At 70.2% G+C, this 57,671-nt stretch carries 14 protein-coding genes (1 of these 14 only partly in view); 7 read left to right on the forward strand and 7 right to left on the reverse strand.

The features are described from left to right. Positions 1-54 precede the first annotated feature (54 nt). The 5 genes from ACQP1O_RS39135 to atzF all read left to right on the forward strand — a co-directional run bounded on the left by ACQP1O_RS39135 (position 55) and on the right by atzF (position 6,752). The gene (locus ACQP1O_RS39135) at positions 55-1,635 is read left to right on the forward strand and encodes an amino acid permease (RefSeq protein ID WP_433563330.1); all 1,581 of its coding nucleotides are present in this window, start codon (positions 55-57) and stop codon (positions 1,633-1,635) included. A 91-nt stretch (positions 1,636-1,726) separates the two neighbouring features. Further along, the gene (locus tag ACQP1O_RS39140) at positions 1,727-2,473 is read left to right on the forward strand and encodes a DUF1989 domain-containing protein (RefSeq protein ID WP_433563331.1); all 747 of its coding nucleotides are present in this window, start codon (positions 1,727-1,729) and stop codon (positions 2,471-2,473) included. Beyond that, complete coding sequence (locus ACQP1O_RS39145) at positions 2,470-3,087, forward strand: urea amidolyase associated protein UAAP2 (protein WP_433563332.1); 618 nt, start codon at positions 2,470-2,472, stop codon at positions 3,085-3,087. The genes ACQP1O_RS39140 and ACQP1O_RS39145 overlap by 4 nt, the downstream gene beginning before the upstream one ends. Before the next feature lie 74 nt (positions 3,088-3,161). Further along, positions 3,162-5,096, forward strand: a complete 1,935-nt coding sequence (locus tag ACQP1O_RS39150) for a 5-oxoprolinase/urea amidolyase family protein (protein ID WP_433567942.1) — start codon at positions 3,162-3,164, stop codon at positions 5,094-5,096. Between the two features lie 42 nt (positions 5,097-5,138). Beyond that, entirely contained in the window at positions 5,139-6,752 is a 1,614-nt protein-coding gene (gene atzF, locus ACQP1O_RS39155) for an allophanate hydrolase (RefSeq protein ID WP_433563333.1), read from the forward strand. A 7-nt stretch (positions 6,753-6,759) separates the two neighbouring features. Here atzF and ACQP1O_RS39160 read toward each other — a convergent pair whose 3' ends face one another. Next, complete coding sequence (locus tag ACQP1O_RS39160; RefSeq protein ID WP_433563334.1) at positions 6,760-7,602, reverse strand: patatin-like phospholipase family protein; 843 nt, start codon at positions 7,600-7,602, stop codon at positions 6,760-6,762. A gap of 99 nt (positions 7,603-7,701) precedes the next feature. Beyond that, positions 7,702-8,172, reverse strand: coding sequence for a MarR family winged helix-turn-helix transcriptional regulator (locus ACQP1O_RS39165; RefSeq protein ID WP_433563335.1), 471 nt, complete (start codon positions 8,170-8,172; stop codon positions 7,702-7,704). A gap of 110 nt (positions 8,173-8,282) precedes the next feature. On the opposite strand from ACQP1O_RS39165, the gene ACQP1O_RS39170 reads away from it, so the two are divergent. Continuing rightward, positions 8,283-9,410 (forward strand): GDSL-type esterase/lipase family protein, encoded by a 1,128-nt coding sequence (locus ACQP1O_RS39170; RefSeq protein ID WP_433563336.1) that lies wholly within the window; start codon positions 8,283-8,285, stop codon positions 9,408-9,410. A gap of 74 nt (positions 9,411-9,484) precedes the next feature. Here the strand turns inward: ACQP1O_RS39170 and ACQP1O_RS39175 are convergent, their stop codons facing one another. The 4 genes from ACQP1O_RS39175 to ACQP1O_RS39190 all read right to left on the reverse strand — a co-directional run bounded on the left by ACQP1O_RS39175 (position 9,485) and on the right by ACQP1O_RS39190 (position 13,835). Continuing rightward, on the reverse strand, positions 9,485-11,053 hold the full coding sequence (locus tag ACQP1O_RS39175) for a hypothetical protein (protein ID WP_433563337.1): 1,569 nt from the start codon (positions 11,051-11,053) through the stop codon (positions 9,485-9,487). Then, entirely contained in the window at positions 11,038-11,805 is a 768-nt protein-coding gene (locus ACQP1O_RS39180; protein WP_433563338.1) for an ABC transporter ATP-binding protein, read from the reverse strand. The genes ACQP1O_RS39175 and ACQP1O_RS39180 overlap by 16 nt, the downstream gene beginning before the upstream one ends. Before the next feature lie 129 nt (positions 11,806-11,934). Next, positions 11,935-12,504 carry a Uma2 family endonuclease gene (locus tag ACQP1O_RS39185; protein WP_433563339.1) on the reverse strand — a complete coding sequence of 190 codons (570 nt, stop codon included), beginning with the start codon at positions 12,502-12,504 and terminating at the stop codon, positions 11,935-11,937. A 170-nt stretch (positions 12,505-12,674) separates the two neighbouring features. Beyond that, a complete protein-coding gene (locus ACQP1O_RS39190; RefSeq protein WP_433563340.1) occupies positions 12,675-13,835 on the reverse strand; it encodes an epoxide hydrolase family protein in 1,161 nt (386 codons plus the stop codon). 150 nt (positions 13,836-13,985) lie between these two features. On the opposite strand from ACQP1O_RS39190, the gene ACQP1O_RS39195 reads away from it, so the two are divergent. After that, positions 13,986-14,216 carry a hypothetical protein gene (locus ACQP1O_RS39195; RefSeq protein ID WP_433563341.1) on the forward strand — a complete coding sequence of 77 codons (231 nt, stop codon included), beginning with the start codon at positions 13,986-13,988 and terminating at the stop codon, positions 14,214-14,216. A 268-nt stretch (positions 14,217-14,484) separates the two neighbouring features. On the opposite strand, the gene ACQP1O_RS39200 is transcribed toward ACQP1O_RS39195, so the two are convergent. Then, on the reverse strand, positions 14,485-57,671 hold the 3' portion of the coding sequence (locus ACQP1O_RS39200) for a non-ribosomal peptide synthase/polyketide synthase (RefSeq protein ID WP_433563342.1). It continues 1,366 nt past the right edge of the window; the window shows 43,187 of its 44,553 coding nt (coding positions 1,367-44,553); its start codon lies off the right edge, out of view; the stop codon is at positions 14,485-14,487.

Consider the following 57,671-nt stretch of genomic DNA (forward strand, 5'->3'; position numbering starts at 1 on the left):
GCGAACGGAAAACTTTCAAGCGATAGATATTCGCCTCGCGAAAGACTCACCGCCATGGTTGCCTCCGCCGACGCCATCATCCCCCAGCCCCCGCCGGCCACCGCCGGGACCAGCACGAACAGCCCCGAAACCAGCTCGGACAGCGCCGATCTCGCGCGCTTCGGCTATCAGCCGGTGCTCCACCGCAAGCTCGGCCGCTACGCCTCCTTCGCGGCCGGATTCTCCTTCGTCTCCATCCTGACCACGATCTTCCAGTTCTTCGGCTTCGGCTACTCCTTCGGTGGCGGGGCCTTCTTCTGGACCTGGCCGATCGTGTTCGCGGGCCAGTTCCTGGTGGCGCTGAACTTCGCGGAACTGGCCGCCCGCTACCCGATCTCGGGCTGCATCTATCAGTGGTCGCGCCGGCTGGCCGGGGAGGTCGTCGGCTGGTTCGCGGGCTGGATGATGATCATCGCCCAGATCGTCACCGCCGCGGCGGCCGCGATCGCGCTGCAGGTGGTGCTGCCGACCATCTGGTCCGGATTCCAGCTCATCGGCACGAACAGCGATCTCACCTCCCGCGACGGGGCGTCGAACGCGGTGCTGCTGGGCAGCGTGCTGCTGGTGATCACCACCCTCATCAATGTGGTGGGCATCGACTGGATGGCGCGCATCAACTCGCTCGGGGTGACCATCGAGATCATCGGTGTGATCGCGGTGATCGCGGTGTTCTTCACCCACACCGACCGCGGTCCGGGCGTGGTCACGCACACCGATCAGGCCGCGGCCGGTCCGTACTGGGCCGCCTTCCTGGCCTCCGGATTGATGGCCGCCTACGTCATGGTCGGATTCGATTCCGCCGGTGAGCTTTCCGAGGAGACCAGGAATCCGCGGCACGTCGCGCCGCGCACCATTCTGTCGGCGCTGGCCGTGTCCGCGCTGGGCGGCGGGCTCATCCTGCTGGGCGCGCTCATGGCGGCACCGAGCCTGACCGACGGGTCGCTGGCCAGTGGTGGGCTGGCGTACGTGATCGAGGCCAAGCTGACCAGCGTTCCCGGCAAGGTGGTGCTGGCCTGCGTGGCGTGCGCGATCACGGTGTGCACCCTGGCGATTCAGACGGCCGGCTCGCGCCTGCTGTTCTCGATGGCCCGCGACGGGCGGCTGCCGTTCGCCAAGCCGCTGTCGACGGTGCATCCGCGCTTCGGCACTCCGGTGTGGCCCGCCGTGGTGATCGGCGTGCTGGGTATCGGCCTGCTGATGGTGAACCTGGGCAATGCCGCCATCTTCGCGACGCTGGCCAGTGTCTGCATCGTCATGCTCTACCTCGCGTACCTGCTGGTCACGGTGCCGCTGCTGGTGCGCCGGATCAAGGGCTGGCCCGCCGATATCGCCGGTGACGCCGCCGGCACGAAGCTGTTCGCGCTGGGCCGCTACGGCATTGCGATCAATGCGCTCGCCGTGATCTGGGGCATCACCATGGCGGTGAACCTGGCCTGGCCGCGCGCCGCGGTCTACACCCCGAACGGCGGCGACTGGTGGATGCTCTGGGCCGCACCGCTGTTCGCGCTGCTCACGGTGGCGGTCGGCGCGGTGGTGCACCGGATGGTGACCCCCGCGCGCGGCCTCGCCGCCGATCCGATTCCCCAAATCGCCTGATCCACAGGGCATTCCGATGATATCGCCGGAGCCCGGCCAACGCCTGTACCGCGGGCCTGGTCTCCGGCGATCCCCGAGAAACGGAGTAGCAATGAGCACAGCCGATACCACCGGCGCGCGGGATCACGCCCGCTCCCAGGCGGCCGCCGCCGAACGCGTCGGACCCGAGCTCCCCGAGGATGTCGACATCGCGAAAGTGACGTTCGCCCAGCGGATTCCGGCGGGTGGATACGCGAATGCGGTGCTCGCCCGCGGCACCCGGGTGCGGCTGTCGGATCCGTTCGGCGCTGCGTGTGCGCATCTGCTGCTGCTGCGGGCCGAATCGCCCTGGGAGCGGCTGAATGTCGCCGACACGGTGAAGGTGCCGTGGCAGGCCTATCTGGGCGTCGGTCATCCGCTGCTCTCCGATCAGGGGCGGGTGCTGGCCACGGTGATCGCGGACTCCTCGGGACGTCACGACACCCTGTGCGGTCCCTCGCCCGCAGCGCGGCAGGGCCTGCGGCTGGCCGGGGTCAAGCAGGGGCTCGAGCCGCGGGATATCGGCCCGACGGTGTCGTTCTTCCGGGGTGTGCGCGTGGAATCCGATGGCGCGCTGACGATCACCGGCGGCGCGGCGGCGGGCGCGGCGGTCGACCTGCTCGTGCACCTGCCGGTGACCCTGCTGGTCGCCAATGCCGAACACCCGCTCGACCCCGCTCCCCCGACCGAGCTCGACCTCGTGGCCTGGTCCGCGCCGGAAGAACTCGCGCTCGCGCACGGTACCGACCCGGAATACCGGCGCGCGGTGGAGAACACCGAAGAGGACTGGCACGCACGCACTCTGGAGGCCCGCGCATGATCACCACCGCCCGCACCGTCGTACTCGACGAGACCGTCCCCGCCCGCGCCCCCTGGTCGGCCGTGGTGCGCGCGGGAGACCAGCTGGACATCATCGATCTGCACGGCAATCAGGCGGTGGACTGCCTGCTCTACAACGCCGCCGATCACACCGACCGGTACAGCGCACAGGCGACGATCACGGCCCAGCGCAATATCTTCCTGACCACCGGCAGTGTCCTGCTGACCGAGGCGGGCACCCCGCTCATGACCGTGGTCGCCGACGATGTCGGCAATCACGACACCGTGGCCGGGGCCTGCTCGCAGGAGTCCAATACCCTGCGCTACGGCCACCACACCCGCCACCAGCACGCCTGTGTGGAGAACTTTCTGGCCGAGGGCCTGAAGTGGGGGCTGGGCAAACGCGATCTGGTCTCGAACATCAACTGGTTCATGAACGTTCCCGTCGAGTCGGACGGCACGCTCGGCATCGTGGACGGGCTCTCGGCGCCGGGCAAGAAGATCACGCTGCTCGCCGAGATCGACACCCTGGTGCTGGTCTCCAACTGCCCGCAGATCAACAACCCCTGCAATGGCTTCGACCCCACGCCGGTGCGCATGGTGGTGACCCGATGACCGCCGTGCTGCCGGACCTCACCGCACCCGAGCACCCGTCCCCCGCCGCGACATTCCAGGTGATCCGGCCGGGAATGCAGACGACCGTGCAGGATTGGCCCGGCCGCGTCGGCTACTGGCATGTCGGGGTGCCGCCGTCCGGCCCGATGGACGACCTCTCGTTCCGGCTGGGCAATCGGGCGCTCGGCAATCCGGAGGGCGCGGCCGGGCTGGAATGCACCCTGGGCGGACCGGCCCTGCGCTTCGACGCCGCCAGCTGGGTGTGCGTCACCGGTGCACCGGCGCCCGTGACCGTGAACGGCCGCGCGGTGCGGCAGTGGCGCAGTGTGCTGGTGCCGGCGGGCGGCGTGCTGGACATCGGCATGGTGCATGGGCCGGGAATGCGGTGCTACCTGCTGGTGGCCGGCGGTATCGAGGTGCCCGAATACCTGGGCAGCCGTGCGACTTTCACCCTCGGCAAGTTCGGCGGCGGCACCGGCCGGGCGCTGGCGGCGGGAGATGAGTTCGCGCTCGGCGTGCCCGGGCGGGTGACGGCCGGGGTGACCGGCGACGATCAGCCCGTGCTGACCCGACGCTGGGAGCTGGCGGTCACCGAGGGACCGCACGGCGCGCCGGAGTTCTTCACCCGCAGCGATTTCGACACCATCATCGGCACCGACTACGAGGTGCACTTCAACTCCGATCGGACCGGCGTGCGGCTCATCGGCCCGAAACCCCAGTGGGCGCGGCGGGACGGCGGCGAGGCGGGACTGCACCCGTCGAATATCCACGACAACGCGTATTCCGTCGGCGCGCTGGACTTCACGGGCGACACCCCGATCCTGCTGGGCCCGGACGGGCCGAGCCTGGGCGGATTCGTCTGCCCGGTCACCGTGGTGGCGGCCGAGCGCTGGAAGCTGGGCCAGCTCACGCCGGGCGACCGCGTGCGCTTCGTCCCGGTCCGCGCCGACCACGCGGCCTCGCTGCGCGAGCTCGGGGCCGAGCGCCGGGCCGCCTGGCCGGTCGTGCTGTCCACGGGCGGCGACGGTGACGACGGCGTTCTGGCCCGCCGCGACGGCGCGGACACCGCGGTCACCTATCGGCGCGCGGGCAATGACGGCCTGCTCGTCGAATACGGGGACATGACACTGGATCTGGAGCTGCGCGCCCGCGTGCACGCACTGCACCAGGCGCTGCTGGAACGGTCCGAGCCGGGGATCACCGAACTCACCCCGGGCGTGCGATCGCTGCAGGTGCGCCACGATCCCGGCCGGCTGCCCACCCGCACCCTGATGGGTCTGCTCGCCGAGGTGGAGGCCGAGCTGCCGCCCGCCGATGAGCTGGTGGTCCCCAGCCGCACCGTGCGGCTGCCGCTGTCCTGGGACGATCCGTCCACCCGCGAGGCCATCACCCGTTATATGCACGGCGTCCGCGCGGATGCCCCGTGGTGCCCGTGGAATATCGAGTTCATCCGCCGGATGAACGGATTGGCCTCCGTGGACGAGGTTTTCGACACCGTGTTCGCGGCCGAATACCTGGTCCTCGGTCTGGGCGACGTGTACCTGGGCGCGCCCGTGGCCACCCCGACCGATCCACGGCATCGGCTGGTCACCACCAAATACAACCCGGCCCGCACCTGGACGCCGGAGAACGCGGTCGGCATCGGCGGCGCCTACCTCTGCGTCTACGGCATGGAGGGTCCCGGCGGCTACCAGTTCGTCGGGCGGACCACCCAGGTGTGGAACCACCGCTCCAGCGGCGTCGGCGAAGACCCGTGGCTGCTGCGGTATTTCGACCGCATCAGCTGGTATCCGGTGAGCGCCGAGGAACTGCTCGACCTGCGCGCCGACACCGCCGCGGGCCGCGGCGAGCTGCTGTCCGAGGACGGCGAGTTCCGTCTCGTCGACTACCGGAAGTTCCTGTCGGACAATGCCATATCCATCGACGAGTTCCGCGCCCGGCAGGCCGACGCCTTCGCCGCCGAACGCAATTCCTGGCGCGAGGCGGGCGAACTCGCCGAAACACCCTGAGCGCCTCGGCCCGTTCGCCCCATCCCAGATCTAGGAGACCCCATGACCGTGTGGATCCACCACCGCCCGGACACCGAGGTGGACACCGAAATCGCCACCGCCGCAGGCGCTCTGGCAGGACTGCGCCTCGCCGTCAAGGACAATGTGGATGTCGCGGGCCTGCCGACGACCGCCGCCTGTCCCGACTTCGCGTATACGCCGGATCGGGACGCGCTCACGGTCGCCGCGCTGCGCGCGGCCGGTGCGGTCGTGGTCGGGAAGACCAATCTCGACCAGTTCGCCACCGGATTGGTCGGCACCCGCTCGCCCTACGGCGTCGTCGAGAACGCGCTGCGACCCGGATATGTCTCGGGCGGTTCGAGTTCCGGGTCGGCGGTCGCGGTCGCGACCGGGGAGGCGGATATCGCCATCGGCACCGACACGGCCGGGTCCGGGCGCGTACCGGCCGCGTTCCACGGCCTGGCCGGTATCAAGCCGACCGTCGGCGTGATCTCCACCGAGGGCGTCGTCCCCGCCTGCCGCTCCTATGACTGTGTGACGATCTTCGCCGCCGATCTGCGCCTGGCCGATCGGGCCATGAGCGTCATGGCCGCGGGTGCGCCGGGCCGGCCGTGGCCCGCCGACACCCGGCTGGCCGCGCCGCCGCAGCCGGTGATCGCGGTGTTCAGCGCGCTACCGGATCTGGATCCGCGGTGGCGCAGCGCCTTCGAGCGGACGGTCGCGGCACTGCGCGATCGGGGCGCGACCATTGTGGAAGTCGATCCGGAGCCCTTCCTGGCCGCCGCCAGACTGCTGTACGACGGCGCGCTGGTCGCCGAACGCTATGCGGCGGTGGGCGAATTCATCGACGCACACCCCGAATCGGCCGATCCCACGGTCGGATCCATCATCCGTGCCGCCCGGGAGCTACCCGCGCATCGGCTGGTCACCGATCTGGCCGCGCTGGAACGCCTGCGCGCTACCGCCATGGCGAGCCTCGCGGGGGCGGACGCGCTGCTGACCCCGACCGCACCGGCCCACCCGACCATTGCCGAGGTCGCCGCCGATCCCATTGCCGTGAATGCCCGGCTCGGCACCTACACCAACTTCTGCAATCTCTTCGACCTCTGCGCGGTCGCGATCCCCACGGATGAGCCACATTTCGGCGTGACCGTGCTGGCCCGCGCCTTCGAGGACGCCGTGGCGCTCGATATCGCCGCCCTGATCACCGGCGCCCCACTCGACCCCGGCGAGCCGTGCTGGCCCGCGATGGTCGCGGCCGCGCACGGTCTGGTCGTCTTCGGCGCGCACCTGCGCGGCCAACCCCTCGAAGCTCAGCTGACCGAGCTGGGCGCGCGCTGGTGCGGCCCGGTCGAGACCACTCCGCACTACCGTCTGGGCGCGTTGGACACGGTGCCGCCCAAACCGGCCGTAACCCGGGTCCCCGCAATGGAATCCGGTGTCGCGGTGGCCGGGGAACGCTGGCTGCTCTCGCCCGCCGCCCTCGGCCGCTTCCTCGCGGCCCTGCCCGCCCCCATGCAGCTGGGCGCGGTCGAGCTCGCCGACGGCACCTGGCACACCGGGTTCGGCTGCACCGGCGCGGCCGCCGAATCCGCCAAGGACATCAGCGAATACGGCGGCTGGCGCGCGGCGCTGGCGGCCGGGGCCGTGAGCTGACGGTCCGTCAGTTCTGCCAGAGCGCCAGCACGCGGTCCGCGTCCGCCTTGCCCTGCGCGCGACCGGCTTCCAGTGACGGGACGCGGGTGGCGGTGTCGAGCGGGTTGAAGCCGAAGGCCGCGGTGGCGGCCTCGTCCGGGGCGATCACCTCGACCCGGGCGCCGGCCGCGACCAGGCCCGCCACCTGCGCCTCTAGTTCCGCGTCCGGCATGGGCGCGATCACCAGCACCCGGGCGTAGCCGGTGGCGAGATCGGCGTTCACCGACGTCCGGACGCCGCCATCGGTGTAGCGCGCGCCGTCGACCGTGGCGCAGGGCCACACCATCGGCACCGCGGAGCTGGCGGTCACCGCGTCGACCAGCGCGACGCCGGAGTCCTTGTCGAAGACCCGCAGCTCGCCCGTGTCGGCGTTCACCGCGATGATCCGGACATCCCGATCGGACCATTCGTGCACGGGCAGCCGGGTCTCGATGACGGCCCGCCGCTCCGGCTCCGGGACCGACTCCGCCCGCAGCGCGAGCGCGCCGATGCGCTGCCGGCGCTCGACCGAATCCACCTGCAGTTCCTCGATGATGGCGGCCAGCGTCTCCCAGAGCCCGGCGAACCTCTCCATCGAGGGCACGATCTCGCGGCTCTGCACCGCCGGATCCACCTGCCGCCGAACCAGTTCCGCGAGTTCGATCCCGCTGCCCACCTGGGCGGCCACATTGGACCCGGCGGAGGTGCCGAGCAGCAGATCCGCCCCGGTCACGTCGGCGCCCGCATCCGCCAGCCCGGCGAGAATGCCCGTCGCCCAGGAGATCCCGGCCACCCCGCCGCCGCCGATCACCAGCGCACGTTCCGTCGTCATACCTGCTCTCACTTTCCTACCCGCCGAGAAAGACACCCTGCGGTACGAAAGCTACCGGTTGGGCCGCCGGAACGGCGGCTATGGCCCGATTTCCACCGCTCATTCCGAGACGTGCGTCGCGTCGGGATTGGTGGCATCGCGAATGATGCGCAGACTCGCGGTGAGCTGGTCGAGTTGCTCGGGGCTGAGCAGGCCGGTGAACCAGCGCTCCACGCCGTCGAGATACGCGGGCAGTACGCGCGCCACGCGGGTCGCCCCGGCGGCGGTGAGCACCGCGTAGGAGCTGCGCCGGTCGGCGGGATCGGCCTCGCGGCGGACGAACCCATTGCGCTCCAGGCGATCCACCAGCCGGGTGACGCCGGAGGTGGACAGGCTGGTCTGGATGGCGAGATCCGTCATGCGCAGCTTGCGGCCGGGTGAGCGGCTCAGGCGCATCAGGGCATTCAGGTCGAGTCCCGACAGGCCATTGCGCTTCCAGGTCTCCTCGAGCCGGGCGATGAGCCCGTCGTGAGCCTCGTAGAGCAGGCCGACCGCGGTCAGCCGGGGGTCGTCGAAGAGATTGGGATCCACGGTGAGCAGCCTAGACCAGACGTTTTCAGTGCGGATAGTTGACACGCGGAGCATTTCGGATATCTTGTTGCTAACGCAATATTCCGCACTGCAACTACATGGAGGTTCCGATGAAGACCGAGCGCTGGGTGGCGGGATTCCGTGCGCCGCTGGTGAATCCGGCCGAGGAGATCAAGCTCGCCGAGCCGCGGGCCTTCGCCGGCGAGACCGTGCGACAGGTGGTGCGGGTGGCCGGCGGCGGGTCACAGCTGCGTGTGCGACTGACCAATCGCTACGGCACCGACGAACTCGTGATCGGCAGGGCGCGGATCGCCGTGCGCAAGACGGGCGGTGAGATCGTGCCCGAGACCGATACCGCGGTGCGGTTCGCGGGGTCCGAGTCCACCCGGATCCCGGCCGGGGCCGATATCCTCAGCGACCCGGTGGACCTGGCCGTCGAGGCGGGGACCGAACTGGCGCTGAGCGTGTACCTGCCCGAACCGGCGCTGCCCGCGTTCGCGCAGCTCCCGGTCGACAGCAGCTGGGTCAGCGCCGGCGATCGGACGGGTGACGCCGCTCCGTCCGATGCCGAGGAGACCGCGTCGCGGTTCCTCCTCACCGGAATCGACATCGCTGTCGACTCCGAGGTTCCGGTGCTGGTGGCCTTCGGCGACTCGTGGTTCGAAGGCTTCGGCTCGACCCACGGCGCGAACCGCCGGTCGGTGGATGTGCTGAACCAGCGGCTGGCCACCGGGTGGGCGGTCAATCAGGGCATCGGCGGCAACCGGCTGCTCACCGACGAGATCGGCGAGCACGGGCTGGCCCGGTTCGAGCGCGACGTGCCGTCGGTGCCGGGGGTCGCGGCCGTGTGGGCCAACTTCGGCATCAATGACCTGATCCTGGCCGGCACCGCGACCGCCGGGGCGCTCATCGCCGGCTTCGCCGCACTGGCCGAGCGGGCGCACGCGGCCGGACTGCCGATCTACGCCAACACCATCGGACCGTTCGGCGGGGCCATCTACCCGGGTCTGGCAGTGGCCGAGGGCATTCCGGTGCGGCGCGCGGTGAACGAGTGGCTGCGCACCACCACGGTGTTCGACGCCGTCTTCGATGTGGCCGCGGCCGTGGAGAATCCGGCGGATCCGGACTTCATCCGGCCCGAGTTCGACAGCGGTGACGGGATGCATCTCAATGACGACGGCGCCCGGGCCATGGCGGAGGCGGTGGATCTCACCGCGCTGCCGCCGGCCTTCCGGTGAGCGGCCGGTCGGCGGGTCAGGGCAGGCGCGGTGCGGCGGCCTGATCCTGCCTCGATCCATGGGCAAAGCGCGGTTCAGCGCGGTGTGACCTCGGCGAGCAGCTCCGGTCCACGGGCCTCCAACCGGGTGGTCGCCCAGCGGATTCCGAGTGCGGCGCCCACCCCGCCGAGCAGTACGCCGATCGGCAGCGCCACCCACTGGAGTAGCGAGTTGTGGAGTGCCACACCGATTCCCAGTATCGCGAGCACCGGGGCCGCCGTCAGCAACTGCACCAGGCCCACCGCGAACTGCATGAGGATCTTCAGGCAGCCGGGATTGCCCGAGCCCGCGAACGGGTTGCCGCGCTGCGGTGGCAGGGCGAAGGCGGCATGCGTGGACAGGAACACCACCGCTCCCACACCGACGCCGACCAGCACCGGCAGCGTCGACAGCGCCCAGACGTACAGGTACGGCCGGCCGAGCGCGCCGGGCAGGATGAGGGTGGCGAGCACCGACGGCGGAGTGACCAGGAGCAGCCAGGCGTAGGCGCGGCCGCGCACGTCCGCGCGTAGCGCGCCGGGCGTCACCAGCGTTTGCCAGATCGCGGTGCCGTCGAATCCGTACAGGTTGGTGCTGGACATGGTGGCCAGCCACACCACGAAAGCGCCCGAGAACGGGATGGTTCCGCTACCGCCGGTGCGGAGCGACAGGAAGATCGGCAGCACGAAACCGATGATCAGCAGCGGCAGCAGGGCGGCGCGGCGACGGCCGTCGCGCCACCAGGTGCGCAGCTCCTTGGCGACCACGGCGCCGATCGCGGTGGCGGGGATGAAACGGTCGAGCAGACCGCCGCCGGTGTCGACCACCTGGCCGGCGGGTGCGGCCGGGGTGGTGAGGCGGCGCTCCAGCAGGACCGCCCAGGACTGCCACAGGATCAGCGACAGCAGCGCCAGGCCGAGCAGCGGCAGCAGGGCGAGCAGGTAATTGCCGCGGGCCGCGGCCTCGACGGCGTAGGGCGCCCAGCCCGACGGGACCGCGCGCAGCGTCACCGACAGGCCGCTGTGGTCGCCCTGCAGTTTCGGGCCGAGGGCCGAAACCAGCAGGTTCAGTGGGTAATACGCCAGGCCGATGAGGGCGGCGAAGAGCACGCCCAGGTCCTTGCCGCGCCGGGACCGCATGGCCGCGCCGAGCCAGGCCACCACGACCCGCGACAGCAGGACCACGAACACCAGTTGCAGGACCGCGCCGAGCGCCGCGATCGCGGTGGCGCCCAGGCCGATCGGCGCGGCGAGCAGGACCAGGCCGCCGAAGGCGATCAGGTTGACGATAGGGGCGGGCCCGACGAAGGCCGCCGCGCCGAGCCCGTAGGCCAGTTGCCGAGTCGTCAAGGGCAGCAGGCGGAATTGCTCGGGTTGCAGGGTCTCGTCGCTGCTGCCGGTGAGCACCGGGCCGCAGATCCAGCCGAGGGTCCAGGCCGCGAAGATCGCCGCCGCCACCGTCACTCCCCCGTGCACGGTCTCGTGCGCGCCGGCGATGATGAGCGCGGTGGCCACCGCGGCGATCAGGCCGAAGACGCTGCCGGTCCAGAAGTTCAGCGCCGCACGGCCTTCCCGCATGTGCCGCGCGGTGATGCGCAATCGCATGCGGATCAGGACGCCAACCACGACAGCCCCTCTTCGCCGCCCACGCGCCCGCCCACCAGCCGCACGAAGGCCTCCTCCAGCGTGCCCTCGCCGCGTACCTCGGTGAGCGTCCCACCCGCCACCACCCGTCCCCGGTTGATCACGGCGACCCGGTCGCAGATGGATTCCACCAGTGCCATCACATGACTCGACAGCACCACCGATCCACCCGCGGCCACGAACCGCTGCAGGATCGTTCGAATTGTTCCCGCCGACACCGGATCCACCGCCTCGAACGGCTCGTCCAGCACCAGCAGTTTCGGTGCGTGCAGCAGAGCGGTGGCGAGGCCGATCTTCTTCCGCATGCCCGCCGAATAATCAACCACCACAGTGTTTTCCGCGCCGTCCAGCTCGAGCACGTGCAGCAGCTCGTCCGCCCGCCCGACCACGGTCGCCCTGTTCATCCCGCGCAGCAACCCGGTGAAGTTCAACAGCTCCCGCCCGGTGAGCCGCTCCGGCAACGCCAACCCATCCGGCAACACCCCCACCACGGTCTTCGCCCGCACCGGATCCGACCACACCTCATGTCCGAAAATCCGGGCCGCCCCATGATCCGGCCGCAACAACCCCACCGCCATCGACAACGTCGTCGTCTTCCCCGCCCCGTTCGGACCCACCAGCCCGAAGAACGACCCGGGCGGCACCGCCAGGCTCACCCCCTCGACCACCCAGGGCCCTCCGAACTTCTTGTAGAGCCCATCCAGCTCGAGCGCCGGTCGCCCATCGACAGTCATATGCCCTCCTCGGAGCCCCACCTATCGCCCTTTCACGATAAGCATGCTGCTCCACTGCCAGACATATCGCTCAACCCGCACTCCACCGCAACCGGGCGCTCGAATCCGGCAGTCGCGCACTACGGTGCGCTACGGCCGGAGGGACGCGGGGTCGAAGGCGATGTCGAAGGGGAGATTCAGGGCGGCAACACGGCCGGCCGGGCAACGAGCGACCAATTCGTATTCGCCGCTGTCGGTGAGCGCGTACGCGAACAGGACCGGGAGCTCTTCGCTGGACAACTGCCCCTTGAAGCGATTGGACTCGATCCGCCAGAAGTTCGGGATCCCGCCGTCTGCGTAGAGGTCAGGCTTCATCCGGCGATCCATGGCGGCGGTCGAGCGCGAGACGACCTCCACCGCCAGTGCGACCTGCGCCGCAGGTATCCCCCGCTCGTCCCAGGGGACCGGGCCCGCACACACCAGCAGATCCGGGATCGGCTCGTCGTCGCCGATGAGCACCCCGACCCCGGGGATCATGAAGAGCCCGTCCGGTAGCGCCGAGTCGAGTATCCGCCCCAGCTGGGACACCATCAGCTGATGGATGGGTTTCGGCGCGGCATTCACGACAAGCTGCCCACATACGACCTCGTACCGGAGTCCGTTCTCGGGAAGGTGATCGAGATCGGCCGCGGTCCAACGATCGGAAGCAGGCACATGCATAGACGAATTGTCTGGCTCGAGTGCCGGCATCGCCAAGGCAAACACCCCCCTTTTCCCAATCTGGTTGCACACCACCGCCAACAAGGCTGAACGGTAGCTCCATCCCGATAGCGACTCGCCGATGACGAACATTTGTTCGTTCGTCACCGGCGAGTTGCGGCGCGCTCCGATCAGCGGGTGAGGGTGGTGAAGAATTCGCGGATGTCGCCGGTGAGCAGGTCGGGGACTTCCAGGGCGGGGAAGTGGCCGCCGGAGTAGAACTCCGACCAGTGCACGATGTTGTGTGCCTGCTCCGCGAAGCGGCGGATGGCGAAGTCGGCGGTGGTGAACACCGCGACGCCGGTCGGGACCGTGCCCTTCGGCTTCGGGGCGAACATCGTGTAGTCGTGGAAGCGTTCGTAGTAGTAGTTGGCGACGCTGCGGGCGGTGTCGGTGAGCCAGTAGATCGCGACGGTCGTCAGGATCTTGTCCCGATCGATCGCGTCCTCGGGCAGCTCGTGGGCGGCATCGGTCCACTCCTTGTACTTCTCCACGATCCAACCCAGCTGTCCCGCAGGCGAATCCGCCAGCAGTTGCGCGATCGTGTTCGGCCGCGACCCGGCCAGGTTCATGTAGGCGGAGCCGTCGTCCTGGAACTGCTTCATCGCCGCCAACCGCTGCTGTTCGGCCCCGGTGAGCGCGGCCATGTCGGCCGGATCGCCCGTGGGGAAGGTGACCAGCGCGTTGACGTGCACCCCGATCACCCGGTCGCTGAAGTCGCGGCCCACACGCGGCGCCACGAATGCGCCGTGGTCGCCACCGTGCACGCCGAACCGCTCATAACCGAGCCGGGTCATGAGCTCGGCCAGCGCGGCAGCGACTTTCCCATCGTCCCAACCGGTTTCGGTCAGCGGCCCGGAGAATCCGTGCCCCGGCAGGGTCGGGATGACCAGGTGGAAGGCCGGGGCGTCGGCCTCGCCGTGGGCGGCCGGATCGGTCAGCGGGCCGATCATGCCGAGGAAGTCGGCGGGGGTGCCGGGCCAGCCGTGGATGAGCAGCAGCGGGATCGCGTCCCGCTGTTCGGAGCGGATATGGAGGAAGTGCAGGTGCTGCCCGTCGATGGTGGTGGAGAACTGCGGGTGGGCGTTCAGCGTGGCTTCGATGGCGCGCCAGTCGAACTTCTCGGCCCAGTAGGTGGCGAGTTCACGCAGGTAGGAGGTGGGGACGCCGCGTTCCCACCCCGTGCCCGGGACCTCGTCGATCCACCGGGTGCGAGTCAGGCGCTGGTTCAGGTCGTCGAGGTCGGCCTGCGGGATGTCGATGCGGAAGGGGCGGATGTCGGTGTCGCTCATGACATCGAGCTTTCCGATAAAGAGGGGTCCTCCACATCACGACAATTCGTTATCTCCCGCGCTGTCCACGCCAAGGCCCCCATGCCTGACCCACCTCCCTTGCGCGGCTGACCACCGCCCGGAGGTCAGCCGTGCAAGATGGTGACCACCATGATCACCACCGCGTTCCTTCAGTACTCCGGCAATGGCCCGATGCGCCACGAGGAGAGCCTGCTGGCGGAAGGACTTCGGCAGCGCGGCATCCCGATTCGCTTCTACACGATCAAGCGCGTCCATCGCCGAGAGCTACCTCTGGGCCCCGACACCTTCATCGCCGGCGATATGGACGCGATGCACGGGCCATGCGCCAAACCGCGGTTCGAGTCCTCCAAGGCGCGTTGACGATTCGGGACAGCAGGTCCGACAGCTTGTCGACCTGTTCCGCCTCGAGTCACCGAAGACCGTATGGGTCGCGGCCCCGGGCAATTCCTTCGCCTCGGTCAGCGCTGTCCCCGGGCGTGAGCTTCGAATCAATGCTCGAAGCGGGGCGCCACGAGACATCCGCTCTATGCCTGTCGGACATCCCGGGGCTTCCGGCATGCAGACGGGGTGGGTCGTTTGCCGCCGGTGCCGGTGACGAACGGGGGTGTTCGTCACCGGCAGGGCCGGGTCAGTCGATGAGGCGGATGTCTTGGCCTGCTTCGTCTCTCGGGTCGCCCGGGGTTGTGAACCAGTGGGTGACCTCGCCGTCTTCCAGGTCGGCGGGGGTGTTGCCGGTGGGGATGACGGAGAGGGCGCCGGCGGCGGCCGAGGCGAGGAATTCGTCGATCGCGGGTTGGTCGGTGGAGGCGGTGGTGTACGTCGTGGACTCGTAGTCGATGTCGTTGTCGGCGCGCAGGGTGGCTGCGCGGTCGAGGGCCTCGGACTGGGTGAGGGTGGCCCAGGTGTCGGCGTCGCGGTAGACGAAGGCGGGGTCGGATTCGGACAGGGGGCGGACGCGGTCGGTGTAGGAGACCGGGTGCGCGGGGCGGGCGGCCAGGTCGGACTGGACCTTCGGGTCCGACGGAACCAGCCAGCGGATCGAGCTGGCGGCCGGCTCCTGGGCGATGCCGAAACCGGCTCCGGCGGCGAGGATGTCACCGAAGGAGAGGCCGTCGGCGAAAAGTACCGCGGCACCGGCCTTGTGGATGGCCCAGACCGCGACCACCGCGTCCACCGTGTGCGGGAGGGCCACGGCGACGACGTCGCCCGGACCCGCACCGCGCTCGATGAGCAGGCGCGCCAGCTGGGAGCTGCGGCGGTCCAGGACGGCGTACGCGATCTCCTGGCCGTCGGACAGCAGGGCGGGGGCCTGCGGGTCCTCTTCGACGACCTCGGCCAGCACATTGGCCACGGTCGCGGTGCCGACACGCGCCGCGTCCGCCGCGGAATCGGCGGGGGTGACGGCGCTTTCGGCGAGGATGCGGGCGCGTTCGGTGGCATCGAGGATGTCGATGTCGCCGACCAGGCCCTCGGCGTCTCCGACCAGCGCGTCCAGGATCCGGTTGAAGCGCGCGGCGAGGATGGCGACCTCGTCGGCGGTGAACCGGCTGCCCAGGTAGCGCAGGGAGATGTCGATGGTCTCGCCCGCCATGATGACCAGGCTCATCGGGTAGTGGGTGTTGTCGTTGATGCCGACACCGCTGACGGACATGCCGTCGATGGAGCTGGCCGCGGCGATCGCGTCCTTGTCCACCGGGTAGGACTCGAACGCCATGATGGTGTCGAATTCCGCTCCGGCACCGGCCAATTGCTGAATCTCGGTGAGCCCGATGTGGTGGTGCTCGAGCAGGTCGGCCTGATCGTGCTGGACCCGCTGGAGCAGCCCGCCGATGGTCAGGCGGTCATCGACGCGGATGCGCACCGGCACCGTGTTGATGAACAGACCCACCATGGATTCGACGCCCGGCAGATCGCCGGGGCGGCCGGAGACGGTCGCACCGAACACCACGTCGCTGCGCCCGGTGAGGCGGCCGATCAGCACCGCCCAGGAGGTCTGGATCAGCGTGTTCAGCGTGACGTTGAGTTCCCCGGCGCGCTTGCTGAGCGCACGGGTGCGGTCGGCGTCGATATCCAGGGTGTAGCGGCCGATCTCGTAGTTCTCGTCGCGGGTCGCGGCGGGCGCGAGCTGGGTGGGCTCGCTGACGCCGGCCAGGGCGCGCTTCCACGCCTCGATCGACTCGTCCCGGTTCCGTCCGGCCAGCCAGGCCAGGTAGTTCCGGAACGACGGCACCCGCGGCAGCACCGACATGTCGCCGCGCACCGCGTACAGCACCAGCAGGTCCTGCATGAGCAGCGGCATGGACCAGCCGTCCACCAGGATGTGGTGGGTGGTGATGACCAGGTGCACCAGGTCGTCGCTGATCCGGAACACGTTGAACCGCATGAGCGGCGGCGCGGACAGATCGAAGTGATCGGCGCGATCGGCCTCGATCATCTCCCGCATGCGCGGATTGCGTTCGGCCTCCGGCAGATCCGTCAGATCGACGACGCGGAACGGCGCCTCGACCTGGCCGAGCACCACCTGGTGGGCCTGACCGTCGGAGTCGGTGACGAACGCGGTCCGCAGGCTCGGGTACCGGTCCAGGATGGCCTGTGCGGCCACCTGCAGCCGATCCACATCCACCACACCGCTCAGGTCGAGCACGGTCTGAATGGTGTAGACGTCCACCGTGTTCTGGGTGAGCAGCGCGTGGAACAGCAGACCCGACTGCAGCGGCGAGAGCGGCCACACGTCGGCCAGCGCCGGGTAGTTCCGTTCCCACACCTCGATGTCGGACTGTTCCACCCGCACCAGCGACAGGTCGGACGGCGTGAAGCCGCCCGCCGCCGGACGCTTGGCGTGCGCGGCCAGCGCGGTCAGCGCCGCCACGAACAGGTCGGCGAACTCCTGCACCCGCTCGTGCTCGAGCAGCCCGCGCGGGAAGGAGAAGGCCGCGCCCAGCTCCGGTCCGTCCGCGCCGTCGGTGACGATGGCGTTGATGTCGAGGGTGGCGTTGGCGGGCATGTCCGCGTCCATGTCACCGTCGAGTCGGCCCAGGTCGTCGACCGGCACCCAGCCCAGTTCCGCCATGCCCTCGGGCACTTCGCCCGCGGACATCCGGCCCAGGTAGTTGAAGCTGATCTGGCCGACATCGCGCAGCTGCGTGGCGGTTTCGGGGTTGAGGTGGCGGAGCAGACCCCAGCCCAGACCCTTGTCGGGCAGCGCCAGCAACTGTTCCTTGACCGATTTCACGATGTCGCCCAGGGCGTTTCCGCCCTCGAACGCCTCGGTGAGATCGGCGCCGTTCAGATCGAGTCGCACCGGGAAGGCGGCGGTGAACCAGCCGACCGTGCGCGAAAGATCCGCGCCCGGAACGATTTCCTCTTCACGACCGTGGCCCTCGAGCTTGATCAGCGCGGAGCCGCCCGCGGTCTCCCCGCGCCAGCGCGCGACCGCCATGGCCAGCGCCGACAGCAGACCGTCGTTCACGCCACCGCGGTACAGGCCCGGGACGGCGGTGAGCACGGCCTCGGTGACCGCCGCCGGCACCGTGACCTCGATCCGCTCGACGGTGTCGAAGGTGTCGACCTTCGGGTCGAACGCCCGCGCACCCAGCTGCGGATCCGGAGTCTCGGTGACCCGCTGCCAGAACGGCAGTTCCGCGACCCGCGACTCACTGCGCGACTCCTCGACGAGGGCGTGCGCCCAGCGCCGCAGGGAGGTGCCGGTCTCGGGCAGCGCGATCGGCTGCTCGAAGGCGACCTGCGACCAGGCCAGGCCCAGGTCCGGAATCAGGATGCGCCAGGAGACGCCGTCCACGACCATGTGGTGCGCGACGATGAGCAGCACGTCGCGACGGACGCGTGCCTCGTCGGAACCCTCGGGGGCGAAGGCGAACCAGACGAACTGCACCATGGCGGCATTGGCCGGATCCAGGCGGCCCAGCGCCGCATCGAATTCGATGCTGCCGACGCGGGTCAGCTCCTCGTCGGAGATGTCCGCGGCCAGCTCGACCCGGTGCACCAGCGCGTCGACGTCGACGGCCCCGCGCGGCAGCGCCTCGAATTCGAAGCCCTCCGACGCGTTCTGTCCATGGGCACTGCCGCGCAGACGCGAGCGCAGCACATCGTGGTGGTCGAACAGCGCGCCGATGGCCCCGACCAGCACGGACCGCGTAATGCCGTCCGGCAGGCGCAGCGGCATGGTCTGCGAGAACCGCTCGTAGGACGAGCCACTCGACAGGATCGCGTGCATGATCGGCGTCAGCGGAATGTCGCCGACTCCGCCGCCCGGCAGTTCCGCCAGCTTTTCCTGCGTGGTGTCCCCGCCCAGCGTGGCGACCTCGGCCAGGCCTGCGACGGTCCGCTTCTCGAACACGTCGCGCGGCGAGAACACGATGCCGCGCGCCTTGGCCCGCGAGACCAGCTGGATGGACAGGATCGAGTCGCCGCCGAGCGCGAAGAACGAGTCGTCCGCACCCACCAAGCGCGGGGAGGCGGAGCGATCGACGCCGAGCACATCGGCGAAGACCTCGGCGATGGTCGCTTCCAATTCGGTGACCGGAGCGCGGAAGTCGCGCGCGGTGAACACCGGCTCGGGCAGCGCCCGGCGATCCAGCTTGCCGACCGGGGTGAGCGGGATGGCATCCAGGATCGTGATGGCCGTCGGCACCATGTATTCCGGCAGGCGACCCGAGACGTGCTCGGTCAGCGCCGGGATGTCGATGCTGTGACCTGCGACCGGCAGGACGTAGGCCGCCAGGATGGTGGCCCCGGCCTCGGTCTTGTGGCCGACGGTGACCGCGAAGTCGACCGTCTCGTGCGAGGCCAGCGCGGCGTCGATCTCGCCGAGCTCGATACGGAAGCCGCGGACCTTCACCTGGAAGTCGTTGCGGCCCACGTATTCCACCTCGCCGGTGGCGGTCCAGCGGACCACGTCACCGGAGCGGTACATACGCTCGCCGGCGACGAACGGGTTCGCGACGAACCGCTCGGCCGACAGGCCCGGCCGGTCGTGGTAGCCGCGCGAGAGCTGGATACCCGACAGGTACAGCTCGCCGGCGACGCCGACCGGCACCGGACGCAGGCGCGCGTCCAGGATGAGGGCCTGCATACCGCGCACCGGACCACCGATGGTGACCAGATCACCCGGCACCAGCGCGTCGCTGATGTTGGTCATGATCGTGGTCTCGGTCGGGCCGTAGCCGTTGTGGAACGCACGAATCGTGCGGTTCTGCGGCGTTCCCTCTCCGATGGGCACAGCCCACTTCTCGACCAGATCGGCCGGCACGGCCTCACCACCGGCGACGAGCACCCGCAGCGAGTCCAGACCCTTCGGGTCGAGTGTGGCGAGCGCGGCCGGGGTGATGAAGGCGTGCGTGGCCCGCTCGCGCTTGATCAGCTCGGCCAGTTCCTCGCCGCCGTAGACGCCCGGCGGGACCACCACGAGGGTGCCGCCCGCGCCGATGGCGAGCAGATACTCCAGCACCGACGCGTCGAACGAGGGCGAGGCGAAATGCAGTGCCCGCGAACCGGAGTCGAGGTGGTAGCGCACGATCTGCTCGGTCGCGAAGTTGGCGAGACCGGAGTGCGTGACCACGACGCCCTTCGGCATGCCCGTGGTACCCGACGTGTAGATCACGTAGGCCACGTGGTCCGGCCGGACCGGGGCCCACCGCTCCGCGTCGGTGACGGGTTCGGCGAAGTGCGAGGCGATCTCGGCCTGCACCATCGGATCGTCGAGCGAGATCCAGCCCGCCAGGCTCTTGACCGGCGGCAGCCCCTCGAGCTCGGCGTCGACCGTGAGGCCGAGCACCGCGCCGGAGTCGTTGACCATGTGCGCGATGCGGTCCGCCGGGTAGGACGGATCGACCGGCACGAAGGCCGCACCCGACTTGGCGACGGCCCAGATGGCCAGCACCGATTCGAAGGAGCGCCGGATGGCCACGGCGACACGGGTTTCCGGTCCGGCGCCGCGCTCGATGAGCACGCGCGCCAGGCGCGACGAGGCCGCGTCGAGTTCGGCGTAGCCCAGGGCCTGGCCCTGGAACACGACCGCCTCGCCGACCGGGTTGTTGGCGACGGCCTCGGCCAGCAGCTCGGGCAGCACGCGCGGTTCGATGGCCGGACCGCCCGTGCGGGAGATCAGGTCGGCGCGCTCGTCGGCGGCCAGGATCTCCAGATCGCCGACCGCGTCACGGGGCGCGGCGATGATCTCGCCGAGCAGGCGGAGGAACCGCTCCGCGAAGCCCTCCACCGTCTCCTGGTCGAACAGGTCACGGGCGTAACCGAATTCGGCGTACATGCCCGCGTCCGCGTCGGCCGGAGCCTCGGTCAGGGTGAGCATGAGGTCGAACTTGGCGATCTCGTTCTCGAAGTCGACCGCCGCGGCCCGCAGCGCGGGCAGCTCGAAGGAGCTGTCGGGCAGGTTCTCGAACGACAGCGCCACCTGGAACAGCGGGTGCCGCGCGGTGGACCGCTCCGGGTTGAGCAGCTCGACCAGCCGTTCGAACGGAATGTCCGCGTGCGCGAACGCCTGCAGGTCACTGTCCTTGGCCTTGGCCAGCAGCTCGGTGAAGCCGGCCTGTCCGCTCACCTCGGTACGCAGCACCAGGGTGTTGACGAACATGCCGATCAGGTTGTCCAGCTCGGCCTCGCCGCGGCCCGCGATGGGCGCGCCGATGGCGATGTCGGAGGTGCCGGACAGGCGCGCCAGGAACACCGCGAGGGCGGTGTGCACGACCATGAACATGGTCGCGTTGTTGGTGCGCGCGATCTGCTGGAGTCCGCGGTGCAGGTCCTTGCCGATCGGGAACAGCACCCGGCCGCCGCGGAAGGACTGCGCGGTGGGGCGCGGGCGATCCGAGGGCAGGTTCAGCTCGTCGGGCAGATCCGCCAGTGCGGTGCGCCAGAATTCGGCCTGCGCGGCGATCAGGCTGGTCGCGTCGTCCTCGGAGCCGAGCACCTCGCGCTGCCAGATCGAGAAGTCCGCGTACTGCACCGGCAGCGGCGCCCAGCCGGGCGCCACACCGGCGGCGCGGGCGGCGTAGGCCACCATGACGTCGCGGGTGAGCGGGCCCATGGACCAGCCGTCGGCGGCGATGTGGTGGGTGACGAAGACCAGAACATGCTCGACTTCGGCGGTTCCGCCAATGGAGTCCGTTTCGATGCCTTCGACACGGAACAGCTTGGCGTGCAACGGCACTTCTGCGGTCACGTCGAAGCCGGTGGTGACCAACGCGGTGATCCGCTCGGTCACCGACTCTGCCGACACGACGACCGGCGTCAGATCCGGAACCGCCTGCGCCGCGGGCACGATCACCTGCGCGGCCGCGCCGTCCACCTGCGGGTAGACGGTACGCAGCGTCTCGTGGCGGCCGATCACGTCGGCCACGGCCTGCTGCAGCGCCTCCACATCCAGCGCACCGGTCAGGCGCACCGCCACGGGGACGTTGTACGCCGCCGACGCGGTGTCGAACTGGTTGAGGAACCACATGCGCTGCTGTGCCAGCGACAGCCGCACAGTGTCGGGTCGCGGTGCGGCCGTGAGCGCCTTGCGGTCTCCCGCGCCGGCGTGCTGCTCGACCTTGGCGGCCAGCCCGGCGACGGTCGACGCCTCGAACACGGCGCGCACCGGCACCCGGGCGTCCAGGGCCGCGCCGATGCGCGCGGCGACCTGGGTGGCGAGCAGCGAGTTGCCGCCGAGGGCGAAGAAGTCGTCGTCCGCGCCCACCCGCTCGGCGCCCAGGACCTCCGCGATGACGCCCGCCACGATCTCCTCGATCGGGGTGGACGGCGCCCGGAAGGCGGTGGTCTCGAACTCGGGCTCCGGCAGCGCCTTACGGTCCAGCTTGCCGTTCACATTGAGCGGCAGGGCATCCAGCACCACGAAGGCCGACGGCACCATGTACGACGGCAACGCCCCCGACAGCGCCGACTTCACCAGCGGCACATCGACACCCGAGCCGGACGGGACCAGGTAGGCCACCAGCCGGTCACCCGTCTTGGCGTCGGTCTTGGCCAGCACCGCGGTCTGCGCGATCTCCGGCAGCGCCAGCAACGCCGCCTCGATCTCACCGAGCTCGATACGGAAACCACGAATCTTCACCTGGAAGTCGGTGCGACCCCGGTACTCCAGCTCACCATTGCCGGACCAGGCGACCAGGTCACCGGTGCGATACATGCGCTCACCGGTCGCGAACGGATCGGCCACGAAGCGATCCGCGGTCAGGTCCGGACGCCCGAAGTAGCCGCGCGCCAGCTGCGCACCGGCGAGGTAGAGCTCGCCGGAGACGCCGTCGGGCACCGGGTTCAGGCGCGCGTCGAGCACGTAGACCCGCGAATTCCATTCCGGCGCACCGATGGACACCGAGCCCTGATCGGCGTCGGTGACCAGGTGGCTGGTGATGGACACCGCGGCCTCGGTCGGGCCGTACAGGTTGAACAGCCCGGCGTCCGGATTGCCCGCACGGAAGCGCTGCGCGACTGTCGCGGGCAGCGCCTCACCGATGGCGAGGACCCGCCGCAGCGAATCGTTCAGCGTCCCTTCGGCCTCGGTGAGCAGCGCGTCCAGCATGGACGGCACCACATGCAGGGTGGTGACCCGCTCACGCGCCATCAGCTCGTTGAGGTACGCCGGATCCCGGTGCCCGTCGGCCGCCGCGATCACCAGGCGACCACCGGACACCGCGGCCGACCAGAACTCCCAGACCGACAGGTCGAAGGTGGCGGCGGTCTTGAGCAGCACCGCGTCGTCCGCGCCGAGCCCGAATTCCGCGCTCTTCCACTGCAACTGGTTGGCGATGGCCGCGTGCGGCAGCGCCACGCCCTTCGGGCGACCGGTGGAACCGGAGGTGAAGATGACGTAGGCGGTGTGCTCGGGCCGCAGCGGGGCGACCCGCTCGGCATCGGTGACCGGGCCGGGGTTCGCGCCGGACAGCGCGAGCTCGTCCATCCGCACCAGCGGCGCGATATCGGTCGTGAACTCGGCCGCGGCATTCGTCAGCACGCACACCGGCGCGGCGGTTTCCAGGATGTACCCGGTCCGCTCGGCCGGCTGGTCCGGATCCACCGGCACGTACGCGCCACCGGCGACCGAGACCGCGTACATGGCCACGACCAGGTCGACCGAGCGCCGCAGCGCCAGCGCGACCCGTGCCTCCGGGCCCACGCCCAGCGAGATCAGGTGGCGGGCAAGGCCGTTGACCCGGGCGCCGAGTTCGGCGTAGGTCAGGGTCGCGCTGTCCGGTCCGATGAGCGCGATGGCGGTCGGCTTGGCCGCCACCGTCGCATCGAGCATGGACACCAGCGTCGCGGCCGAATCCACCTGGTGCGCGGTGGCATTGCGCCGCTCCAGGATCTCGGTCCGCTCGGCCCCGGCCAGCAGCTCGATCTCGCCGACCGCGGTGCGGGGGGCGGTCACGATCTCGCGCAGCAGGTGCACGAACCGATCCGCGAAGCCGCGCACGGTGTCCCGGTCGAAGATATCGGTGGCGTAGGTCAGGATGCCGGTGATGCCCTGGGCCGCACCGTCTTCGCCGTAGATGTCGGAGACGATCAGGTGCAGGTCGAACTGCGACAGCTCGGTGTCGACGTCCAGGCCGGCCACGCTCAGGCCCGGCAGTTCCAGGGTGGAGCGGGTCAGGTTCTGGAAGGACAGACCCACCTGGAACAGCGGGTGCCGCGCGGTCGAGCGGGCCGGGTTGAGCACCTCGACCAGGCGCTCGAACGGCACATCGGCATTGGCGTAGGCCTGGATGTCGGTCTCGCGCTGGCGCGCCAGCAGCTCGGCGAACGGCTGCCCGCCGTCGACCAGCGTGCGGAACACCAGGGTGTTGACGAACATACCGATCAGGTCGTCCAGGACGGCCTCGCCACGACCGGCCATCGGGGTGCCGATGGCGATGTCGTCGGAGCCCGACAGGCGCGACAGCAGTACCGCGAGCGCGGTGTGCACGACCATGAACAGCGTCGCGCCCTCGGTGCGGGCCAATTCGACCAGCGCCGCGTGCAATTCGGCGTCGATGCGGACGTCGATCTTGCTACCCGCGAAGGTCTGCACCGCCGGACGCGGCCGGTCGGCCGGGAGGTCCAGCTGATCCGGCAGGCCGGCGAGCGCCTGCGCCCAGTAGGCGACCTGCTTCGACGCCAGCGATTCCGGATCGTCCTCGCTGCCCAGCAGTTCGCGCTGCCAGATGGAGTAGTCCGCGTACTGCACCGCCAGCGGGGTCCAGCCCGGCTTCTGCTTGATGGAGCGCGCCGCGTAGGCGGTCATCAGGTCGCGGGTCAGCGGTGCCACCGAGGAACCGTCACCGGAGATGTGGTGGATCACCAGGGCCAGCACGTATTCCGCGGGCGCGGGGCCGTCCGGGTCCACGACCGGGAACTGGCCGGTGGGCTCGATATCGGCGAAGTCGAAGGTGTAGGCCGCCGCGTGCGCCGCGGCCTCCGACCGCCCTCGCGTCGCGGAACCGGACTCGGCCGCGGGGGCCGGGACCTCGCCCTCGATCTTGAACAGCGCCACCTTGATCGGCACCTCGACGGTCACGTCGAAGGCGGTGGAGGTCAGCTCGACCACCGCGCCCACCACCTCGTCGGCGGTGACGGTGCGCACCTCGAGCTCCGGCACGGCCTGCGCCGGCGGCAGGATGACCTGCACCGGCCCGTCCTCGGTCTGCGGGTAGATGGTCCGCAGGATCTCGTGGCGGGCAACCACATCCGCGATGGCCGCGCGCAGCGCGTCCTCGTCCAGCAGGCCCGACAGCCGCACCGCGACCGGCACGTTGTAGGCGGCCGAGGCGGTGTCGAAGCGGTTGAGGAACCACATGCGCTGCTGGGCCAGCGACAGCGGAATGTTGTCCGGCCGCGGTCCGGCGGTGAGCGCCTTGCGGCCACCGGCGCCGGCGTCACGTTCCACGCGGGCCGCGAGCGCGGCCACGGTGGACGCCTCGAACAGCAGTCGCACCGGCACCCGGGTGTTGAGCGCCTCGCCGAGGCGCGCGGCCACCTGGGTGGCGAGCAGCGAGTTGCCGCCCCACGCGAAGAAGTCGTCGTCCAGGCCGATGCGGCCGGACTCGACGCGCAGCACCTCGGCGAACACGCCGGCCACAATCTGCTCGATCGGGCTGACGGGGGCCCGGAAGACCGCCTTCTCGAAGGTGGGCTGCGGCAGCTCCTTGCGGTCCAGCTTGCCGTTGGCGTTGAGCGGCAACGCGGTCAGCGGCATGAAGACCGACGGGATCATGTACGACGGCAGTTCGGCGGCCAGCGCCGACTGCAGCTGCTGCTTGTCGGGATCGCCGTCGGTGCCGACCACGTAGGCCACCAGGCGGTCGCCGAGCACCGGATCGGTGTGCGCGACCACGGCCGCCGAGGCGACGGAATCGACCCGCAGCAGCGCGGATTCGATATCGCCGAGCTCGATGCGGAAGCCGCGGATCTTCACCTGGAAGTCGGTGCGGCCCCGGTACTCCAGCTCGCCGTTCTCCTGCCAGGCCACCAGGTCACCGGTGCGGTACATGCGGGAACCGTTGTCGGCGAACGGGTTCGCCACGAACCGGTCGGAGGTGAGGTCCGGACGGCCGTGGTAACCGCGCGCCAGCTGCGCGCCGGCCAGGTACAGCTCGCCGGAGACGCCCACCGGCACCGGCCGCAGGCGCGCATCCAGCACGTACACCTGGGAGTTCCACTCGGGCGAGCCGATGGACACCGACAGCTCGTCGCGGGCGGTGACCCGGTGGTTGGTGATGGACACCGCGGCCTCGGTCGGGCCGTACAGGTTGAACAGCTCGGTGCGCGGCCGCTCCCGCAGCACACGCTGCGCCAGCGGGCCGGGCAGCGCCTCACCGATGGCCAGGATGCGCCACAGCGAATCCGGCAGCCCGTCGGTGAGCAGCGCGTCCAGCATGGACGGCACCACGTGCAGGGTGGTCACCCATTCGCGGGCCATGAGCTCGTTCAGGTACGCCGGGTCCTTGTGGCCGTCCGGCGCGGCGATGACCATGCGGCCACCGCAGGCGGCGGCGGACCAGAACTCCCAGACCGAGAGGTCGAAGGTGGCGGCGGTCTTGAGCAGCACCGCGTCGGCCGGGTCGAGGCCGAATTCGGTGACCTTCCACAGCAACTGGTTCACGACCGCGCCGTGCGGCAGCGCCACACCCTTGGGGCGGCCGGTGGAACCGGAGGTGAAGATGACGTACGCGGTGTTCGCGGCCGTCAGCTCGCGCACCCGCTCGGCGGCCGTGATCGGCTTGGCCGAGTGGCCGGACAGGTCCAGCTCGTCGATGCGCAGCACCTCGGCCAGCTCGGATTCGAAACCGACTGCCGCCGTCGTGAGTACGGCCTTGGGCGCGGCCGTCTCCAGGATGTAGCCGACGCGCTCGGCGGGCTGATCCGGATCGATCGGCACGTAGGCGGCACCGGACTTGGCGACCGCGTACATGGCGACCACCAGGTCGGTGGACCGTCGAATGGCCAGGGCCACCCGGTCTTCCGCGCCGATGCCGCGCGCGATGAGCTCGCGGGCGAGCTGGTTCACGCGGGCGTCGAGCTCGGCGTAGGTCAGCTGCTCGGTGCCCTCGGCGGTGTCGGCGACGATGGCCACTGCCTTCGGGTCGTCGGACACCGACCGGTCGAGCAGCGAGACCAGGGTGGCCTCGGAACCGCCGTCCATGACCGACTCCACGTCCTGCGCGGTGTTGTTCCACCGCTGCAGGATTCGCGCGTTCTCGTCCTCGTCCAGCAGGGCGAGGTCGCCGACGGCGACGGTGGAGTCGGTCAGAACGGCGTCCAGCACCCGCACGAACCGGTCGGCGAAGGACCGCACGGTCGATTCGTCGAACAGGTCGGTGGCGTAACCGAATTCGGTGAGGATCTCGGCCGGGGTGCCGTCCTCGGCGTACCGGTCGTAGAGCGTGACGTGCAGGTCGGTCTTGGCCAGCTGCGAGTCGAATTCGACCGCGGCCACGTGCAGGCCCGGCAGCTCGAAGGCGGTCTCGGCCAGGTTCTGGAACGAGAGGCCCACCTGGAACAGCGGGTTGCGCGCGGTGGACCGGACCGGGTTGAGCACCTCGACGAGGCGCTCGAACGGCACGTCGGCGTTGGCGAAAGCCTCCAGGTCGCGCTCGCGGACCTCGGAGAGCAGGTCGGCGAAGCTCGCGGCGCCGTCGACCTGGGTCCGGAACACCAGGGTGTTCACGAACATGCCGATCATGTCGTCGAGTTCGCGTTCACCTCGGCCCGCGATCGGGGTGCCGACCGCGATGTCGTCGGTGCCGGACAGGCGGGCCAGCAGCACCGCCAGGGCGGCGTGCACGACCATGAACAGCGAGGCATTGCTGGCCCGCGCCAGCTCGTGCAGCTTGGCGTGGCGCTCGGCGTCGATATCGAAGCGCAGCGCCTTGCCGTGGAACGACTGCGCCGGGGGACGCGGCCGGTCGGTGGGCAGCTCCAGCTGGTCCGGCAGCCCGGTCAGCGCGCGGGTCCAGTACGAGACCTGCTTGGCGGCCAGCGATTCCGCGTCGTCCTCGCGGCCGAGCACCTCGCGCTGCCACAGCGCGTAGTCGGCGTACTGCACCGGCAGCGGAGCCCACTGCGGCACATCGCCGTTCACCCGGGCCACGTAGGCGGCCATGATGTCGCGCGCCATCGGGCCCATGGAGGAGCCGTCGGCGGAGACGTGGTGGATGGTGAAGGCCAGCACGTGCTGGGTGGTGTCGCTGTCCGCGATGCGGAACATCTTGACGGCGAGCGGCACCTCGACGGTGACGTCGAAGGTGGTCATGGCGAATTCGATGACCTTGCCGAGCAGTTCGCCCTCGGTCACCTCCTCCGGCACCAGCGACAGCTCGGTCTGCGAGGCGGGCAGCACGACCTGGTGCGGACCCTCGGCAGAGCGCGGGTACACCGTGCGCAGCACCTCGTGGCGGGCGATCACGTCGGCGATGGCCTGCTTCATGGCGTACAGATCCAGCGCGCCGGTGAAGCGGACCGCCAGCGGAATGTTGTCGACCGCCGAAGTGCTGGTGTCGAACTGGTTGAGGAACCAGTAGCGCTGCTGCGCCGGGGACAGCGGCAGGTGCGCGGGACGCTCACCGGGAATCAGGCGCGGACGCGCCCCGGAACCGGCATTGCGCTCCACCCGCGCGGCCAGCGCCGCGACCGTGGACGTCTCGAACAGATCGCGCACCGCGAGCTGGGTGTCCAGGGCCGCGCCGAGGCGGGCGGTGACCTGGGTGGCGATCAGCGAGTTGCCGCCGAGCTCGAAGAAGTCGTCGTCCAGGCCGACCCGTCCGACGCCGAGCACGTCGGAGAAGGTGCCCGCCACGATCTCCTCGATCGGGGTGGACGGGGCGCGGAAGACCTTGGCCTCGAACACCGGCGCGGGCAACTGCTTGCGGTCCAGCTTGCCGGAGGCATTGAGCGGGAAGGCGTCCAGCACCACGAAGGCGGTCGGGACCATGTAGCCGGGCAGGCCGTCCTGGAGTTCGGCGCGCACGGCGTCGAGATCGACGCTGTGGCCGGCGGTCGGGATGACATAGCCGACCAGCTGCTCGCCGAGCCGCTCGTCGCTGCGGACCACGACCACCGACTGGGCGATGGCATCGATGGCGGTCAGCGCGGACTCGATCTCACCGAGCTCGATGCGCAGACCGCGCAGCTTCACCTGGAAGTCGGTGCGGCCCATGTACTCCAGCTCGCCACGACCGGTCCACTTGACGAGGTCGCCGGTGCGGTACATGCGCTCGCCGTCGTGGAACGGGTCCGCGACGAAGCGATCGGCGGTCAGCTCCGGGCGCGCGACGTAGCCACGCGCCAGCTGGACGCCCGACAGGTACAGCTCACCCGCGACACCCGGGGCGACCGGGTGCAGGCGCGAATCCAGCACGTACACACGGGTGTTGAAGACCGGCGCGCCGATCGGCACCGACAGTGTGTCGGTGTCCTCCACCTCGTGGTAGGTGACGTCGACGGCCGCTTCGGTCGGGCCGTACAGATTGTGCAGCCGCGCACCGGTCAGCTCGCGCAACTTCTGCGCGGTCGGCGCGGGCAGCGCCTCACCCGAGGCGAAGACCTGCTGCAGCGAAACACATTCGGCGGCCTTCTCCTCCGCCACGAACACCGACATCATCGACGGCACGAAGTGCGCGGTGGTGACACCGGTCTCGATGATCAGGTCGGCCAGGTAGCCCGGATCACGGTGGCCGTCCGGCTTGGCGATGACCAGCGCCGCGCCGATCTGCAAGGGCCAGAAGAACTCCCACACCGACACGTCGAAGGTGGCCGGAGTCTTCTGCAGCACGACATCGTCGTCGAACAGGCCGTACTCGGTCTGCATCCACACCAGGCGGTTGACGATGGCCGTGTGGCTGACCGCCACACCCTTCGGGCGGCCGGTCGAACCCGACGTGAAGATCACGTACGCGACATTGTCGCCGCGCAGCGGGGCGATCCGGTCGGCGTCGGTGATCGGGGCGTCGGAGTAGCCCGACACGTCCAGCTCGTCGATCAGCAGTGTGCGCGTGGTGGTTTCGAACCGGTCCCCGCTCGTGCTGAGCACGCACACCGGCTGCGCGGTGTCGAGCACGTACTGGTTGCGCTCGGCCGGGTGGTCCGGGTCCAGCGGCACGTACGCGCCACCGGCGACCGTGACGGCGTACATGCCGACCAGCAGCTCGAAGGAGCGGCGCATACCCAGGGCCACATAGGTGTCCGGTCCGACGCCCTCGGCGATGAGGTGGCGGGCCAGCCTGTGCACACGAGCGGCGAACTCGCCGTAGGACAGACTCGTGCCCTCGAACACCAGCGCGGTGAGGTCGGGGGTCTGCTTCAGCTGGGTCTGGAACATCGATGCGAGGGTGACCTCGGCGTCGATCTTCTTGCCGCCCAGGGCCACGCGCTTGACGTCGTACTCGGTGGCGTTCCAGGTGCGCAGCACCTGGCGGCGCTCGGCCGCGTCCAGCAGCTCGATATCGCCGACCAGCGCGGTCGGCTCGGCGACCACGGCCGACAGCAGGCGCACCAGGCGCTCGCCGAAGGCGGCGATGGTGGCCGGGTCGAACATGTCGGTGGCGTAGGCGAATTCGGCGGTCATGCCGTCGCCGTCGACCTTCTCGGTGAGGTTGAGGTGCAGGTCGAACTTGGCGGTGACCACGTCCAGCGGCACGCCGGCCACTTCCAGGGCGGGCAGGGCGAAGGTCGCCGCGCCGGTGTTCTGGAACGACAGCATGACCTGGAACAGCGGGTGCCGCGCCTGCGAGCGGGCCGGGTTGAGGATCTCCACCAGGCGCTCGAAGGGCAGGTCGGCGTGGCCGAAGGCGGACAGGTCGGCGTCCTTGGTGCGGGCCAGCAGCTCGGCGAACTTCTCCCCCGAGTCGACGGCCGTGCGCAGCACCAGGGTATTGACGAACATGCCGATGGCGTCGTCGAGGACCTGCTCGCCACGACCCGCGACGGCGGTGCCGATGGCGATGTCGTCGCCGCCGGACAGGCGCGCCAGCAGGGCCGCGAAGGCCGCGTGCACGACCATGAACAGCGAGGCGCCGTGCTCGCGGGCCAGGCCCTCGAGTCCGGCCAGCAGGTCGGCGTCGATCGAGAACTCGTGCACGCCACCGGCATTGGACGCGACCGCGGGGCGCGGGCGATCCGACGGCAGGTCGATCTGGTCGGGCAGCCCGGCCAGTTCGCTGCTCCAGTAGGAGACCTGCTGCGAGATCAGCGAGTCGGCGTCGTCCTCGTCGCCGAGGGTTTCGCGCTGCCACAGCGCGAAGTCGGCGTACTGCACCGGCAGCGGCGCCCAGTGCGGCGCCTCGCCGGTGGACCGGGCCGCGTAGGCGACCATGACGTCGCGTGCCAGCGGACGCACCGACCAGCCGTCGCCCGAGATGTGGTGGACCACGAAAACCAGCACGTGCGTGGGTTGCTCGGCGTCACTGACCCGGAACAGTCCGGCGCGCACCGGCGGGGCGACGGTGACGTCGAAGCCGGTGAGCACCACATCGGCGACATGTTCGCGCAGCTCGGCCTCGGTGACCTCGATCGCGGCGGCGTCCATCTCGACCTGGCCGGCGGGCAGGATGACCTGCACGCCACGGCCTTCCGCGTTCTCCGGGTAGACCGTGCGCAGCACCTCGTGGCGCTCGAGCACGTCCCGCACGGCGGTCAGCAGGGCATCCACGTCGAGGTCGCCGGTCAGGCGCACCGCGAGCGGGATGTTGTTGACGGCCGAGGCGGTGTCGAAGCGGTTGAGGAACCACATGCGCTGCTGGGCCAGCGACAGCGGGATCTCGTCCGGCCGGGGCTGGGCCACCAGCGCGCGGCGGCCGCCGGTGCCCGCCTGCGCTTCCACGCGCGCGGCCAGGGCGGCCACGCTCGGGGCGTCGAACAGGGTGCGGACGGGGATGCGGGTGTCCAGCGCCGCGCCCAGTCGCGCGACGACCTGGGTGGCGATCAGTGAGTTGCCGCCCAGTTCGAAGAAGTCGTCGTCCGCGCCCACCGGGGCCTCGAGTCCGAGCACCTCGGCGAAGACGCCGGCCACGATCTCCTCGGCATGCGTTGCGGCGGCACGGAATTCGCGGGCGGCGAACTCCGGCTCGGGCAGCGCGCGGCGGTCCAGCTTGCCGTTGGCACTGAGCGGGAACGCGCCCAGGGCCACGAAGGCGGCCGGGACCATGTAGGACGGCAGCTGCGCGGCCAGGTGCTCGCGCAGGGCTGTGTCCAATTTGCCCTCCGCTCCGCTCCGGGCGGGTTCGCGGCGCTGCAGGTCTCGTTCTTCCCTCCTCCGCTCCTCCGCTTCGCTCCCCCGCTCCGTCAGTCCAGAACGAGACGCGCCAACCTCCGAGGCGGACAACTCGGGAATCACATAGGCCACGAGCTGATCTCCGGTGCGGGCGTCGGAGCGCAGGACCACGACCGCCTGGGACACGCTCGGATGGGCGGTCAGCGCGGCCTCGATCTCGCCGAGCTCGATGCGCAGACCGCGCAGCTTGACCTGGAAGTCGGTGCGGCCGATGTACTCCAGCTCACCGTCCGCGGTCCAGGTGACCAGGTCACCGGTGCGGTACATGCGCTTGCCCGGCGTGAAGGGGTTGGCCACGAAGCGATCCGACGACAGGTCGGGGCGCGCCACGTAGCCGCGCGCCAGCTGCACGCCCGCCAGATAGAGCTCGCCCGCCATGCCCGGCGCGACCGGGTGCAGACGCGAATCCAGCACGTACACCTGGGTGTTGAACACCGGTCGGCCGATCGGCACGGTCTCGGTGTCGGCGTCGGTGACCTCGTGATAGGTGACGTCGACGGCCGCTTCGGTCGGGCCGTACAGGTTGTGCAGGGCGGCGCCGGTGACCCGGCGCAGCTGCTGGGCGGTGCTCGCGGGCAGCGCCTCGCCGGAGGCGAAGACCAGTCGCAGGCTCGTGCAGTCCGCGGCGGCCGGTTCCGACACGAACACGGCCATCATCGACGGCACGAAGTGCGCGGTCGTGACGCCCTCGCGGGCAATGGTTTCCGCCAGGTACACCGGATCCCGGTGCCCGTCGGGCTTGGCCACGACCAGCTTCGCGCCGATCTGCAAGGGCCAGAAGAACTCCCACACCGACACGTCGAAGGTGGCCGGAGTCTTCTGCAGCACCACGTCGGCGGCGGTCAGGCCGTACTCGGACTGCATCCACACCAGGCGGTTCACGATGGCCGAATGCGGCACCGCCACGCCCTTCGGGCGACCGGTCGAACCCGAGGTGAAGATCACGTAGGCGGTGTTCGAAGCCCGCAGCGGCGCACCGCGATCCGCGTCGGTGAGCGCGGCGTCGGAGTAACCCGACAGGTCGACGGTGTCGACCGCGATGGCCGGCACGCTCGCGTGGGTGAATCCGTCCCGCTCGGTGGTGAGCACGCACACCGGCCGAGCGGTCTCGAGCACGTAGTCGATGCGGTCGGCGGGCTGGTCCAGGTCCAGCGGCACATACGCGCCACCGGCCTCGACGATCGCGTACATCGCGACCACCAGGTCCACCGAACGGCGAAGGCCCAAGCCCACCAGGCTCTCCGGGCCGACCCCGGCCTCGATGAGCTTGCGGGCCAGCCGATGCACCCGTCCGGCGAACTCGGCGTAGGACAGACTCGTGCCCTCGAAGCTGACCGCGGTCGCCTCGGGCGTCCGCTCGGCCTGGGCCTCGAACAGCGCGACCAGGGTTTCGCCCGCGTCGCCGGAGGCGCTGTGCACGACCTCGCCCTCGGCGGTGGTCTCGCCCGACAGGGTGCCCGAGGTCAGTTCCGCCAGCACGGAGTAGACGTCCGCGGTGGTGCGGTTCCAGTCGCGCAGCACCCGGGTGCGCTCGCCGGAGACCAGCAGGTCGATATCGCCGATGGCCCGTTCCGGCTGCGCGGCAATGGCCTTCAGCAGCCGGTCGAACCGGTCGGCGAAACGCTCCATGGTGGCCGCGTCGAACAGGTCGGTGGCGTAGATGAGTTCCGCGGTGATGCCGGACGGGGTCGCGCCGTGGCCGTTGCCCGCGACATCGCTGGTGCCCAGCTGCTCGGTGAGGACCAGCTGCAGGTCGAACTTGGCGGTGTCGATCGGGAGATCGACGGCGCTCACCGTCAGGCCGGGCAGTTCCAGTTCGGTGATGCCGGTGTTCTGGAACGACAGCATGACCTGGAACAGCGGGTGCCGCGCCTGCGAGCGGGCCGGGTTGAGGATCTCCACCAGGCGCTCGAAGGGCAGGTCGGCGTGACCGAAGGCCTGGATGTCGGTGGCGCGCACCGTGTCCAGGAGTTCGGTGAAGCCGGCGCCGCCGTCCACCTCGGTGCGCAGCACCAGGGTGTTGACGAACATGCCGATGAGGTCGTCGAGGGCGCGTTCACCACGACCCGCGACCGGGGTGCCGATCGCGATGTCCGCCTCACCCGACAGGCGCGACAGCAACGCCGCCAGGGCGGAGTGCATGACCATGAACAGCGTGGCGCCGCGGGTGCGGGCCAGTTCGGTCAGCTTGGCGTGGGTGTCGGCATCGACGGTGAAGACGTGCGTCGCACCGCGGCCCGACGCCACGGCCGGACGCGGCCGGTCGGCGGGCAGGTCCAGCTGGTCGGGCAGGCCGCGCAGCGAGTCGCGCCAGTACGAGATCTGCTGGGAGATAACGGATTCGGCGTCGGTCTCGTCACCGAGCACCGCGCGCTGCCACAGTGCGTAGTCCGCGTACTGGACATCCAGCGGCTGCCAGCCGGGTTCGCCGCCCTCGACGCGAGCGCCGTAGGCGGTCATGACATCCCGGGTGAGCGGGCCCATGGAGAAGCCGTCGGCCGAGATGTGGTGCACCACCAGCGCGAGCACGTGCTCGGTGGGGCTGACCTCGAACAGGCGGGCCCGGAAGGGAACGTCCACGGTGACGTCGAAGCCGCTCAGCACCAGCTCCGAGAGCGCCTGCGGTAGTTCGGCTTCGGAGACCTCGACCGGGGTCAGATCCGGAATGACCTGTGCGGTGGGGACGATCTCCTGGAACGCCTGGCCATCGATCTCCGGGTAGCGGGTGCGCAGCGACTCGTGCCGCGCCAGCACGTCGGCGACGGCGATCTGCAGGGCCTGGCGGTCCACCAGACCCGACAGGCGCACGGCCGCCGGGATGTTGTCCACGGCCGATTCGGGATCGAACCGGTTGAGGAACCACATGCGCTGCTGGGCCAGCGACAGCGGCAGCCGCTCCGGCCGCTGCTGGGCGATCAGCGCCTGGCGAGTGCCCGCGCCGGAATGGGTTTCGGCGCGCGCCGCCAGGGCGGCCACGGTCGACGCCTCGAAGATCTCGCGCACACCCAGGTGGGTGTCCAGCGCGGCCGACAGGCGCGCCGCCACCTGGGTGGCGATGAGCGAGTTGCCGCCGAGGGCGAAGAAGTCGTCGTCGAGGCCGACCCGCTCCAGGCCGAGGATCTCGGCGAACACACCGGCCACGATCTGCTCGACCGGGGTGACGGGCGCGCGGAACACCGCGGCCTCGAACACCGGCGCGGGCAGCGCCTTGCGGTCGAGCTTGCCGGACGCATTGAGCGGGAACTCGTCGAGCGCCATCAGCACCGACGGCACCATGTACGCGGGCAGGCTCTCGCCGATCTCCAGGCGCACCTTCTCGACGTCCACGGTGTGGTCCGCCGCCGGGATGACATAGGCGACCAGCTGATCGCCGGTGTGCACATCGCTGCGCACCACGACCACCGACTGCGCGATGGAATCCAGTGCGGTGAGTGCGGATTCGATCTCCCCGAGCTCGATGCGCAGACCGCGCAGCTTCACCTGGAAGTCGGTGCGGCCGATGTACTCCAGCTCGCCGTCCGCGGTCCAGGTGACCAGGTCACCGGTGCGGTACATGCGCTCGCCGTGCCCGAAGGGGTTGGCCACGAAGCGATCCGAAGTGATGTCCGGGCGCGCGACATACCCGGTCGCGAGCTGATCGCCAGCCAGGTACAGCTCACCCGCGACACCCACCGGAACCGGCCGCAGACGCGAATCCAGCACGTACACCTCGGTGTTGAACACCGGGCGGCCGATCGGCACGGTATCGACGTCCGCGTCCACGACCTGGTGGAAGGTGACGTCGACCGCGGCCTCGGTCGGGCCGTACAGGTTGTGCAGCTCCGCACCCGTGAGCTCACGCAGCTTGTGCGCGGGCTTGGGCGACAGCGCCTCACCGGAGGCGAAGACCTTGCGCAGGCTGTGTCCAATTCGCCCCTCCGCTTCGCTCCGGGGCTGGTTCGCGGCGCTGGAGGTCGCGTTCTTCCCTCCCTCCGCTCCTCCGCTTCGCTCCCCCGCTCCGCTCAGTCCAGAACGCGACGCGCCGCGAACCACCGGGATTTCTCCGGGTCGACTCGCGAGCTCTGCCACGAACACAGCCAGCATGGACGGCACGAAGTGGGTGACCGTCACACTCTCGCGGGCAATGAGATCCGCGAGATACGCCGGGTCCCGGTGGCCCTCGGGCTTGGCCACGACCAGCGTCGCGCCGATCTGCAAGGGCCAGAAGAACTCCCACACCGACACGTCGAAGGTGGCCGGGGTCTTCTGCAGGACGACATCGTCGGCGGTCAGCCCGTAGGCCGCCTGCATCCAGACGAGGCGGTTGACGATGGCCGCGTGCGGCACCGCCACGCCCTTCGGGCGGCCGGTCGAACCGGACGTGAAGATCACGTACGCGTTGTTCGACTCCCGCAGCGGCGCACGGCGATCCGCATCGGTGAGCGGAGCGGCCGAGTAGCTGGCCAGCTCCAGCATGTCGATGCGGACCTGCGCGGTATCGATCGGCAGGTCCTCGACGGAGGTCAGCACGGTCACCGGGTCGGCGGTCTCGAGGATGTACTCGATGCGCTCGGCCGGGTGATCCGGGTCCAGCGGCACGTAGGCGGCACCGGCCACGGTGACGGCGTACATGCCGACCACCAGGTCGATGGAACGCCGCATGCCGAGGGCCACGAACGATTCCGCGCCGACACCACGCTCGACGAGCCAGCGCGCCAGGCGGTGCACCCGGTCGGCGAACTCGGCGTAGGACAGACTTGTCCCCTCGAAGCTGAGCGCGGTCGCGTCGGGCGTCCGCTCCACCTGCGCCTCGAACATCGCGACCAGGGTCGCGGCCTCGGCCTTGTGCTCGGTGAGCACGGCCTCGACGTCGAAGGCGGTGTCGTTCCAGCGCTCGACGACCAGCTCGCGTTCGGGTGCGTCCAGCAGTTCGATATCACCCACGGCCGCAGCGGGTTCCGTGGTGATGGCGGTCAGCACACGCACCAGGCGATCGGCGATGCGGTGCACGGTGTCCTCGTCGAACAGGTCGCGCAGGTAGCCGGCGCGGATGCGCAGGCGAGTGTCGAGCTGGGCGATGAGGGTCAGCGGGTAGTGGGTGGCGTCGGCGGCGTCCAGGCCGGTGACGGCCATGCCGTCGATATCGGCGGCCTGGGACCGGATGCCGTCGGCGTCGACGGGGTAGGACTCGAACACGACCAGGGTGTCGAAGAGCCCGCCGATGCCCGCGGCCGTCTGGATGTCGGCCAGACCCACGTAGTGGTGGTCGAGCAGATCGGCCTGCTCGCCCTGGGTGCGGGTGAGCAGCGCGCTCGCCGGCTCGGCCGGGTCGAAGGCGACCCGCACCGGCACGGTGTTGATGAACAGACCCACCATGGATTCGACGCCGGACAGCTGGGCCGGGCGGCCGGACACCGTGGTGCCGAAGAGCACGTCCTCGCGGCCGGTGAGGCGGCCGAGCAGGATGCCCCAGGCGACCTGGAGCACGGTGTTCGGGGTGACGCCGAGGTCGGCGGCCAGCGCGGTCAGGCGTGCGGTCGCGGCCTCGTCCAGGTCGAAGAAGTACTCGCCGGACAGGGCGGTGATCTCGCGGCCCGCGTCGGGGCGGGTGAGCAGGGTCGGCTCGGAGACGCCGTGCAGCGACCGCTGCCACGCCGCCAGAGAGGCCGGACGGTCCTGCTGCGCAACCCATTCCAGGAAGTAACGGTAGGAGCGCACCGGCGGCAGCACCGCGGTGTCGGAGTGCGTGGCGTACAGCACCAGCAGGTCCTGCATGAGCAGCGGCATGGACCAGCCGTCGAGCAGGATGTGGTGGTTGGCCACGGCCAGCTGGTAGCTGCCGGTACCGGATTCTCGGCCGGCCGAGGCGGCGGTCCGCACCAGCGTGAAGCGGATGAGCGGCGGCGCGGTCAGGTCGAAGCGCTGCACGCGGTCGGCGGCGATGATCTCCGCCGCGCGTGCCGCGCGGGCTTCGGCGTCGGCGATGTCGGTCAGGTCGTGGTTGGTCCACGCCACCTTCACACCGTCGATGACCACCTGCACCGGAACACCCGACGCGTCGTTCACGTGGGCGGTGCGCAGGATTTCGTGGCGTTCGATGAGCGCCTGTGCGGCCGACCGCAGCCGGTCGGCGTCGACGCGGCCCTCGAGGGTGAGCACCGCCTGCGCGGTGTACACGTCGACCGAGGTGGCAGCCAGCTGCGCGTGGAAGAGCAGACCGGCCTGCAGCGCGGACAGCGGCCACACCTGATTCAGCTCGCCGTACTGCTTCTCCCAGCCGTCGATATCGCGCTGGGTGACGCGCACCAGGCCGAAGTCGGACGGGGTGTGCCCGCCCGCCTGCGCCGATTCCGCGTGCCGCGCAACGGCTTCCAGCGCGGCGGTCCACAGCGCCGCGAACTCGGCGATCTCGTCGGCGGAGAGCAGCGTGCTCGGGTAGCCGATGTTCGCGGTCAGCTTGTCGCCGGCCACGATGGCGTTGATGTCGATCGGGGCCATGGCCGGCATGTCGGCGTCGTAGGCGCCCGCCAGATCCGCCAGCTCCGGAGCCGGGATCCAGCCGAAGCCGCGCAGCGCCTCCGGCACATTGCCGTCGGTGACCCGGCCCAGGTAGTTGAAGCTGACCTGGCCCGGCAGCAGCTTGGGCAGCTGACCCGCGGTGTCGGAGTTCATGTAGCGCAGCAGGCCGTAGCCGATGCCCTTGTCCGGCACCGCGAGCAGCTGCTCCTTGACGGCCTTGATGGCCCGGCCCATGGCGTGCCCGCCGGTGAGGGCGGCGTCCACGTCGATGCCGGACAGGTCGAAGCGCACCGGGAAGATGGCGGTGAACCAGCCGACCGTGCGGGACAGGTCTGCGCCGGGCACGACCTCTTCCTCACGACCGTGGCCTTCCAGCCGGACGAGGGCTGTGTCCTGCCCCCCGGCGTCCTGCCCCAGTCCCTTGGCAGCGCGGAACTTGGCCACGGCCAAGGCGAGTGCGGTCAGCAGACCGTCGTTGACACCGCCGTGGAACAGCGCGGGCACGGTGGTCAGCAGCGACTTGGTGGCCTCGGCCGACAACTCGACGCGGTGCTTGACGATGGTCGCGGTGACGTCCACGGCCGGATCCATGGCACGCTCGGTGAGCAGCGGATCCGGGCCGTCGACGACGGTGCGCCAGAAATCGAGTTCGGCGACCCGTTCGTCGGCGGCGGCCTCACGCTCGAGGGCGTGCGCCCAGGTGCGCATGCTGGTGGTGGGTGCGACCAGCTCGGGGGTCTGTCCGGCGGACACCTGACCCCACGCCGCGACGAAGTCGGGCACCAGGATTCGCCAGGTGACACCGTCGACCACCAGGTGGTGACCGGCGACCACGAGGCGTCCCGCGCGAGAGTTGTCCGACGGCTCCAGCCACACGAACCGGATGACCTGTCCCACAGCGGGATCCAGCTTGTCGAGGGTGGCATCCAGTGCGGCCGTGGCGATCTCGAACAGCTGCTCGTCGGTGGCGGCCGCGTCGAACGCGGTGCGGTCGATGAGCGAATCAGCGTCGACGGTGCCGGGCGCGCCGGTCTCGACGATCCAGTCCGCGTCCGGCACCCGGCGCAGGCGCGCCCGCAGCATGTCGTGGCGGTCGATGACCGCGCCGACGGTGGCGGCGATGCCCGCGCGATCGATGCCGATCGGCAGTTCCAGCGCCATGGTCTGGTTGAAGCGGCCGAACTCACCCTGCCGGCCCGCCATGAACCGGATGACCGGGGTCAGCGGCATGACACCCACGCCGCCGCCCGGCAGCTCGGTCAGCTGCGGCGCCGAATCGCCCTGGCCGTCCGCGGTTTCCGCGACGGCGGCCAGGCCGGAGACGGTGCGCTGTTCGAACACGTCGCGCGGGCTGAACACCACGCCGCGCGCCTTGGCCCGCGACACCAGCTGGATGGAGACGATGGAGTCACCGCCCAGGGCGAAGAACGAGTCGTCGATGCCGACCCGCTCCAGGCCCAGCACCTCGGCGAAGACCTCGGCGATGGTGTGCTCGAGCGCATTGCGCGGCGCGCGGAAGACCACCTCGGTGGCGAAGACCGGCTCGGGCAGCGCCCGGCGGTCCAGCTTGCCGACCGGGGTCAGCGGCACCCGGTCGATGACCATGACCGACGACGGCACCATGTATGCGGGCAGACGCGCCTCGACGTGCGCGGTCACCGCCGCCACATCGATCGAATGACCCGGCGTGGCAACCACATACGACACCAGCGACGTCGCGCCCGCGGCGTTCTTGTGGCCCACGGTGACCGCGAAGTCGACGGACTCGTGCGAGGCCAGCGCGGCGTCGATCTCGCCCAGCTCGATGCGGAAACCACGCACCTTGACCTGGAAGTCGGAACGGCCGACGTACTCGACCAGGCCGTCCGGGGTCCAGCGCACCACGTCACCGGTGCGGTACATGCGCTCGCCCGCCACATACGGGTTGGCGACGAACCGGTCGGCGGTCAGGCCCGGCCGCGCGTGGTAGCCGCGCGCCAGCTGAATGCCCGACAGGTACAGCTCACCCGCGACACCCACCGGAACGGGGCGCAGGCGGTTGTCGAGAATCAGCGACTGCATGCCCCGGATGGGACCGCCGATGGTGACCAGATCGCCCGGCACCAGCGCATCGCTGATGTTGGTCATGATGGTGGTCTCGGTGGGGCCGTAACCGTTGTGGAAGGCACGAATGGTGCCGTCCGACTGTGTCCCCTCTCCGATCGGAACCGCCCACTTCTCGACCAGATCGGCCGGGACGGCTTCACCACCGGCGACCAGCACGCGCAGCGAGTCCAGGCCCGCCGGTCCGAAGGTGGACAGTGCGGCCGGGGTGATGAAGGCGTGGGTGGCCTGCTCGCGGCGGATCAGCTCGGCGAGCTCCTCGCCGCCGTACGTACCCGGCGGGACGACCACCAGGGTGCCGCCCTTGCCGATGGCGAGCAGGAACTCCAGCATGGACGCGTCGAACGACGGCGACGCGAAATGCAGTGCGCGTGAGGCGGAGTCGAGCGCATATCGCTCGGCCTGCTCGACGCTGAAGTTGGCCAGACCGGCGTGGGTGACCACGACGCCCTTGGGCACACCGGTGGAACCGGAGGTGTAGATGACGTAGGCCGGGTGCTCCGGACGCAGCGGGCGCACCCGCTCGGCGTCGGCGATCGCGGTGTCCGCGAAGGCATCCAGGCCCAGCTCGTCCAGCACCAGCCACTCGACCGAGTCCGGCATGTCCGCACGCACCGACGCCACGGTGAGGCCGACCGGCGAACCGGAGTCGGTGACCATGTGGGCGATGCGGTCGGCCGGGTAGTTCGGGTCCACCGGCACGAAGGCCGCACCGGTCTTGGACACCGCCCATTCGGCGAAGTAGGAGTCGTCCGACCGCGGCACGGCCACGGCGACCAGATCCTCGGCACCGATGCCGCGCTCGATGAGCAAGCGCGCCAGGCGGTTCGAGCGGGCATCCAGCTCGCCGTAGGACAGACTCCTGCCCTGGAACACGACCGCGGTCGCGGCCGGATCGATGGCGACGGCATCGGCGATGAGCTCGGGCAGCGTGCGCGCCGGGACGGCGGGCAGGCCGAAACGGGCCACCAGCTCGGCGCGTTCGTCCTGGTCCAGGATGTCGATCGCGCCGACGCCGATCTCCGGGTCGGCCCCGACGGCCTCGAGCACCCGCACCCAGCGCTCCGCGAATCCGGCCGCGGTGGCCTCGTCGAACAGATCGGTGGCGTAGGTGAGCGCGAGCGCCATCCCGGCGTCCTGCTCCGACAGCGTGAACTGCAGGTCGAAGCGGGAGATGCTCTCGTCGAGGTCGAGCGTGGCGACCGTCAGCCCCGGCAGCTCGATGCTGGTGCGATCCAGGTTCTGGAAGGCCAGCATGACCTGGAACAGCGGGTTGCGGGCCTGCGAGCGCTCGGGCGCGAGCAATTCCACCAGCCGCTCGAACGGCACGTCGGCATTGCCGAAGGCGTCGAGGTCGGTGTGCCGCACGCGGTCCAGCAGGTCGGTGAACGACTCGGCCGGGTCGATACCGGTGCGCAGCACCAGGGTGTTGACGAACATGCCGACCAGGTCGTCCAGCGCGGCCTCACCGCGACCGGCGACCGGGGTGCCGACCGCGATGTCGTCGCCGCCGGACAGCCGGGCCAGCAACACCGCGAGGGCGCTGTGCATGACCATGAACAGCGACGAACCCCGGCGGCGGGCAACGTCTTCCAGCGCCGCGACGAGCTCCGGCGACAGCGTGCGCTGCAGCGTCGCGCCGCGATGCGAGGCGATGGCCGGGCGCGGGCGGTCGGTGGGCAGGGCCAGCTCGTCGGGCACGCCGCCGAGCACGCGCTGCCAGTAGGCCACCTGGCGGGCCATGATCGAGGACGAGTCCTCTTCGGAGCCCAGCACTTCGCGCTGCCAGACGGCGAAGTCGGCGTACTGGACGGCCAGCGGGGCCCAGCCCGGGACCGCGCCCTGGTTGCGCGCGGTGTAGGCGACCATGACGTCGCGGGCCAGCGGGGACATCGAGAAGCCGTCGCCCGCGATGTGGTGCACGACCACCACGAGCACGTGCTCGGTGGCGTCCTCGCCGCCGACGCGGAACAGGCGGGCGCGCAGCGGAACCTGTTCGGCCACATCGAAGCCCAGCGTGGCGAAGGCGGTCACGGTGGCGGTCACGTCCTCGGCCGCGACGGTGACCGGCCGCAGGTCGAGGGCGATCTCCTCGGCCGGGACGACCACCTGCATCGGGGTGCCGCCGTGCTCCGGGTACCGGGTGCGCAGCGACTCGTGCCGACGGACCACATCCGCGACCGCGAGTTCCAGTGCGGCGGTGTCGAGTTCGCCGAAGCGCGGGTCGACGGAGCGAAGGCGGATGGCCAGCGGCAGGTTGTAGGCCGCCGAGGAGGTGTCGTACTGGTTCAGGAACCACATGCGCTGCTGCGCGAACGACAGCGGCACCAGCTCACCGGCAGTCCGGGTGCGAGCCACCAGCTTGGCGCGGGACGCACCGTCGGCGTGCGATTCGATGCGTGCGGCCAGGGCCTCGACCGTGGTGGCCTCGAACAGGGTGCGCACCGCGACCGTGGTGTCCAGGGCCGCGCCGATGCGCGACACCACCCGGGTGGCGATGAGCGAGTTGCCGCCCAGGTCGAAGAAGTCGTCGTCCAGGCCGACCCGCGGCAGATCCAGGACCTCGGCGAAGACGGCGGCGACCGTCTCCTGCACCGGGGTCTCCGGGGCGCGGAAGGCCCGCGCCTGCGCGGCCGGGGCAGGGAGCGCCCGGCGGTCCAGCTTGCCGTTGACGGTCAGCGGGATTCGGTCCAGCACCACGATCGCGGACGGGACCATGTAGGACGGCAGCAGCTCGGCCGCGCCGTCGCGGACCGCGTCCGCTGCCGGCGCGATGCCGTTCTCCGGCACCACGTAGGCCACGATGCGCTGATCACCCGGCTGATCCTCACGCACGACGACCGCGGCCTGGGCCACGCCCGGCTGAGCCAGCACGGCCGACTCGATCTCACCGAGCTCGATACGGAAACCACGCACCTTCACCTGATCGTCGGCGCGACCCAGGTATTCCAGCTCACCGAAACGGTTCCAGCGCGCCACATCACCGGAGCGGTACAGCCGCTCGCCGGGCACCCCGAACGGGCTCGCCACGAAGCGGCCCGCCGACAGCTCCGGGCGGCCCAGGTAGCCGCGCGCCAATTGCGGTCCGGCCACATACATTTCGCCCGCGACACCCACCGGCACCGGGTGCAAGCGGTCATCGAGGACATACACGCTCAGACCCGCGATGGCCCGGCCGACCACCGAACCAGTCGCGGCGGCGATGGTGTCGGCATCGAGCACCCGCACGGACACGTGCACGGTGGTCTCGGTAATGCCGTACATGTTCACCAGATACGGAGTGGAATCACCATGACGGGCAACCCAATCCGAGAGGCGCCGCAGCTCGAGCGCCTCACCACCGAAGACCACATAACGCAGCGCCAGCGACTGCTCGTCACCAACAGCCGAATCCGATTCCCGGCTCGCCGAAGACGCGATCCGGTCCGCCTCGGCCAACTGATAGAAGGCCGACGGAGTCTGGTTGAGCACCGTGACCCGTTCACGGCGCAACAGTTCCAGGAACTGCTCCGGCGAGCGAGACACGTAGTAGTCGACCACGACCAACTTGCCGCCATAGAGCAGCGGACCCCACAACTCCCACACCGAGAAATCGAACGCATACGAGTGGAACAGCGTCCACACATCATCAGGCCCGAAACCGAACTCACGATCGGTATTCGCCATGAGCCGCACCACATTCCGATGCGCCACCGCCACACCCTTGGGGCGACCGGTCGAACCGGAAGTGTAGATCACGTACGCGACGTGATCCGGGCGCAACGCGACCCGGCGATCGGCATCGGTGACCGGCCCGTCGGCCGCGTCCACGATATTGCCCGCCTCCAGCGAGAACCCGTCCAGCAGCACGGTGTTCAGCTCGGCCGGCAGCTCGACCTGCACGGTCGAGTCGGTGATCACGCTGGTCGGCCGCGCGTCCGAGAGCACGTAGGCGATACGGTCGGCCGGGTAGGTCGGATCGATCGGCACGTAGCCCGCACCGGTCTTGATCACGGCCAGCAGCGCCACCACCAGATCCGCCGAACGCGGCAGCAGCACCGCGACCAGCGATTCCGGTCCCGCTCCCTCGCCGATCAGGCGGCGCGCCAGCACATTCGCGCGGCGGTCCAGGTCGAAGTAGGTGAGCTCCTCGTCACCGAAGCGCACCGCGACGCGCTCCGGATTCGCGGCCACCGCAAGGTCGAACAAGCTCGACAGGGTGGCATCGGCCGCCACGAACGGGCTGGCCAGGGCGGCCAGCGGGTTGGCCAGGCGCTCGGCGGACGCGCCCAGCGCGAGCAGGGCGGCGGCGTCGGGCGCGATGCCCGAGGTGCCCTCGGCGACAGCGCGTTCGGCGTCGGCGACCGCGGCCCGCGCGGTCCGGGCCAGCACGACGATGTCCTCGCCCGCGGAGACCCAGTGCTCGGCCACATTGTGGCGCTCGCCCTCGCCCAGCAGGTCGATATCGCCGATGAGCGCGGCCGGATCCTCGGCGACCGCCCGCAGGATGCGGACCAGGCGCTCGGCGAAGGAGATGACGGTCTCGGCGTCGAACAGGTCGGCGGCGTAGTTCCAGGACAGGCCCAGCGAGCCGTCGGCGCGCTCGCTCACGGTGAGCTGCACGTCGAACTTGGCGGTGCCCGGGTCGAATTCGACGACCTCGAGCCCCAGTCCCGGCAGCGCGACCGCCGCGGCGTCCTTGGCCCCGGCGGCCTCGAAGGTCAGCGCCACCTGGAACAGCGGGTGGTGCGCCTGCGAGCGGACCGGGCTGAGCACGTCGACGAGGCGCTCGAACGGCACGTCGGCGTGCGCGAAGGCGGCCAGGTCGGTGCGGCGCACCTGGGCCAGCAGATCGCGGAAGGCGGCGTCCGGCCGCACCTCGCTGCGCAGCACCAGGGTGTTGACGAACATGCCGACCAGGTCGTCCAGCGCGCGTTCGCCGCGGCCCGCGATGGGGGTGCCGATGGCGATGTCGGTGGCGCGGGACAGGCGCGCGGCCCAGGTGGCCAGGGCGGCGTGCACCAGCATGAACAGGGTGACATCGTGCTCGCGGGCCACGCCGGTCAGGGCGCGGTGCAGCTCGGCGTCGATCGAGAAGTCGTAGGTGCCACCGGCATTGGTGGCGATCTCCGGCCGCGGGCGGTCGGCGGGCAGCTCGATCTGCTCGGGCAGGTCGGCCAGCCGGTCGGTCCAGTAGGCGATCTGCTGGGCGGCGACGGACTCGGAATCGGTTTCCGCGCCGAGGATCTCACGCTGCCACAGCGTGTAGTCGGCGTACTGCACCGGCAGCGGCGCCCAGGCCGGAGCCTCGCCGGTGCTGCGGGACAGGTAGGCGGCCACCACATCCCGCAGCAGCGGGCGCAGCGAGACGCCGTCCGCGCTGATGTGATGCAGCACCAGCACCACCACGTGCTCGGCGGGCGCGTCGGGCCCGGAGGAGTCGCTCCGCCTCTCCGCGCTTGCCTGCGTAACCACGGAGGGCCCCGCGACCGCCGTATTGGACGCAGCCTCGCTGAGGCTGAGCACGGTGGCGCGGAACGGCAGTTCGCGGGTGACGTCGAAGAACACGCTCGCGAGCTGGGTGATGCGCGCGGTCAGGTCGGCCGCGGTGACGGTCTCGGTCCGCACCTCGAAGTCGATCTCGGACAGCGGCAGGATGCGCTGGTAGCCGTCGCCCTCGACCTCGGGGTAGATGGTGCGCAGCGACTCGTGCCGGGCCAGCACGTCGCCGATGGCGGCGGTGAAGGCGGCCGGGTCGATCGCGCCGGTGAGCTTCAGCGCCACCGGGATGTTGTTGACCGCGGTGCGGTTGTCGAAGCGGTTCAGGAACCACATGCGCTGCTGCGCGAGGGACAGCGGCACCAGCTCCGGGCGCTCCTGGGCGACCAGCGCGGCGCGCGCGCCGGTGCCGACGCGCGATTCCAGTTGCGCGGCAAGGGAAGCCACGGTGGTGGCCTCGAACAGCGTGCGCAGCGGGATGTCGGCGTCCAGGGCAGCGGACAGGCGCGCGATCACCTGGGTGGCGATCAGCGAGTTGCCGCCGAGCTCGAAGAAGTCGTCGTCCAGGCCGACCCGGTCCAGGCCGAGCACGTCGGCGATGGTGCCGGCGACGGTCTGCTGCACCGGCGTGGTCGGGGCGCGGAAGGCCTTGGCGGCGAAGGTCGGCGCGGGCAGCTGCTTGCGGTCCAGCTTGCCGGAGGCATTGAGCGGGAAGGCGTCCAGCACCATGAAGGCGGCCGGGACCATGTAGGCCGGAAGCCGCTCGGACAGTTCGTCCTTGACCGCGTCGAGGTCGAGGTGACCGTCGGCGGCGATCAGGTAGGCGACCAGCTGATCGCCGGTGCGGTCGTCGTGGCGGACCACCACGACCGACTGGGCGATCGCCGGCAGCGCGGTCAGCGCCGACTCGATCTCGCCGAGCTCGATGCGCAGACCGCGCAGCTTCACCTGGAAGTCGGTGCGGCCCAGGTACTCCAGCTCGCCATTGCCCGTCCAGGTGACCAGGTCACCGGTGCGGTACATGCGGACGCCGTCGCCGAAGGGGTTGGCCACGAAGCGATCCGCGGTCAGATCCGGGCGGGCCACGTAGCCGGTGGCCAGCTGATCGCCGGCCAGGTACAGCTCACCCGCGACACCCACCGGAACCGGCTTCAGGCGCGAATCCAGCACGTACACCTGGGTGTTGAAGACCGGCGCGCCGATCGGCACCGAGGTCAGATCGGCATCGGTGACCTCGTGGAAGGTCACGTCGACCGCGGCCTCGGTGGGGCCGTACAGGTTGTGCAGGCGAGCGCCGGTCAGTTCGCGCAGCTTCTGCGCGGTCGGCGCGGGCAGGCCCTCACCGGAGGCGAAGACATTGGTCAGGCTGACGCAGTCGGCCGCGGCAGGCTCGGCCACGAAGACCGCCAGCATGGACGGCACGAAGTGGGTGACCGTGACGCCCTCGCGGACGATGATCTCGGCCAGGTAGGCCGGATCGCGGTGGCCGTCCGGCTTGGCGACCACCAGGCGCGCGCCGACCTGCAAGGGCCAGAAGAACTCCCACACCGACACGTCGAAGGTGGCCGGAGTCTTCTGGAGGACCACGTCGTAGGCGGCCAGCCCGTACTGGGCGTGCATCCAGACGAGACGGTTCACGATCGCCGCGTGGCTCACGGCCACACCCTTGGGGCGGCCGGTGGAGCCGGACGTGAAGATCACGTACGCGGTGTTCTGCGGGCGCAGCGGCGAGCGGCGCTCGGCATCGGCGACCGGGGCGTCGGCGAAGCCGTCCAGGTCCAGCTCGTCGATCCGGACCTGGCGCGCGTCAATGCCTTCCAAGTCGTCGCCGGAGGTCAGCACGCAGACCGGCTGTGCGGTCTCGAGGATGTACTGGGTGCGCTCGGCCGGGTGATCCGGATCCAGCGGCACGTACGCGCCACCGGCGACCGTGACCGCGTACATGCCCGCGACCAGGTCGATGGAGCGGCGCATGCCCAGCGCCACAAAGGATTCCGGTCCGACGCCCTCGGCGATGAGCCAGCGCGCGAGCTTGCGGACACGAGCCGCGAACTCGGCGTAGGACAGACTTGTCCCCTCGAAGGTGACCGCAGTCGCTTCGGGAGTCAGTGCGACCTGCGCCTCGAACAGCGAAACCAGCGTTGCCGCAGCGCCTTCCGAGATCTCCGGCAGCGCGGTGTCCAGCTCGAACGCGGTCTCGTTCCAGCCGACCAGCAGCCGGCGGCGTTCGGCCTCGCTCAGCAGCTCGACATCGCCGACCAGCTGGGTCGGGTCCGCGGCCACGGCGGTGAGCATCGCCACGAAGCGCTGCGCGAATACACCGGCGAACTGCGAGTCGAAAAGGTCTGTCGCGTAGACGAGCTCGGCATCCATGGTCGAGTCGCCATCGATGATCTCGCTGAGCGTCAGCTGCAGGTCGAACTTGGCCGACTGCTGGTCGATGGCCAGCTCGGACACGCTCAGACCCGGCAGCTCCAGCGAGGTGCGGCCCAGGTTCTGGAACGACAGCATGACCTGGAACAGCGGGTGCCGGGCCTGCGAACGGGCCGGGTTGAGCACCTCGACCAGCCGCTCGAACGGCACGTCCGCGTGGGCGAAGGCCTGCAGATCGCGCTCGCGCACGGTCTTCAGCAGGTCGGTGAAGCTGGTGCCGGTGTCGACCGACGACCGCAGCACCAGGGTGTTGACGAACATGCCGACGAGATCGTCGAGCGCCTGCTCGCCACGGCCCGCCACCGGAATGCCGACCGCGATGTCGTCGGTGCCGCTCAGGCGCGCCAGTAGCGCGGCGAAAGCGCTGTGCACCACCATGAACAGGGTGGTGCCATTGCTCTGCGCCACCCGGTTCAGCCCGGCGATGAGCTCGCCCGGCACCTGGAAGCGGTGCGTGCCCGCGTCGTAGGACGCGACCGCCGGACGCGGCTTGGCCGACAGTCGCAGCTCGTCCGGCAGGCCGGACAGGGTGTCGCGCCAGTAGTCGAGCTGCTCGGTGATGAGCGAGCGCGGATCCTCTTCCGAGCCCAGCGTTTCCCGCTGCCACAGCGCGTAATCCGCGTACTGCACCGGCAGTTCGGTCCAGCCCGGGGTCTCGCCGTTGCTGCGCGCGATATAGGCGGTCATCAGGTCGCGCACCAACGGGTTCATCGAGAAGCCGTCGGCGGCGATGTGGTGGGCCACCAGCACCAGCACGTGATCGTCGGCCGCGAGGCGATAGGCGCGCAGGCGGACGGCGGTCTCGGTGGTGACGTCGAAGCCGCGGGCGGCGAAGTCGTAGACCGCGGCGAACAATTCGCCCTCGGTCACGTCCAGCACATCCAGCTCGGGAATGGCGCGGCCGGTGGGCAGCACCTTCTGGTAGGCGACGCCCTCGTGCGACGGGTAGAGGGTGCGCAGCGACTCGTGCCGCGCCACCACGTCGGCGATGGCCCCGCGCATGGCGTCGAGATCCAGTGCACCGGTGAGCCTTACGGCCGCCGGGATGTTGTTGGCGGCCGATTCCGGATCGAACCGGTTGAGGAACCACATGCGCTGCTGCGCCAGCGATAGCGGCGGGTGCTCCGCTCCACCTCCCTGCGCTTGCCGGGACCGAACCGTGAGGGCCTGGCGCACACCGGTTCCCGCGTGCGACTCGACGCGGGCGGCCAGCGCGGCCACGGTCGGGGCCTCGAACAGCACACGCACGCCGATCTGGGCGTTCAGCGCGGCGGCCAGGCGGGCCACCACCTGGGTGGCGACCAGCGAGTTGCCGCCCAGCTCGAAGAAGTCGTCGTCCACGCCGACGCGCTCGACACCGAGCAGGTCGGCGAAGATCTGCGCGATGATCTCCTCGATCGGGGTCGAGGGGGCGCGGAAGCGCTTGGCCTCGAAGACCGGCGCGGGCAGTGCCCGGCGGTCCAGCTTGCCGGAGGCGTTGACCGGGAAGGCGTCCAGCACCACGAGCGCGGCCGGGACCATGTAGGCGGGCAGCGAGCCGCTCAGCGCGGCCTTGACCGCGTCGACGTCCACGACCGCCTCGGCCTCACGCACCACATAGCCGACCAGCTGGTCACCGGCGTGCGCATCGGTGCGCACCACCACGACCGACTGAGCGATGGCCGGCTGCGCCAGCAGTGCGGCCTCGATCTCGCCGAGCTCGATGCGCAGACCGCGCAGCTTGACCTGGAAGTCGGTGCGGCCCAGGTAGTTCAGTTCACCGTCGGCGGTCCAGGAGACCAGGTCGCCGGTGCGGTACATGCGGTCGCCGGAGACGAACGGGTTGGCGACGAAGCGATCGGCGGACAGGTCGGGGCGGCCGAGGTAGCCGCGCGCCAGCTGATCGCCCGCCAGATAGAGCTCACCCGCGACACCCGGCGCGACCGGGTGCAGGCGGGCGTCGAGCACGTAGGTCTCGGTGTTCCAGACCGGGCGGCCGATCGGCACGAACACGGTATCGGTGTCCACGACCTCGTGGTAGGTGACGTCGACGGCCGCTTCGGTCGGGCCGTACAGGTTGTGCAGCCGCGCACCGGTCAGCTCGCGCAACTTCTGCGCGGTCGGCGCGGGCAGCGCCTCACCCGAGGCGAAGACCTGCCGCAAACGCGGTGCGGGGACCGAGGAGTCGCCGTTCTCGTTGCCGAGGGTGGCGACGAACACCGACAGCATCGACGGCACGAAGTGGGCGGTGGTGATGCCGGTCTCGGCGATGACGTGGGCCAGGTACACCGGGTCGCGGTGGCCGTCCGGCCTGGCGACCACCAGGCGAGCGCCGGTCTGCAGGGGCCAGAAGAACTCCCAGACCGACACGTCGAAGGTGGCCGGGGTCTTCTGCAGGACAGCGTCGTTCGCGTCGATCGGGTACTCGTGCTGCATCCACAGCAGGCGGTTCACGATCGCACCGTGCTCGACCGCGACACCCTTCGGGCGGCCCGTCGAACCGGAGGTGAAGATGACGTAGGCCGTGTGCTCCGGCCGGATCGCCTGTCCCCGTTCGGCATCCGTGATCGGCGCGTCGGAGTAGGCCTCCAGGTTCAGGGTGTCGACCTCGAGCACCGGCACATTGCGGCCGGTGACGAAGTCGTCGCGGCTGGTGGTGAGGATCGCGACCGGGCGCGCGGTGTCGAGCACGTAGTCGATGCGCTCGTCCGGCTGATCCGGATCCAGCGGCACGTACGCGCCACCGGCCTCCAGCACCGCGTACATGGCGACGACCAGATCCAGCGAGCGCCGGATGGCAAGCGCCACATGCGATTCCGCGCCGACGCCCTGGGCGATGAGCTTGCGGGCCAGCCGGTGCACCCGCGCCGCGAACTCGGCGTAGGACAGACCTGTCCCCTCGAATTCCACGGCAGGCGCATCGGGGCTGGTCAGAGCCTGTGCTTCGAACAGCGAAACCAGCGTCGCGGCCTCGCCCTCCGGTAGCGCGGGCAGCACCCGCGCCAGGTTGAACGCGGTGTCGTTCCAGTCGTCGAGCACCCGCTCGCGCTCGTCGGCGACCAGCAGGTCGATATCGCCGAGCGGCCGGTCCGGGTCCGCGACCACGGCCGCCAGGATCAGGTCCAGGCGGTGCGCGAAGGCCGCGATGGTGGGCTCGTCGAAAAGGTCCAGCGCGTAGGAGATCTCGGCGGACATGCCGGCGTTCTCGCCGTGGTCGTCCTGCGCCTCCTGCAGGGTCAGCTGCAGGTCGAACTTGGCCAGGCGAGCGTCGTAATCGATGCCGTTGACCGAGAGCCCGGGCAGTTCCAGGCTGGCCTGCCGGGTGTTCTGGAAGGTCAACATGACCTGGAACAGCGGATGCCGGGCCTGTGAGCGGGCCGGGTTGAGCACCTCGACCAGCCGCTCGAACGGCACGTCCGCGTGCGCGAAGGCGTGCAGGTCGGTGTCGCGGGAGCGAGCCAGCAGATCGGCGAAGGTCTCGCTGCCGTCCACCTCGGTGCGCAGCACCAGGGTGTTGACGAACATGCCGATCAGGTCATCGAGCGCGGCCTCACCGCGGCCGTGCACCGGGGTGCCGATGGCGATGTCGCCGGTCCCGGACAGGCGGGCCAGCAGCACCGCGAGCGCGCTGTGCATGACCATGAACAGCGAGGCATTGTGCCGGCGGCCCAGATCCACCAGCGCCTGCTGGGTTTCGGCGGAGATGGCGAACGGGTAGGTGCCACCCTGGTAGCTGGCCACGGCCGGACGCTGCCGGTCGGCGGGCAGCACCAGCTCGTCCGGCAGATCGGCGAGCGCGTCGGTCCAGTAGCGGATCTGCTTGGCGATCAGCGAATCCGGGTCGTCCTCGGAGCCGAGCACCTCGCGCTGCCACAGCGCGTAGTCGGCGTACTGCACCGGCAGTTCCGCCCACGCCGGGGCCTCCCACGAGGTGCGGGCGGCGTAGGCGACCATGACGTCGCGGGCCAGCGGGCCCATGGACCAGCCGTCGGCGCTGATGTGGTGGACCACCATGCCGAGGATGTACTCGGTCTCGCTGATCTCGAAAAGCGCTGCGTGCAACGGCACTTCGTCGGTGACGTCGAAGGCCATGGTGGCCAGCTCGACCAGGTGGTCGATCAGATTCGACTCGGTGACCGGCACCGGCGTCAGGTCGGGCACGATCTGCGCGGCGTCCAGCACTCGCTGCACCGGGCCGTGCGTGGTCTCCGGGAAGACGGTGCGCAGCGACTCGTGCCGGTCGATGACGTCGATGACCGCGACCTGCAGGGCCGCGATATCGAGCTCACCGGAGAGCCGGATGGCGACCGGGATGTTGTTCACCGCCGAGGCGGTGTCGAAGCGGTTGAGGAACCACATGCGCTGCTGCGCCAGCGAAAGCGGGACCTCGCTGGGCCGCTCGCGGGCCACCAGGGCCTTGCGGCCGCCGTCGCCGACATGCGATTCCACCCGGGCCGCAAGGGCTTCCACGGTGGCGGCCTCGAACAGCATGCGCACCGGCACGCGGGTGTCGAGGGCCGTACCCAGTCGGGTCGCCACCTGGGTGGCGATCAGCGAGTTGCCGCCCAGCTCGAAGAAGTCGTCGTCGACGCCGACTCGGGCGATGCCCAGCACCTCGCCGAAGATCTGGGCGACGATCTCCTCGATCGGCGTTGTCGGAGCACGGAATTCGCGCACCTCGAAGCGCGGCGCGGGCAGCGCGCGGCGGTCCAGCTTGCCGGAGGCGTTCACCGGGAACGCGTCCAGCACCATGATCGAACCCGGCACCATGTAGGCGGGCAGGGTGCGCTGCAGCGAGGTCTTGACGCCGTCCAGATCCACCGGGCCGCCGGCCACGATGTAGGCGACCAGCTGATCGCCGGCCACGGTGTCGATGACCAGCACCACGGCCTGCTGCACCTTGGGGTGGTCCAGCAGCGCGGCCTCGATCTCGCCGAGCTCGATGCGCTGGCCGCGGAACTTCACCTGGAAGTCGGTGCGGCCGATGTATTCGAGAATGCCGTAGTCGATTCCGCCCGCAGGCGCGGAGCCTGCGGAGCGCCCGTGGTTCCAGCGCACCAGGTCACCGGTGCGGTACAGACGCGAACCCGGCTCGCCGTAGGGGTTGGCGACGAAGCGCTCGGCGCTCAGGTCCGGGCGGCCGAAGTAGCCGCGCGCCACCTGGACACCGCCCAGGTAGAGCTCACCCGGGACGCCCGCGGGCACCGGGCGCAGGCCCTCGTCCAGCACATAGGTCTGTGCGTTCCACACCGGGCGGCCGATGGGCACCGAGGTGACCACGGGCGCGTCGATGGGCGCGTAGGTGGCGTGCACGGTGAACTCGGTCGGGCCGTACAGGTTGTGCACGGCCGCGGTGGAGAAGCGGCGGAAGGCGGTCACGGTGGCCGGCGGCAGCGCCTCACCGGCGACCAGCACCGCACGCAGGGACAGACATTCGGCCGACGAGGCGCTGGAGGCGAACACGCTCAGCATGGACGGCACGAACGAGGTCATGGTGACCCGGTGCCGGCCGATGACCTCCGACAGGTACATCGGATCGCGGTGGCCGTCCGGCGCGGCGATGACCTGCTGCGCGCCCACGGCCAGCGAGCCGAACAGCTCCCACACCGAGACGTCGAAGGTGACCGGCGTCTTCTGCAGGATCACATCGGTGTCGTCGATGTCGTATTCGCTGGTGATCCAGGCGATCTGGTTGAGCACCGCGGCATGCGGGATGGCCACGCCCTTCGGGCGGCCGGTCGAGCCGGAGGTGAACAGCACGTAGGCGGCATTGGCCGGCCGCAGCGGCGCCAGCCGGTCCGCGTCGGTGACCGGGGCGGCGCTGTAGTCGTCCAGGTCCAGCGAATCCAGGTGCAGCACCGGGCAATCCGAGGATTCCACGGCATCGTCGGTGGTGGTCAGCAGCACCACCGGCTCGGCGGTGCGCAGCACGTAGTCGGTGCGCTCGGCCGGGTGGTCCGGGTCGATCGGCACGTAGCCGCCGCCCGCGGTGAGGGTGGCGTAGATGGCGATCAGCATGTCCACCGAGCGGCGGATGCCCACCGCGACCAGGGACTCCGGGCCCACGCCGGCGTCGATCAGCCTGCGTGCCAGGCGATTCACGTGCGCGGAGAACTCCGCGTAGCTCAGCTCCTCGGCGGGGCCGAACATGCTGCCGCTGCGCTCGCCCGGATCGAAGATCAGGGCGGTGGCGTCCGGCCGGATCCGCACCTGCCGCTCGAACAGGTCGAGAACGGTTGCGGCGGAGGGCAGTTCACGCGCGGTGTGGTTCCACGCGTGCAGCACGGTCTCGCGCTCACCGGCGTCGAGGACGTCGATATCGCGCACCACGGTGTCCGGTGCGGCGACGGCGGTTTCGAGCACGCGCAGGTAGCGCTGCCCGAACTCGGCCACGGTCGAGGCGTCGAACAGATCGGTGGCGTAGGACAGCACCACCGCCAGCCCGGCCGGCTCACCGGCCACGCCACGCTGCTCGGTCAGCGTCCACTGCAGGTCGAACTTGGCGATGTCGACCTCGAGCTCGTCCGCGGAGACGGTGAGGCCGGGCAGCTCCATGGAGCCGTGCGACATCTCCTGGAACGACAGCATGACCTGGAACAGCGGGTGCCGGGCCTGCGAACGGGTCGGGTTGAGCACCTCGACCAGCCGCTCGAACGGGACATCGGTATTGGCGAAGGCCGCCAGATCGGACTCCCGGGTGCGGGCCAGGAAGTCGGTGAAGCGCTCGGCCCCATCCACCTCCGAACGCAACACCAGGGTGTTGACGAACATGCCGATCAGGTCGTCGAGCGCCTGCTCACCACGACCGGCGACCGGGGTGCCGATGGCGATGTCGCCGGTGCCCGAGAGCCGGGCCAGCAGCACGGCCAGCGCGCTGTGCATGACCATGAACAGCGAAACACCCTGGGCGCGTGCCAGACCCGCCAGCCTGGTGTGCAACTCGGCCGGAATGTCGAAGGTGACGCGGGAGCCGTGGAAGCTCTGCACCGGCGGACGCTGACGGTCGGCCGGGAGGTCCAGCTGATCCGGCAGCCCGGCCAGCGCCCCACGCCAGTAGGCGATCTGGCGGGCGGCCATGGACTCGGCGTCGGATTCCGAACCGAGCACGTCGCGCTGCCAGATGCTGAAGTCCTGGTACTGCACCGGCAACGGCGCCCACGCGGGCTCCTGACCGGCCACGCGAGCCAGGTAGGCGGCGGTCATGTCGCGCGAGAGCGGCCCGAACGAGAAGCCGTCCGCCGCAATGTGATGCACCACGAAGGCGACCGCGAGATCGACCTCGCCGGCATCGAGCGCCACCGCACCGGCGACCCGGAACACGCGCACGCGAATCGGCAGCTGGGTCGAGACATCGAAACCGGCGGAGGCGAATTCCGCCAGCGCGGAGGGCAATTCGGCCTCGGCGAGATCGATGACCTCGATGCCCAGCTCCACCTCGGACATCGGCAGCACCTGCTGGAAGCCGCCGTCGCCGGACTCGGGGAAGATGGTGCGCAGGGATTCCTGGCGCTCGACCACATCGGCCAGCGCCAGCTGCAGGGCCTCGATATCGACCTGCCCGCGCAACCGCACCACGAACGGCAGGTTGTAGGTGGGGACATTCGGGTCGAACTGGTTGAGGAACCACATGCGCTGCTGTGCCAGCGACAGCGGCACCCGGTCCGGGCGCTCCTGCGCCACCAGCGGGGTACGCGAAACATCGGACGGCCCAGCGGCTTCCACCCGCGCGGCGAGGCCCGCCACGGTCGGGGTCTCGAACAGCGCGCGCACACCCAGGCGGGTGCTGAACGCGGCCGAGATGCGGGCCACCACCTGGGTGGCGACCAGCGAGTTGCCGCCCAGATCGAAGAAGTTGTCGTCGACGCCGACCCGGTCGTGGCCGAGCACATCGGCGAACACGCCCGCCACGATCTCCTCGGCGGCGGTGCGCGGCGCACGGTAGCCGGCGGCATCCGCGCTGAACACCGGCTCCGGCAGGGCCTTGCGGTCCAGCTTGCCGGAGGTGTTGAGCGGGAAGGCGTCCAGCACCATGATCGACGCCGGAACCATGTAGGACGGCAGCTTCTCGGCGGCGAAACGGGTCAGCTCGGCCGGATCGATGGACTGGCCGGGGATCGGGACCACGTACGCGACCAGCTGCTGACCGGTGGCGGTGTCCATGACCAGGACGGCGGCCTGGCTGACGGTCGGGTGGGCCAGCAGGTCGGTCTCGATCTCGCCGAGCTCGATGCGCTGACCACGGAACTTCACCTGGAAGTCGGTGCGGCCGATGTACTCCAGGGCCCCTGCGTCGTTCCAGCGGACGAGGTCACCGGTGCGGTACATGCGTTCGCCGTTGGGCGACAACGGGTTCGCGACGAAGCGGTCCGAGGTCAGATCCGGGCGGCCCTTGTAGCCGCGGGCCAGCTGACGGCCCGCCAGATAGAGCTCACCCGACGCGCCGATGGCGGCGGGCCGCAGCCGCGAATCCAGAACGTAGACTTCGACATTCCACTCGGGCAGACCGATCGGCACCGTGACGGTGTCGGCGGCGGTGTTCTCCCAGTAGGTGACCGACACCGCGGCCTCGGTGGGGCCGTACAGGTTGTGCAGCCCGGCCGAGGTGATCTCGCGGAAGCCCGCGCCGGTCTCCGGCGGCAGCGCCTCACCGATCACGAAAACGTACTTCAGCGAGGCACACTGGGCCCGGGTGGCGTGCGCGACGAAGACCGTCAGCATGGACGGCACGAAGTCGGTGACCGTGACGCCGTGGCGCTCGATCATCTCCGCCACGTACAGCGGATCGCGGTGACCGTCCGGGGTCGCCACGATGAGCTTCGCGCCCACCAGCAGCGGCATGAAGTAGCCCCACAGCGACACGTCGAAGGTGGTCGCGGTCTTCTGCAGGTAGACATCGTCTTCGGTGAGCGGATACTCGTCGAGCATCCACAGCTCTTGGTTGACGATGGCGTGGTGGGTGACGGCGACGCCCTTGGGGCGGCCGGTCGAACCCGAGGTGTAGATGACGTAGGCGGTGTTGTCCGGGCGCAGCGGGGCCAGGCGATCCGCATCGGTCACCGGCTCCGCGGAGAAGCCGGAGACGTCGAGCGTGTCGATCTCCAAGCGCCGCGCTCCAGCCGCGGAGCTTGCGGAGCGGCCATCGAACTGAGCCGGCAGCTCGAGCTCGTCGCGGGAGGTGGTCAGCACACAGACCGGTGCCGCGGACTCGAGGATGTAGGCGGTGCGGTCGGCCGGGTGGTCCGGGTCGATCGGCACGTAGGCGCCACCGGCGCGCAGCACCGCGTGCATGCCGACGACCAGGTCGAGCGAGCGGCGCATGCCCAGGGCGACCAGCGATTCCGGGCCGACGCCGTCCTCGATGAGGAAGCGGGCCAGGCGATTGACGCGTGCACCGAACTCGGCGTACGTGAGCCGCTCGCCCTCGAACTCGACGGCGACATTGTCCGGGGTCAGCGGAATCTGCTTGTCCAGCAACGCCGGCAGCGTGGTGACCGGCACCTCGTGCGCGGCGGAGTTCCACTCCACCAGGGTGCGGGCGCGCTCGGCCGCGG

The organism is Nocardia sp. CA-151230, from assembly GCF_050942175.1.
Lineage (GTDB): Bacteria > Actinomycetota > Actinomycetes > Mycobacteriales > Mycobacteriaceae > Nocardia.

Coding starts and splice junctions, on each gene's coding strand:
- ACQP1O_RS39185 (WP_433563339.1), bottom strand. CDS start 12,504: ATGCATGTGCCTGCTTCCGATCGTTGGACCGCGGCCGATCTCGATCAC.
- ACQP1O_RS39145 (WP_433563332.1), top strand. CDS start 2,470: ATGATCACCACCGCCCGCACCGTCGTACTCGACGAGACCGTCCCCGCC.
- atzF (WP_433563333.1), top strand. CDS start 5,139: ATGACCGTGTGGATCCACCACCGCCCGGACACCGAGGTGGACACCGAA.
- ACQP1O_RS39195 (WP_433563341.1), top strand. CDS start 13,986: ATGATCACCACCGCGTTCCTTCAGTACTCCGGCAATGGCCCGATGCGC.
- ACQP1O_RS39150 (WP_433567942.1), top strand. CDS start 3,162: ATGCAGACGACCGTGCAGGATTGGCCCGGCCGCGTCGGCTACTGGCAT.
- ACQP1O_RS39190 (WP_433563340.1), bottom strand. CDS start 13,835: ATGAGCGACACCGACATCCGCCCCTTCCGCATCGACATCCCGCAGGCC.
- ACQP1O_RS39160 (WP_433563334.1), bottom strand. CDS start 7,602: ATGACGACGGAACGTGCGCTGGTGATCGGCGGCGGCGGGGTGGCCGGG.
- ACQP1O_RS39180 (WP_433563338.1), bottom strand. CDS start 11,805: ATGACTGTCGATGGGCGACCGGCGCTCGAGCTGGATGGGCTCTACAAG.
- ACQP1O_RS39140 (WP_433563331.1), top strand. CDS start 1,727: ATGAGCACAGCCGATACCACCGGCGCGCGGGATCACGCCCGCTCCCAG.
- ACQP1O_RS39170 (WP_433563336.1), top strand. CDS start 8,283: ATGAAGACCGAGCGCTGGGTGGCGGGATTCCGTGCGCCGCTGGTGAAT.
- ACQP1O_RS39135 (WP_433563330.1), top strand. CDS start 55: ATGGTTGCCTCCGCCGACGCCATCATCCCCCAGCCCCCGCCGGCCACC.